At 54.2% G+C, this 57,377-nt stretch carries 54 protein-coding genes and 1 pseudogene (1 of these 55 running past the window's edge); 32 read left to right on the top strand and 23 right to left on the bottom strand.

Annotation, left to right across the window (positions count from 1 at the left end; genetic code table 11):
* The 4 genes from PEL01S_RS23250 to tgl all read left to right on the top strand — a co-directional run.
* Positions 1-1,028: the 3' portion of an ArnT family glycosyltransferase gene (locus PEL01S_RS23250; protein WP_127462000.1), read on the top strand. Its footprint begins 559 nt before the window's first position; only the last 1,028 of its 1,587 coding nucleotides appear in the window; its start codon lies beyond the left edge, outside the window; it ends in the stop codon at positions 1,026-1,028.
* A 226-nt stretch (positions 1,029-1,254) separates the two neighbouring features.
* Positions 1,255-3,207, top strand: a complete 1,953-nt coding sequence (locus PEL01S_RS23245) for an LTA synthase family protein (protein WP_127461999.1) — start codon at positions 1,255-1,257, stop codon at positions 3,205-3,207.
* Between the two features lie 240 nt (positions 3,208-3,447).
* A complete protein-coding gene (locus tag PEL01S_RS23240; protein ID WP_127461998.1) occupies positions 3,448-4,764 on the top strand; it encodes a deoxyguanosinetriphosphate triphosphohydrolase family protein in 1,317 nt (438 codons plus the stop codon).
* Positions 4,765-4,853: 89 nt separating this feature from the next.
* On the top strand, positions 4,854-5,687 hold the full coding sequence (gene tgl, locus PEL01S_RS23235) for a spore coat transglutaminase TGL (protein WP_127461997.1): 834 nt from the start codon (positions 4,854-4,856) through the stop codon (positions 5,685-5,687).
* A gap of 122 nt (positions 5,688-5,809) precedes the next feature.
* On the opposite strand, the gene PEL01S_RS23230 is transcribed toward tgl, so the two are convergent.
* The 4 genes from PEL01S_RS23230 to PEL01S_RS23215 form a co-directional block, all read right to left on the bottom strand.
* A complete protein-coding gene (locus PEL01S_RS23230; protein WP_063178749.1) occupies positions 5,810-6,793 on the bottom strand; it encodes a DUF4367 domain-containing protein in 984 nt (327 codons plus the stop codon).
* Complete coding sequence (locus PEL01S_RS23225) at positions 6,772-7,365, bottom strand: sigma-70 family RNA polymerase sigma factor (RefSeq protein ID WP_063178751.1); 594 nt, start codon at positions 7,363-7,365, stop codon at positions 6,772-6,774. The genes PEL01S_RS23230 and PEL01S_RS23225 overlap by 22 nt, the downstream gene beginning before the upstream one ends.
* Before the next feature lie 176 nt (positions 7,366-7,541).
* Positions 7,542-8,492: a helix-turn-helix transcriptional regulator gene (locus PEL01S_RS23220; RefSeq protein WP_108530304.1), complete on the bottom strand. Its 951-nt coding sequence runs from the start codon at positions 8,490-8,492 to the stop codon at positions 7,542-7,544.
* Between the two features lie 95 nt (positions 8,493-8,587).
* Positions 8,588-9,493, bottom strand: a complete 906-nt coding sequence (locus tag PEL01S_RS23215) for an SDR family oxidoreductase (RefSeq protein WP_127461996.1) — start codon at positions 9,491-9,493, stop codon at positions 8,588-8,590.
* Positions 9,494-9,695: 202 nt separating this feature from the next.
* Here PEL01S_RS23215 and PEL01S_RS23210 point away from each other — a divergent pair, with 202 nt between their 5' ends.
* On the top strand, positions 9,696-10,904 hold the full coding sequence (locus PEL01S_RS23210) for an MGDG synthase family glycosyltransferase (RefSeq protein WP_127461995.1): 1,209 nt from the start codon (positions 9,696-9,698) through the stop codon (positions 10,902-10,904).
* Between the two features lie 111 nt (positions 10,905-11,015).
* On the opposite strand, the gene yhfH is transcribed toward PEL01S_RS23210, so the two are convergent.
* Both yhfH and PEL01S_RS23200 read right to left on the bottom strand, forming a co-directional pair.
* On the bottom strand, positions 11,016-11,192 hold the full coding sequence (gene yhfH / locus PEL01S_RS23205) for a protein YhfH (protein WP_081481548.1): 177 nt from the start codon (positions 11,190-11,192) through the stop codon (positions 11,016-11,018).
* Positions 11,193-11,310: 118 nt separating this feature from the next.
* A complete protein-coding gene (locus PEL01S_RS23200) occupies positions 11,311-12,318 on the bottom strand; it encodes a GGDEF domain-containing protein (RefSeq protein ID WP_127461994.1) in 1,008 nt (335 codons plus the stop codon).
* Positions 12,319-12,373: 55 nt separating this feature from the next.
* Here PEL01S_RS23200 and PEL01S_RS23195 point away from each other — a divergent pair.
* Both PEL01S_RS23195 and PEL01S_RS23190 read left to right on the top strand, forming a co-directional pair.
* Positions 12,374-12,526, top strand: a pseudogene (locus PEL01S_RS23195) (ATP-binding protein); the annotation flags it as partial.
* A gap of 144 nt (positions 12,527-12,670) precedes the next feature.
* Positions 12,671-13,288, top strand: coding sequence for a nitroreductase family protein (locus tag PEL01S_RS23190; RefSeq protein ID WP_063178758.1), 618 nt, complete (start codon positions 12,671-12,673; stop codon positions 13,286-13,288).
* A 102-nt stretch (positions 13,289-13,390) separates the two neighbouring features.
* On the opposite strand, the gene PEL01S_RS23185 is transcribed toward PEL01S_RS23190, so the two are convergent.
* A complete protein-coding gene (locus tag PEL01S_RS23185; protein WP_108530309.1) occupies positions 13,391-13,882 on the bottom strand; it encodes a DnaJ family domain-containing protein in 492 nt (163 codons plus the stop codon).
* Positions 13,883-14,065: 183 nt separating this feature from the next.
* On the opposite strand from PEL01S_RS23185, the gene PEL01S_RS23180 reads away from it, so the two are divergent.
* Positions 14,066-14,272 carry a hypothetical protein gene (locus PEL01S_RS23180; RefSeq protein WP_204343722.1) on the top strand — a complete coding sequence of 69 codons (207 nt, stop codon included), beginning with the start codon at positions 14,066-14,068 and terminating at the stop codon, positions 14,270-14,272.
* 182 nt (positions 14,273-14,454) lie between these two features.
* Here the strand turns inward: PEL01S_RS23180 and PEL01S_RS23175 are convergent, their stop codons facing one another.
* A complete protein-coding gene (locus PEL01S_RS23175; RefSeq protein WP_127461992.1) occupies positions 14,455-14,793 on the bottom strand; it encodes a hypothetical protein in 339 nt (112 codons plus the stop codon).
* A 180-nt stretch (positions 14,794-14,973) separates the two neighbouring features.
* Between PEL01S_RS23175 and PEL01S_RS23170 the strand changes: the two genes are divergently transcribed.
* The 8 genes from PEL01S_RS23170 to PEL01S_RS23135 all read left to right on the top strand — a co-directional run bounded on the left by PEL01S_RS23170 (position 14,974) and on the right by PEL01S_RS23135 (position 21,979).
* A complete protein-coding gene (locus PEL01S_RS23170) occupies positions 14,974-15,714 on the top strand; it encodes a YheC/YheD family protein (protein WP_063178763.1) in 741 nt (246 codons plus the stop codon).
* A gap of 143 nt (positions 15,715-15,857) precedes the next feature.
* Entirely contained in the window at positions 15,858-16,340 is a 483-nt protein-coding gene (locus PEL01S_RS23165) for a cytochrome c biogenesis protein CcdC (protein ID WP_108530312.1), read from the top strand.
* A 66-nt stretch (positions 16,341-16,406) separates the two neighbouring features.
* A complete protein-coding gene (locus PEL01S_RS23160; protein ID WP_127461991.1) occupies positions 16,407-16,670 on the top strand; it encodes a hypothetical protein in 264 nt (87 codons plus the stop codon).
* A gap of 114 nt (positions 16,671-16,784) precedes the next feature.
* Positions 16,785-17,465: a YidC/Oxa1 family membrane protein insertase gene (locus PEL01S_RS23155; RefSeq protein ID WP_127461990.1), complete on the top strand. Its 681-nt coding sequence runs from the start codon at positions 16,785-16,787 to the stop codon at positions 17,463-17,465.
* Positions 17,466-17,628: 163 nt separating this feature from the next.
* A complete protein-coding gene (locus PEL01S_RS23150; RefSeq protein WP_127461989.1) occupies positions 17,629-18,129 on the top strand; it encodes a hypothetical protein in 501 nt (166 codons plus the stop codon).
* Between the two features lie 92 nt (positions 18,130-18,221).
* Positions 18,222-18,896, top strand: a complete 675-nt coding sequence (locus PEL01S_RS23145; RefSeq protein WP_108530315.1) for a GNAT family acetyltransferase — start codon at positions 18,222-18,224, stop codon at positions 18,894-18,896.
* Between the two features lie 228 nt (positions 18,897-19,124).
* Entirely contained in the window at positions 19,125-21,272 is a 2,148-nt protein-coding gene (locus PEL01S_RS23140) for a sensor histidine kinase (RefSeq protein WP_164824313.1), read from the top strand.
* The gene (locus PEL01S_RS23135; protein ID WP_127461987.1) at positions 21,269-21,979 is read left to right on the top strand and encodes a response regulator transcription factor; all 711 of its coding nucleotides are present in this window, start codon (positions 21,269-21,271) and stop codon (positions 21,977-21,979) included. The genes PEL01S_RS23140 and PEL01S_RS23135 overlap by 4 nt, the downstream gene beginning before the upstream one ends.
* Positions 21,980-22,096: 117 nt before the next feature.
* On the opposite strand, the gene PEL01S_RS35365 is transcribed toward PEL01S_RS23135, so the two are convergent.
* Positions 22,097-22,783 carry a hypothetical protein gene (locus tag PEL01S_RS35365; RefSeq protein WP_239551498.1) on the bottom strand — a complete coding sequence of 229 codons (687 nt, stop codon included), beginning with the start codon at positions 22,781-22,783 and terminating at the stop codon, positions 22,097-22,099.
* A gap of 298 nt (positions 22,784-23,081) precedes the next feature.
* On the opposite strand from PEL01S_RS35365, the gene PEL01S_RS23125 reads away from it, so the two are divergent.
* The 3 genes from PEL01S_RS23125 to rnhA all read left to right on the top strand — a co-directional run bounded on the left by PEL01S_RS23125 (position 23,082) and on the right by rnhA (position 26,713).
* Positions 23,082-23,921, top strand: coding sequence for a glycosyltransferase family 2 protein (locus PEL01S_RS23125; RefSeq protein WP_127461986.1), 840 nt, complete (start codon positions 23,082-23,084; stop codon positions 23,919-23,921).
* Positions 23,922-24,202: 281 nt separating this feature from the next.
* Positions 24,203-25,978 carry a DNA helicase RecQ gene (gene recQ, locus PEL01S_RS23120; RefSeq protein WP_127462006.1) on the top strand — a complete coding sequence of 592 codons (1,776 nt, stop codon included), beginning with the start codon at positions 24,203-24,205 and terminating at the stop codon, positions 25,976-25,978.
* A gap of 66 nt (positions 25,979-26,044) precedes the next feature.
* The gene (rnhA, locus tag PEL01S_RS23115; protein WP_127461985.1) at positions 26,045-26,713 is read left to right on the top strand and encodes a ribonuclease H; all 669 of its coding nucleotides are present in this window, start codon (positions 26,045-26,047) and stop codon (positions 26,711-26,713) included.
* A 76-nt stretch (positions 26,714-26,789) separates the two neighbouring features.
* On the opposite strand, the gene PEL01S_RS23110 is transcribed toward rnhA, so the two are convergent.
* A complete protein-coding gene (locus PEL01S_RS23110) occupies positions 26,790-27,035 on the bottom strand; it encodes a hypothetical protein (RefSeq protein ID WP_010492983.1) in 246 nt (81 codons plus the stop codon).
* A gap of 1,193 nt (positions 27,036-28,228) precedes the next feature.
* Between PEL01S_RS23110 and PEL01S_RS23105 the strand changes: the two genes are divergently transcribed.
* The 3 genes from PEL01S_RS23105 to PEL01S_RS23095 all read left to right on the top strand — a co-directional run bounded on the left by PEL01S_RS23105 (position 28,229) and on the right by PEL01S_RS23095 (position 32,510).
* Positions 28,229-29,980, top strand: a complete 1,752-nt coding sequence (locus PEL01S_RS23105; protein ID WP_127461984.1) for an ABC transporter ATP-binding protein — start codon at positions 28,229-28,231, stop codon at positions 29,978-29,980.
* Between the two features lie 30 nt (positions 29,981-30,010).
* Positions 30,011-32,137 carry an ABC transporter ATP-binding protein gene (locus PEL01S_RS23100; RefSeq protein ID WP_371860724.1) on the top strand — a complete coding sequence of 709 codons (2,127 nt, stop codon included), beginning with the start codon at positions 30,011-30,013 and terminating at the stop codon, positions 32,135-32,137.
* Positions 32,138-32,288: 151 nt separating this feature from the next.
* Entirely contained in the window at positions 32,289-32,510 is a 222-nt protein-coding gene (locus PEL01S_RS23095; RefSeq protein ID WP_127461983.1) for a hypothetical protein, read from the top strand.
* 34 nt (positions 32,511-32,544) lie between these two features.
* Here PEL01S_RS23095 and PEL01S_RS23090 read toward each other — a convergent pair whose 3' ends face one another.
* A complete protein-coding gene (locus tag PEL01S_RS23090; RefSeq protein WP_127461982.1) occupies positions 32,545-32,973 on the bottom strand; it encodes a hypothetical protein in 429 nt (142 codons plus the stop codon).
* A gap of 357 nt (positions 32,974-33,330) precedes the next feature.
* Here PEL01S_RS23090 and PEL01S_RS23085 point away from each other — a divergent pair, with 357 nt between their 5' ends.
* Complete coding sequence (locus PEL01S_RS23085; RefSeq protein ID WP_127461981.1) at positions 33,331-33,927, top strand: stalk domain-containing protein; 597 nt, start codon at positions 33,331-33,333, stop codon at positions 33,925-33,927.
* Positions 33,928-34,063: 136 nt separating this feature from the next.
* Here the strand turns inward: PEL01S_RS23085 and PEL01S_RS23080 are convergent, their stop codons facing one another.
* The 8 genes from PEL01S_RS23080 to PEL01S_RS23045 all read right to left on the bottom strand — a co-directional run bounded on the left by PEL01S_RS23080 (position 34,064) and on the right by PEL01S_RS23045 (position 40,560).
* On the bottom strand, positions 34,064-35,149 hold the full coding sequence (locus PEL01S_RS23080; RefSeq protein ID WP_127461980.1) for a DUF1648 domain-containing protein: 1,086 nt from the start codon (positions 35,147-35,149) through the stop codon (positions 34,064-34,066).
* Positions 35,149-35,544 carry a GntR family transcriptional regulator gene (locus PEL01S_RS23075; RefSeq protein ID WP_127461979.1) on the bottom strand — a complete coding sequence of 132 codons (396 nt, stop codon included), beginning with the start codon at positions 35,542-35,544 and terminating at the stop codon, positions 35,149-35,151. The genes PEL01S_RS23080 and PEL01S_RS23075 overlap by 1 nt, the downstream gene beginning before the upstream one ends.
* A gap of 225 nt (positions 35,545-35,769) precedes the next feature.
* Positions 35,770-36,192: a thiol-disulfide oxidoreductase DCC family protein gene (locus tag PEL01S_RS23070; protein ID WP_163768410.1), complete on the bottom strand. Its 423-nt coding sequence runs from the start codon at positions 36,190-36,192 to the stop codon at positions 35,770-35,772.
* Positions 36,193-36,310: 118 nt separating this feature from the next.
* Positions 36,311-36,928 (bottom strand): sporulation delaying protein family toxin, encoded by a 618-nt coding sequence (locus PEL01S_RS23065; RefSeq protein ID WP_127461977.1) that lies wholly within the window; start codon positions 36,926-36,928, stop codon positions 36,311-36,313.
* 120 nt (positions 36,929-37,048) lie between these two features.
* Positions 37,049-38,023 (bottom strand): sporulation-delaying protein SdpB family protein, encoded by a 975-nt coding sequence (locus PEL01S_RS23060; RefSeq protein WP_127461976.1) that lies wholly within the window; start codon positions 38,021-38,023, stop codon positions 37,049-37,051.
* Positions 38,008-38,568 (bottom strand): SdpA family antimicrobial peptide system protein, encoded by a 561-nt coding sequence (locus PEL01S_RS23055; protein WP_223275464.1) that lies wholly within the window; start codon positions 38,566-38,568, stop codon positions 38,008-38,010. Before PEL01S_RS23055 ends, PEL01S_RS23060 begins: the two co-directional genes overlap by 16 nt.
* A gap of 568 nt (positions 38,569-39,136) precedes the next feature.
* On the bottom strand, positions 39,137-39,595 hold the full coding sequence (locus PEL01S_RS23050; RefSeq protein ID WP_255320153.1) for an NUDIX hydrolase: 459 nt from the start codon (positions 39,593-39,595) through the stop codon (positions 39,137-39,139).
* Positions 39,596-39,606: 11 nt separating this feature from the next.
* Entirely contained in the window at positions 39,607-40,560 is a 954-nt protein-coding gene (locus tag PEL01S_RS23045; protein ID WP_127461974.1) for a nucleoside hydrolase, read from the bottom strand.
* Positions 40,561-40,656: 96 nt separating this feature from the next.
* Here PEL01S_RS23045 and PEL01S_RS23040 point away from each other — a divergent pair, with 96 nt between their 5' ends.
* A complete protein-coding gene (locus tag PEL01S_RS23040; protein WP_239551499.1) occupies positions 40,657-41,295 on the top strand; it encodes a Crp/Fnr family transcriptional regulator in 639 nt (212 codons plus the stop codon).
* Between the two features lie 23 nt (positions 41,296-41,318).
* On the opposite strand, the gene PEL01S_RS23035 is transcribed toward PEL01S_RS23040, so the two are convergent.
* Positions 41,319-41,987: a thiamine diphosphokinase gene (locus tag PEL01S_RS23035; RefSeq protein ID WP_127461972.1), complete on the bottom strand. Its 669-nt coding sequence runs from the start codon at positions 41,985-41,987 to the stop codon at positions 41,319-41,321.
* Positions 41,988-42,139: 152 nt separating this feature from the next.
* Here PEL01S_RS23035 and PEL01S_RS23030 point away from each other — a divergent pair, with 152 nt between their 5' ends.
* From PEL01S_RS23030 to PEL01S_RS22995, 8 genes are all read left to right on the top strand, one after another.
* Positions 42,140-43,084, top strand: a complete 945-nt coding sequence (locus PEL01S_RS23030; RefSeq protein WP_127461971.1) for an MBL fold metallo-hydrolase — start codon at positions 42,140-42,142, stop codon at positions 43,082-43,084.
* Positions 43,085-43,275: 191 nt separating this feature from the next.
* Positions 43,276-45,600, top strand: a complete 2,325-nt coding sequence (locus PEL01S_RS23025) for a helix-turn-helix domain-containing protein (RefSeq protein ID WP_127461970.1) — start codon at positions 43,276-43,278, stop codon at positions 45,598-45,600.
* Between the two features lie 173 nt (positions 45,601-45,773).
* Entirely contained in the window at positions 45,774-46,721 is a 948-nt protein-coding gene (locus tag PEL01S_RS23020; RefSeq protein WP_108530348.1) for an ABC transporter permease, read from the top strand.
* Positions 46,722-46,731: 10 nt separating this feature from the next.
* Positions 46,732-47,610 (top strand): carbohydrate ABC transporter permease, encoded by an 879-nt coding sequence (locus PEL01S_RS23015; protein WP_036683427.1) that lies wholly within the window; start codon positions 46,732-46,734, stop codon positions 47,608-47,610.
* Positions 47,611-47,642: 32 nt separating this feature from the next.
* Positions 47,643-49,181 carry an extracellular solute-binding protein gene (locus PEL01S_RS23010; protein WP_063178805.1) on the top strand — a complete coding sequence of 513 codons (1,539 nt, stop codon included), beginning with the start codon at positions 47,643-47,645 and terminating at the stop codon, positions 49,179-49,181.
* A gap of 94 nt (positions 49,182-49,275) precedes the next feature.
* The gene (locus PEL01S_RS23005; RefSeq protein WP_127461969.1) at positions 49,276-51,309 is read left to right on the top strand and encodes a heparinase II/III domain-containing protein; all 2,034 of its coding nucleotides are present in this window, start codon (positions 49,276-49,278) and stop codon (positions 51,307-51,309) included.
* A 49-nt stretch (positions 51,310-51,358) separates the two neighbouring features.
* Positions 51,359-52,546: a glycoside hydrolase family 88 protein gene (locus PEL01S_RS23000; RefSeq protein WP_127461968.1), complete on the top strand. Its 1,188-nt coding sequence runs from the start codon at positions 51,359-51,361 to the stop codon at positions 52,544-52,546.
* A gap of 20 nt (positions 52,547-52,566) precedes the next feature.
* Positions 52,567-54,246, top strand: coding sequence for an alpha-L-fucosidase (locus PEL01S_RS22995; RefSeq protein ID WP_127461967.1), 1,680 nt, complete (start codon positions 52,567-52,569; stop codon positions 54,244-54,246).
* 486 nt (positions 54,247-54,732) lie between these two features.
* Here PEL01S_RS22995 and PEL01S_RS22990 read toward each other — a convergent pair whose 3' ends face one another.
* The 3 genes from PEL01S_RS22990 to PEL01S_RS22980 form a co-directional block, all read right to left on the bottom strand.
* Positions 54,733-55,929, bottom strand: a complete 1,197-nt coding sequence (locus PEL01S_RS22990; protein WP_127461966.1) for a virulence factor — start codon at positions 55,927-55,929, stop codon at positions 54,733-54,735.
* 62 nt (positions 55,930-55,991) lie between these two features.
* Positions 55,992-56,513 carry a DinB family protein gene (locus PEL01S_RS22985; protein WP_127461965.1) on the bottom strand — a complete coding sequence of 174 codons (522 nt, stop codon included), beginning with the start codon at positions 56,511-56,513 and terminating at the stop codon, positions 55,992-55,994.
* Positions 56,514-56,606: 93 nt separating this feature from the next.
* Positions 56,607-57,197 carry a guanylate kinase gene (locus PEL01S_RS22980; protein WP_127461964.1) on the bottom strand — a complete coding sequence of 197 codons (591 nt, stop codon included), beginning with the start codon at positions 57,195-57,197 and terminating at the stop codon, positions 56,607-56,609.
* Between the last annotated feature and the right edge of the window lie 180 nt (positions 57,198-57,377).

Genomic DNA, 57,377 nt, shown 5'->3' with positions numbered 1-57,377 from the left:
CCTTCGGCGTATCCTTGGGCGCAGCGCTGCTGATCGTTCTGCTGCTGATGCCGCCGGGCGAAGGGGAAAAGCCGCTGCCATGGGCGGAACGGGCCCGCAAGGTGGAGGCCACCTCGTTTATTTTGCTGCTGCCCGCCGTGTTCTCGGGGCTGCTCTGGATTTTTTTCAACTATATTATTATGGGCGACGCGCTTTACTTCCTGCACTCCGAATATTCCAATCAGGCCCAGTCCGACGCGCTGAAGGGCGACGAGAACTTCAACCGGATCTTTAACAGTCCGCTACTGGCCCTTGTCTTCGTGGCTAAAAAGACCGCCTGGTTTTCCGTGCCGCTGGCGGCCATACTGCTGATTCGTACGTTTGCGGGACGGCTGCTGCGCTGGGAGACTTTGGTGCTGGTATGCCTGTTCCTGTCCATTCCGGGACTGCAATTTGCGCTGCTGATGAAAGAGTCGTCTTTCGGCTGGTTCCGCTATTTTATGTACGTGTACCCGATCACGGTAGCCTGGATTCCTTATGAACTCGGCTTGCTCCGGAAGCGACGGGCCGCCTTCACGGTTGTGGCTGCCGGACTGCTGACGACTTCCGCGCTGCTGTCGTATGCGGTGACCAATCCGCAAATTGCGCCCGACGAGAACACGTTTCTGACGATCAAGAGCGGGAACAAGTATTACCAGAGCCAGATTTTGGACCGATCCGTGGCAAAATGGCTGGACGAGAATATGGGGGATGCGACCATCCTGACCGACTCGGCCTCGGCGTTTACAATTCTGGTAAACAGCCGCAATACGAAGAAATTTCTGATTACGAGCGATTATGACTTCAAGAAGGCCAAGAACGATCCGCCCGGCAACGGTGTCGATTATATTTTGATCCCACGGCCGCTGCCGAACGCCGATAAAAGCGCCATTAATACGAAATACAAGGATTTGTACGAAAAAGGCAACGAATGGGCCGAGCTGTATCATGATTTTGACAACGAGTGGCGGCTGTACAAAATAAAAAAATGGCAGCCCCCCGCCTCATAAAGTGTTAACCTTTTGTAAATCTGGGTAATAAGAAAGAGCAGGTAAAGCTCTCCGGAGCGAGCCCTGCTCTTTTTTGCCGATAACGGGGATAAAGTCCTATGCCGCAAGGGCCAATTTCTCCCTTTCATCTTAAATTCATTTTTCTTTAATGTTTAGCTTTTACAATAAGTTAAAAATTGATTCCGCAATAAGAACGATATGCGGGCTGATAGGAGTGTGAGAAGCGATGCGTCCCTTGGATGTCCAAGGACAGCCGAAGTCATCACGGTCAAAGCTTGCCCGCATGGGTTGGAACAGCTTAATCGTTGCCGCAATGATTGTCATTCCCCTGCTTCTGGTATTTGGCATGGAACTGATAGGACGGGGAAATGTGCATGAGACCTGGACTTGGCTAACCGCCGATTGGAAGCTGTTCGGATTGAATGCTTTGATTGTGTTTCTGGTGTTTTCGTTAATTTACTGTATTATCGGGTCGCTGGTGCTGTCCGCCGGCATTAGCGCCCTGCTGCTTTCGATTGTATCGCTGATCAGTTATTTTAAGGTAAAGCTGATCGGCGAGCCCTTCTTTCCATGGGATATTTTCCTGAACAAGGAGAGCATGAACATCCTGCCGCTGGTTACGTCGCGTACCGCCCTCGTGCGGATCGGGCTGGTCTTCGCCATCGTGGCCGTGATTTTCCTGTTCCGCTTGTGGATACCGCGGCTGTCGCTGCGCCCGGTAACCCGGATCGTCCTCGGCGCGCTGTGCGTCTTCGCTTTGTACAGCTTCGGCGTACGGGCGCCGTGGACCGGAACGCTGCTGGACCGGGCGGGAGTGAGCGAGATCGTCTGGAACCAGCAGGAAAACTACGGTACGAACGGGCTGTCCTTGGCGTTCACCATGAACGTAAAAAATACGATCGTACCGAAGCCGCCCGGCTACAGCGAGCCTTCGATGGCAAGTCTTGCCGAGAGCCTCAACGAAATGGTCGGCACGTCGACGGCCAATGCGGCAAGCGCAGCAAGCGCGGTGAAGCCGAACGTCATTTTTGTGATGAACGAAGCGTTCTGGGACCCGACCTTGCTGCCGAACGTCACCTTCAGCGAAGATCCGGTGCCTACGATTCACAGACTTGAGCAGGAAAGCACGTCGGGCTATCTTCTATCGCCGCAGTTCGGCGGCGGCACAAGCAATGTCGAGTTCGAGGTGCTGACCGGACAGTCGATGAGTTTTCTGCCGGCCGGGTCGGTGCCGTATCAGCAGTACATCAGCAAGCCGATCCCGAGCTTGGCCAGCTATTTCAAGGGCCTCGGCTACAAGAGCGCTGCGATCCATTCGTACGAAGGCTGGTTCTGGAACCGCGAGAACGTCTACAAGCATATGGGCTTTGACAGCTTCCTGAGCAAGGACGGCTTCGAGAACCCTGAGTACCGCGGCGATTTCATCGCGGATGACGAGGTGTCGAAGCACATTATCAAGGAAGTGGAGTCCAACGCCAACCCAACGTTCATCTATGCGGTCACGATGCAGAATCACGGCCCTTATGACGACCACCGTTATGGCAACGACAATCCCGTTAAAGTTCAAGGCAGTCTTGACGACACAGCCCGCGATACGCTAGAAACATACGTACACGGCGCCCGCGATGCGGACCGCAGCCTGCAGTTGTTGATCGATCATTTCCAAAACTCCAGCGAACCGACGATTGTCGTGTTCTATGGCGATCATCTGCCGATGCTTGGGTACGATTACGACGTATATGTGCAGTCCGGGTTCATTCATACGGCCAAATCGGATCAATGGTCGCTGGAGGAGCTGAAAAAGATGCATAGCGTGCCATTTGTCATGTGGTCCAACTTCGACATGCCGAAGGAGCAGGTGCCAGTGCTGAGCAACTCGTTCCTGAGCGCCTATGTGCTGGACCGGCTGCAGATGGAGAAGCCGGCCGCGTTGGCGTACAATGCCGAGCTGTCCAAGAAGATTCCGGGCCTGCTGCGCAATCTCGTCATCGATTCGGACGGACAGATGAATGCGTCGGTTCCGGCTTCGGCCGCTGCCGATGTGGAGAAGTACCGGGAGCTTCAATATGATGAACTGTTCGGAAAGCAGTATCTCGCCAAATATACCGGAGGTCCTTCTGCCGCCGGGGCGACAGATCCGGGAGGCGGGGGAGCCGTACCGAATGCCGCCGGGCATTAGCATCGCGCGACGCTGAATAACGGATGGTTCACAGCAACGAACTGACGGTTGGACCTTGGTCCAGCCGTCTTTTTGCGCTTTTTTTGCTATAGAGGCCCCCGCATCCGCTTCGACAGCAGGACGTGGGACAAGCCCATGAGGCGCCCCTTTTCCTTTGCAAAAGGAATATGCTACAATTTGCTCAACAACCTATGATGTTATTTTTCATGACATAGGAAGCAGAGTAACGGGGGGATTATGATGGACTTGCGTAAACTGCGTTTGGACGAACCGGTGGCCGGGACGTTCAGCGAGGAACGGGACGAATACGAGCGGGATTATGCCCGGCTCATCCAATCCCCGGCTTTTCGGCGGCTGCAGGGCAAATCGCAGGTGTTCGGCGCCGGGACTGGCGACTACTATCGGACAAGACTGACGCATTCGATCGAGGTGTCGCAAATTGCCCGCGAGACGGCGCGGCGGCTTGGCGAGCATTACGAGTTTTTGCGGCGGAAGGAGCATCCCGGCTTGATGATGGACCCGGCGGTTGTGGAATGCGCTGCGCTGGCGCATGATCTCGGGCATCCGCCGTTCGGGCACAAAGGGGAAGAAGTGCTGAACCGGCTGCTTGCCGAAGAGCACGGTCTGGCCTATGAAGGCAATGCGCAAAATTTCCGGCTGCTGATGTTTCTGGAGAAGCGCGCAGGCAGCGGCAGCGGCCTCGATTTGACGGCAGCGGTGCAGCTTGGGATTAATAAATACCCGTATAACCTGGACACGCCCGGACGGATTAAAGGTGTGTATCCGATGGAATGGGAAGGCATCAGCTACCTTCGCGACAAATGGAACATGCCGGCCGGCTGTTCGACGCTGGAGGCGCAGCTCATGGATTTGAGCGATGACATCGCTTATTCGACGCACGATATCGAGGACGGCATCCGCGCCGGCAAAATTCAGATGAACCGGACCTTTTTCGAGGACGATCGGCTCGCTATGCATCTGGTGGAAGAGATCGAGGGCGACCATGGGAACCTGGAGGTCGGCTGGGACCAGGTCGATATCAAGGCGATGGTCAAGCGTGTGCTGGCTTCGTATCTGGAGCAGTGGGAGGAAATCTACGCCGAGTGCGATAACGAGGCTTCACGGACCCGCAGGGAGATGAAAGCCCGCTGGGTGAGCGCTTTTGCCGGGCGGGTCGGCATTATCGACGATCCGAAGAAAGGCTGGAAGCGGGTCACGTTCGTTCGCGACGGTCAGCAGGATTTGGAGCTGCTGCGGACGATGGAAATTTTGAAAAAGCTGGCTTGGGTGACTTTGATCAAAGACTTCCGCGTGCAGCGGCTCCAGAAGCGCAGCGAAATTATGATCCGGCGGCTGTGGGACAGCTTCAAGGTGCCTGAGGAAGGGCGTCTGATCATTCCGCCCGATTGGATCGAAAATTACGAGCGGCATAAAAACCGCTGGACGTGGCCGCGCTTCGTGGCCGACTATCTCTCGGGCATGACGGACGCCTACGCGGAGAAGGTATACGCTGAGCTGTTCGCAAGCAAATCCGGTTCGATCTATGAGATGGATTAAGGCTTTTGGGGTCTGATCCTGGCCCTCCCGGGCATATACTGGGAGCGAGCGCTAGTATCGCATCTCTGACGAGGAGGTGACCGGTCCCCATGATCGTTATTGCGGACGGCCAAACGTCGGTCGATATATCCGGCTGGGAACCGCCCGAGAGGGACATCTACGAGGAGAAACACAGGGACCCCACAACGTACCAATATGACTCGGAAGGGGCGCTGCGTTTCGAGCTCAGGCTGCGGACGGCGATTGTCCAAGCGGCCAAAGATATGCAGCACAGCGCGGCGTCGTTCGCTTCCTTCAAGAAATCGCGCTGCAACGCAGCCTATTGGATCCGTACGGATTCCGGCGGATTCCAAATGCGGCAGGACGTCCGGTCCGCCGCGGCCATCCGTGATATTTTCTCGAACGGCCGGGCTTATGCGTTCGAATGCGCTACCGCGATCATCATCGTGTTGTACAAAGCGGTGCTTGAGACGATCGGAGATCAAAAGTTCAACCGGCTGTTCGCCAACCTGTATTTGTATTCTTGGGAGGTAGACAGCGACCTGCGGCTGATCACGATTGCCGAGAAGATGCCGACGTATTCGGGCGACATCCTGTATTTCAAAAATCCCGACGTCGATCCGGAATGGATGGAGTGGCAGGGAGAGAACGTGGTGAAGCTCGGAAGCGACAGCTATTTCGGCCACGGGATTGGCATCACGAATGCCGCAGGCATCATTGCCAAGCTGAATAAGCACCGCAAGCCGGGAAGCACCGAGTCCGCTTATTTGATCGATCAGGTAACGTACCCGAATTACGTTTATTTGTACGAGGCGGCGTCTTCCCGGGTTCCGGTTTCCCAGACGGCGCTTGCTTGGCTGCCGCCGGAAGCCCGCGGCCGGATTGTCGTTCGAATCGGCGGGAGAACCGCTATCTACGCTTGAGGCACGGCTTTGAGGGATCTTTCGACACGCGAAATCGCGCACGGAGATCCCTTTTTGCTGTATGGGAAAGGCGGCGCCCGGCCCTGCTGTCTCGCAAGACAGCACTGACCGGACGCGGGAGATTACTGTAAGCTATTCGCGATGCGAAGTAGATCGTCTTGAGATACTTTCAGCGAAGGAGTCGTCACTTGGTACAGGATCGTGCTGCCGTCCTGCGACTCCAGCCAAGCCAAGCTCTGCATCGCGCCCGTTTCGCTGAGCATATGGTTGCGGTTCAATGTATAGTAGCCGTCCTTGCCCGAAACGGAGACCTTATCCGCGGTCGTCGATTCGCCGGTTAGGGTGTGGACGTCGGTCGCCGCATCGTCTCCGGAGAACACTTGGTAACGCACCTCGATTTGTTCCCCGTCACCGTTAGCATAGACCAGCCCCGGCATATCCATCGGAGAGACGGCTTTACCTGCCGAAGGCGCCTTTTGCCAGACGATGGCTTGGTTTGCTGCCCCGGCTTTTTTCCGAAGCAGGCTATGGAACTGCTCATAGGTCGCAGCGTCGATCCCGCTTACAGGAGCTTCCAGCTCCGCCCGGACGAACGCGAATCCGGCCGGCAGCGCCGTCGGCGTCTTGAACGGGACAAAGTGCTTCTTCGTCTCCGTTTTCCATGCGTCGAGGTTCGTATAGGCTGCGGGGGCGGTAATTTTCAGCAGCGCCGGCAGTTTCCGCTTCTCAAGCTCCGCGCTGTATACGTAAGCGGACTCGCCCGAAGCGAGCTGGCCGCGGATGTCGCGCACCGATTGCGTCAGCTCGGCGGACAAGTTTGCGGGCAAGGTGGCCGCGGCTTGCTGGGTCAGCTCTACGCGCACCTTATCCGACTGCATCGTATAGAGCAGGCTGGAAGCATAGGCGATGCCGGAAAACAGAAAGATGCACGCGGCAATAAGAGCCGCCCGGGTCGCGTATTTGCGCTTGCCGGGTCTGAGGGACGGAGCCGTCACACGGGTCTGCTTCCGAATTAGCGCTGCGATTCGCTCGTCGAGCTGCGATGGGGCGTGAAGGGCTCCGGCATATTGCTGAAGCTCGGTTTTCAATTGATTTTCGATGGACATGGGGCAAGTCCTCCTTCGTTCGTTTCGATTAAATGGGCTGCTTGCTTGCGCAGCTTGGCCATTGCGGCGTGGTGCCTCGATTTGACCGTACCGGACGGAATGTCCAGCAGTTCCGCAATTTCGTCAAAGGTATGCTCCTGATAATAGCGCAGCACGACAACGCTCCGGAGCTTGTAAGGCAGCTTGTAAACAAGAGCGATCAGTTCGTGCTGATGCTCATGCTGGAGGAACAGCTCCTCCGTATCCGGGGTCCGCTCTTCCGTTTCCAGCAGTTTACTGCGCTCGTGCAGCCTGAATTTCCGCCACAGCTTTCGGTTCCAGTTGCGGGTTTGGCGGATCACGAGGCCGGTAAGCCAGGAGCGGAACGGCTTGCACCCGTCGTATTTCGCGAGCGATTTGAATAATTCGGCATACACCTCGCTGACCACGTCGCACGCGTCTTGTTTGTTGTCGATGAGAAGCGTGACCGTGCGGTATACATGGTCCTTACTTTGCTCGTAAATCGTTTGAAACGCTTTTTCATCTCCGTAGTTTGCTTGCTTGATCCAATACTGCCATTCGGAGTCTGTCATAGGCGGCCGGCCCCCCTATCGTTGTTTTTTCACTCTATATTGGTCCCGAGCTTCGGATTCGTTCGTTTTTTTGTTCAAAAAATGTCATCGCCGCACGAAAAATAACTCCGGCAGGCGGCGCCGGAGTCGGAGTACGGTACTGCTGCGGCTTCAGGTGCGCAGGACGGACCGTATCGTCAATGACCATACATTTGACGGATCGCCTCCGCCAGCCGGAGGAGGCTTGCGCGAAGCTCTTCCGGCTCCAGCACCCGCAGTCCGCCGCCGTATCCCGGAATGATTCGCAGCGCATACTCCGCGGTTTGGAAATCGGCGGTAAGCTCGGTTAGGCCGTCGGCAGCCGGACGGGTTTCGCGGATTTTGACGAAGTGCTCCTCCCGCAGGAGAGCAAGCGTGGAAGCATCCGCTTGCAGCGTTACGAGATAGCTGGGCAGCCGGGACTTGAAGTCGGCCGTCGATTGCTCCCAGTAACGGGCCAGATCGAAATCCGCCGGCCGCTCGAAGCTCTCCGGCCGGATGACAGCGCTGCGTATCCGGGAAACCCGGTATGTGCGGATCTGGCCGTCCACGAGCCCGATCAAGTACCACGTGTTTCCTTTGGCGACCAGCCCGAGCGGGCCGATCTCGCGCTCGACGACCTCGTCGCCCCGCCCGTAGCGAACGGCAAGCCGCCGTTCTTCCCATACCGCCTCCTGCACGACGGGCAGGCACGATACCTCCTCTGCGGGTCCATACCACCCGGCTCCGTCCACGTGGATACGTTGGCGGACCGCCTCGGCATCCCGCCGCAGGGAAGGAGGCAGAGCGGCAAGCAGCTTCAACAAGGCCGCGTCAAAAGCTTCGCGCCAGCCCAAGTCGCGCATCATCCCGGAACCGTGGGCGAGCAGGAGGGAGCGGATTTCATCAATTTTGAGTCCTGTGAGCTGGGAGCGGTAGCCTTCCGGCAGCACCCAGCCTCCGCCCCAGCCCCGTTCGGCATAGAGCGGAATGCCGGAAGCGCTAAGGGCCTCCATATCGCGGAAGATGGTCCGCTCCGATACTTCCAGCTGCTCGGCCAGCTCCCGCGAGGTCATTCGGCCGCGGTTCTGAAGCAGCAATAAAATCGATAACAGTCGGTCCGCACGCATGATAGTCGCTCCTTATACGTCAACAGATATTTCTATTTTATCACAGCAATATGACAAGGGTTGACATATTAGGGTCGAAAGGATGAAAGCGTAAGTCAGGAGGTGATGAACTGGCCTCCGTTCACATGCAGCGTCTCGCCGGTGACGAATCTGGAATCGTCGCTTGCGAGGTATACGTAGGCCGGCGCCAGCTCAAACGGCTGGGCCGCCCGGCCCATTGGCGTATCCGTGCCGAACGTCTTCACCTGCTCAGCGGGGAAGCTGGAGACCGTCAGCGGGGTCCAGACGGGACCGGGGGCTACGCTGTTCACTCGGATGCCTTGCTCGACCAGCGAGAGAGCCAGCGAGCGGGTAAAAGCGACAATCGCCCCTTTGGTGGACGAATAGTCGATCAATTGCCGATTGCCGCGATAGGCGGTGATCGAAGCCGTATTAATGATGGAGTCGCCCGCCTTCATATGAGGCAAAGCAGCCTGAGTCACGAAAAAGAACGAGAATATATTCGTTCGGAACGTCTGGATCAATTGCTCCTCCGAAATGTCCAAGATGCTCCACTGCGGGTACTGTACGCCCAGATTGTTGACCAGTACGTCCAGCTTGCCGAACGTGGCAACAGTTTGGGCGACGACGCCCGTGCACGAAGCTTTGTCCCGCAGGTCTGCCGGGATCGTCAGACAGCGGCGGCCAATCTGCTCGATATGCTGCTTCGTTTCGGCCGCGTCCGGATGCTCGTACAAGTAGGCGATGGCTACGTCGGCTCCTTCTTTGGCAAAGGCGACGGCCGTCGCGCGTCCGATCCCGCTGTCGCCGCCCGTAATCAGGGCGACCTTGCCATGGAGCTTGCCGCTGCCGACATAGGCGGGATTGTCGAAGATCGGCCGCGGGCTCATCAAATATTCGAGTCCGGGCTGCCGCTCTTGATGCTGGGGCGGGAAGGCAATCGGCTTTTCGCGGCATTCCGTTTCCATCGCATAATAAGGGTATTCAGGGTAAGGCTTCATAAAGATCCTCCGTTCACACGTAAAAATGGGCTTTTGCCGATAGTGTATTCTCGTTGGGCGCTAGGGGTGCCCTCCGGAGTTACGTCCGGATCATTCGCGTACTTAAGAAAGTTTTAAGCTCTGAGGATGGGATTTCTTCAGATTTTTCGTTTAATATATAGAGTAGAAGGGCAAACAAAGAATAGTTCATGGGGGGCTACTTATGTTGACGAACGGCGAGATCCCCGCGGCTGCGCGCGTTTTGGTGCTCTCCGGCGACTTGGGTGACGGTCACCGGCAGGCGGCGCGGGCGCTGGCGGAAACATGCGGAGAAGGCTTGGCGGACCGCGTCCAGGCCGAGGTGATCGATTTTATGCAGGAAGTATATCCGTATCTTCATCCGATGGTGAAGTACTGCTTTATGAAGGGCGTCGAGAAAGTGCCGTCGGTCTACGGCTATTTATATCGCAAAACAAGACGGAGAGAGGCGATGCCGATTCCGTTCAAAACGTTTTTGAGCTTGGGGCTGTCCCGGTTCCTGACGCTCCTGGAGGAGAAAAGGCCGGATATCATCGTGTGTACGTTCCCGCTGGCTGCGGCGGCCGTCTCGCTGCTTAAAGAAAAGGGTGCGGTTTCTACGCCGCTCGTTACGGTCATTACGGACCACACCGACCACAGCCTGTGGCTGCAGCCGCATACGGATTTGTATCTGGTCGGGTCCGAGCAGGTAGCGGCGGCGCTGCGTCTGCACGGCGTGCCGTCCTCCCGCGTCCGGGTGACCGGCATTCCGGTGCGCCGGCGCTTCTCCGAATCGTTCGACCGGGTTCGGCTGTGCCAGTCGTTCGGTCTCGATCCGCAGCGTCCGGTCGTCCTCGTGATGGGCGGCGGCAGCGGCATGCTGGACGAAAGCGTCCGCTCGCTGATTCGTTCGACGTCTCTGCAGGAGAGGCTGCAGTTGGTCGTCATCTGCGGGAGCAACGCGGCCATGCGCGAAGAGCTGAAAGCGGAGCTGCGGGAGCATCCGACGAACCGCGTCATCGTCAAAGGATTCGTGGAGGAAATTCACGAATGGATGGCGGTCGCCGACCTGCTGGTGACCAAGCCGGGCGGGCTGACGACGGCGGAGGCGGTCGCCGTGGGCCTGCCGATGCTGCTGTACAAGCCGATTCCCGGCCAGGAGGAAGACAACGCCGCGGTGCTGGAGAATGCCGGTGTCGCTGTCCGGGCAACGGCCGCCCGGGCGCTTCAGGATCAGCTGCTGGAGCTTGCGGACAACCGGCTTGCGCTGGCCGCGATGAAGGGAAGGGCGCGGCAGTTCCGCCGCCAGCGTCCGACGGAGCAGGCTTGGGATGCGATTATGCATCTTCAGCAGACGGCGTCTTCCGTGCGGGCAGCGTGGCAGACGACGACTACGATTCGCGAGGCGTGGTAATTCAGCGAGGCCGGATCGGCAGCGCTCGGTGGAAAGCCGTTCATTCCGGAATGGGATGAACGGCTTTTTTTCATGCAAACAAAAAAACGCCCCCTCGGCAGGGGCGTCAGACTATTCCGGATGAGCTGTCGGCCCGGGGATAATCGGGCTGAGCGGGTAGAACGTATGACCTTTGCACTTCGTACAGGTGGACGTGTAACAATCGGCCATTTCCTCCAGCGGTTCGCCGCACGTATCGCAGCATTTGGAGGGCAGGGTCTCATAAAACTCGGTCGTTCGCGTCAACAATGAGCATCACTCCCTGTCTTCATGATACTCTCACTATACAGGAAACGAGCGGAAAATGTAAACGCTTCTTAAGGGGGGGGACTCCCCTTTTTTTCGCCCTTGCAATAAGCTGCGGAGCTCAGGCTCCTCTGCCTTTAGCGATGCTCTTGGGCAAGCCTTTGCCCGTACCGCGCAGCGGGCTAAAAAAAAATGTGCTGATTCCATCGCGATACGTGAAGAACCGGTTTCTTCCCGACAATTTGGCGCGGTACATGGCGGCATCCGCATTTTTTAGCATAGTGGTACAGCTGGACCCGGGAACGGAGCCGAGGCAGATGCCGATGCTGCCGGAGACATGTACCCCCTTTCCTGCCAAGTGGTAAGGAGCCTTGATCGTTTCGAGAATGTCGGAAGCCGTTTTTTGGGCGGACGCCTCGCTGCACTGGAGCGCGACCAGCAGAAATTCGTCCCCGCCGAGCCGGTAGATTTGCCGATGCTTGTTCTGGAACGCTTTTAACCGCTGCCCCACTTCCAAGATCAACAAATCGCCGATGTCGTGTCCGAGCGTATCATTGACGGATTTAAATTCGTCCAAATCCAGAAACAAGAACGCCGCATTCCGGTTTACGGTATTTTTCTCGGCATAGCGGTCCCAAGCGTTCCGGTTGAGCAAACCAGTCAAAGGATCGGTATACGCCAGCTTCTCGAGCGCTAGCCGCTGGAGGCGCATGGCCCGCCAAGCGACGATAAACACAAGACACATCGCGGCCAGAACGCCGAACAGCAAAAATAAATCTACCGGGCGCAGGACGGAGTGGACGAAATAAGCTCTATTGTCATCCGGAGCGATGGCGGCTTCGCTGCCTGTTATATACATCGTTGCCATCCCGATCATCGTGAGCAAGCCGCCGCCCGCCAGTCGAAGGCGGCTTTTGTTTCCGAACAGAGCCAGATGAAAGATAAGGAACGTCGTCATGATGCCAGCAAGTAAAGAAATGAGGGTTAAAGTCGTATCATAGCGCACGTTGTCGTCCCAGTGGAATACCAATACGGCCAAATGCGCGGACCACACGCTCCCCGTGACGAATGAAGCCGCCGCGAACCAACGGTTTCTGATTCGTCCAAGGACGTGCGACAGATGGAACACGCTGCAACAACTCCTTTCTTTGAATGGTTTATCCGTCCTATTCTAACAAACAAATCTGAACAAAATCTATACAACGCTCTCCACCAGCAGATACGGAGGGACGGGCCATGGGCTATCCATTTCGCGGGAGCTGGCGAAGCTGCTGGACGGCCGCTTGATGCTGCGAAGCGAGGAAGGAAGAGGAAGCACCTTCACGCTGTATTTACCGCATTCAAGGTAAAAACTATATGTGCTCCCCTATGGATCAAGGTTCAAAAATTAGGTCTCGTAATTTTTCGTACGGTACTTTACAAAAGTAAGTTAATTGCGTTATTATACTAAATAGAGTTATACAACTAAAGGAGTGGAAATTATGAGCCAAATCGAACAACAACAAACCGCAGAGCAAGTTATTCTGTCCCGTCATTCCGTCCGTCAATATCAACGGGACGTCGTGATCCCGGATGCCGAGCTGAATGAAATTCTGGAGCTGGCCGCAAGCGCGCCGTCGTCCTGGAACTTGCAGCATTGGCGTTTTCTGGTCATTCGCGAGCAGGCGAACAAAGACCGTCTTCTGCCGATCGCGTTCGGCCAACAGCAAGTATCCGACGCATCCGCAGTTGTCGTCGTGCTCGGCGACCTGCAAGCGAACTTGACCGCCCCGATCGTCTTTGAAAAGGCGACGCCGGAAGTCCGCGACACGATGCTCGGCCAAATTAACGGCGCCTATGCGAACAATCCGACGGTAGGCCGCGACGAAGCGATCCGCAATGCCTCGCTGGCCGCTATGCAGCTTATGCTGGCTGCACGTGCGAAAGGCTACGATACCGTTCCGATGGGCGGCTACAATCCGGCTGCTTTGATCCAAGAGTTCAACATTCCGGAACGCTATGTCCCGGTTATGCTTCTCCCGATCGGCAAAGCGGCTAGCCCGGCACGCGCGACCGAACGTTTGCCGCTCAGCGACGTGGTTATTAACGAATCGTTCTAATTCGGAAAAGCCGATATCGACAAAAATACCCCCGGCAGCACTTCCTTAACAGGGAATAAAGGCTCCGGGGGTTTTTCATGTTATGGTTATGCATCGGCGAAGTCACTTATCCGCATACCAGCGGTCATACTGTTCGTGCAGGTTGTCGCGGGATATGCGGCTGCGGTGCAGGGACAGGCTAGGGGCTTGGCGGTTCAGCTCCGCGATCTGCTTGTTCGCATCCTCGATCAGCGCGTCAATTTCCGGATCGAAGGAGCTTTTGGCCATCCGATTGATCGCTTTCTCCATCAGCGAGCCGATTTCCTTCCGCAGCATGACCCACGGATGCTCGACCTTGGCTTGCTTGAGCAAGGACGACCATGCGTCTCCGGTCGGCACCGTCAGCGGCTTACCGAAGCCGGGCAGATGCTCCAGACCGCCGTTTTTGACAAAATCCTCGTAAGCCTCGTCAATCCAGCTCTGTCGTTCTTTTTGCGCTGCGAGCATGGCATCCTGGTCTTCAAGCGTTTCTTTCGGCAAAGGAATGATAGGGCGGTCTGTCGGTTCTTTTCCGACACCGTACGTTTGATCCCGCTTGGGCGGCCGTTCGGACATGGTCATTCTCCTCCCGCATATCACTTTCTTTTAGAGTATCGGAAGCGCGGGCCGGGGTCAAGAAAGGCGTTTATCCAAGCTTGTCTTAACCAAAAAAGACTTGAAGTTTCTGGGAATTTATAGTATTTTTGGTGTGGAGTAAAATTAGTAGATTTCATAGAGGAGGTGAACCAAGTGGAAAAAATGTGCATGAACATGATGATGACGATGTGTATGGATGAAATGATGTGCAAAATGAACTCCATGAAATCCATGATGAACATGATGATGGAAATGAAGATGATGGATGCCATGGATATGGACATGATGATGTCCAAAATGCAAGAATGCGACGAAACGATGACGATGATGATGACCATGATGCGCGAGATGAAACAAGCATCCATGTAATGACGCGCGTTTTCCGGCCTGATCCATTCGCTCAAAATGGATTCAGCCTTCAGCAGAGCAGTCTGCTGCATGCATCAAGAGACCTCCGGCTAAGCAGTCGTCTGCAAGCCGTGTTCACACCAAGCCACTGGCAGAACGGTCCTCCGTATGCCACATTTACACTCCCGCGCATGAAACACCTTCTATGATTGTTCCGCCTTGATTTTTCTGGAGACCGTAAGGCGTTCCGTTTTCAATTCCCTCACTTGCTCTCTGAGCCGTTCCGTAACCCACGAATCGTTCGTTTCCCGCAGCTCCCGGTAAAGCTCCAGCATTTTGCGGTTGATCGAATCGAAGGTCGTCCACAGCTCATCAAGCTTTCTTGTACGTACAGCCTCCGATACATACGCGTCTTTTTGCTTCAGGATGTCCACAATCTCTTGCTGCCAGGCCGTATCTCCGATCCGTCCGGCGTAATTGTACAAGTCCAGGTAGTCGTCGACCCAGAGAGCGGCTGCTGCTTGCATGGCAGAAGAAATCATGTTTGTCATCCCCTAGCACGGTAAAATCAATTTATTTACCTAGTATTATACTCGGAATTATAAGGAATGCAATGTTTTTTTGAAAATATTCCCTCTCGATCCGTTGACGTGTTGCATATGCCTGTTTCCAAAACTGCGAAGCATACATACAATACCATGGCTTAGACGGGAGGTGATCGATTGGTTTATGCCAACACGAAGTGGGGGAAATACTGTTATTTGAAGACCGGCGCACGTTGGAAGCCGTACCTTCCGCAGACGCAAAGGGTGAGCCGGGCTGCGGTCAGCTCCATGCTGAGGCGCTGGGGGGCGGTTTATCTGAAGCCGAACAACGGCACGGGCGGCTACGGAATCATGAAGGTAATCCGCACGGGCAATGGGCACTACACGCTCAGGAGCGGCTATGCTACCCGGACGTTTCGTTCGTTCGACAGCCTGTACTCCGCGGTTTCCAGACATACGGCCCGGCGAAACTATCTCGTGCAAAAAGCAATCCCGCTGCTGCACTACAAGAAACGCCCGTTCGATCTGCGCATCATGGTTCAACGCAACCGGCAGCGGGGCTGGGACGTGACGGGGATGGTCGGCCGGCTGGCCAGACCGAGAAAAATCGTCACGAACTATCACAACGGAGGAACCCCGATGCCCGTAGACAAGCTGATTTCCCCTCATATTCAAGGGAAACGCCGCGCCGGATTCATTCAAGAGTTGAAAACTTTGGGCCGGGGCGTCAGCGAGTATATGAGTGCGAAGTATCCGCATTTCCCCGCTCTCGGCGTCGATGTCGCTATCGATACCAAGCTGAAGCCCTGGATTCTCGAAATCAACACGAGGCCGGACAAATCGATTTTTAACGCCCTTAAGAACAAAACGATGTACAGACGCATTTTGTCCTACGCCCGGATGCAGAAGAAACCTTAGCTGATTCAGCCCCTGCCGCTTGCCAGGCAAGGGTTTTTTATTGTTTCCTTAATTTTGTTTGGAGGGACAAGCCTTATTTGTTTGATTGACTATATAATTTATGTGTAAAATAGTTTATATCAAAACTATAAGGATGGTATCGCATGCAATCCATTTCTCCCGTGATTTTTATGGTTGTCATCATCGCGCTCGTTCTCTGGCGGAGAATGCGCGCGGCAGCCAAGCCGGTGAAAGGCAACGGATACCGGATGCTGCTGCCGCTGCTTTTTTTGGGCTTCGGCATACTCGGTCTGCTCAACCCGCAGCTTCATTTGACTGTGAAAGAGGTAACGCTGTCCCTGCTGTTCGGTCTTATTTTATCCGTTCCGATGATTATGACGACGAATTATGAGTTTCGCGAAGACGGGCAGATTTATCCGAAAAAGAGCAAAGCGTTTATTTTTGCCTTGGTAGGACTCATCGTCATCCGGCTGGCGCTGCGCAGCTACTTGTCCGGGCTTGATCCGGCCGAGCTGGGAATGCTGTTTTACTTGATCGCAGTCGCCTATGTCGTGCCTTGGCGTGTCGTCAGCTTCGTGAAATACCGCAAGCTCTTGGCGCAGCGGGGAAGTGCCTTATCGCAATGAAACGAATTGCGGTCAATCCCGTAAAACGTTAAGTAAGCGAATTCGCGTTAAAGGAGGTGAACGGATATGGAGTGGTCTTTGGATCTGGCGCTGCTGCTGGCGCTCGGGCTGGCTTCGCTGTTCGTCGTGCCATGGTTCGGATGGTCGGGGAAGCAGTTGACCTTCGCCTTCGAGCCGGCCGTCGAGCTTGCCAAGCTCCCGCTCAAACGTCATGACCGGGCCAGAAAAAGTCCGCGTACCGTCTTCGTTCGCCGAAAATGCCCGCCGCGGTCCTCGGCGTTATCCGAAGAAGCAAGCGCTCCTTTCCGTTGGAATGGGATGGTCGGTTGACCGAAAAATTTCACGGTTGACGATTGAGAGACGATCGAGCTCGACTCAATCGCAAGAAGGGTTGACAATCGAGCCTTGATGACTCGGCTCAATCGCAACGGAAGGAGCGCTCACATGTATACATGGTTTCAACCTATGATTGATCTGTTGGCTTATGTGCTGTCCTGGACGTTCGACTGGACCCGCGACTGGGGGGCAGCGGTCATCGTGCTCACGCTGCTGGTGAAGGGCGCGCTATACCGCTTCAATCTGCTGGCCGCCCGGCAGCAGGTCCGTTCCGCCGCTGCTTCCCCCGAGCTTAGCAAGCTGCGGGAAACGTGCGGGAACGACCCGGCCAAGCTGGTTCAAGAAACGACCAAAGTTTACGGAAAGTACGGGATTAATCCTTTAAGCTCGGCGCTGTCGGCGATTATTCAAATGCCGGTGCTTATGGCGATGTATGGCCTGTTCTTTACGCACGGTAGTACAATGACGTCGATTTTGATCCCTTGGGTCGCGCACTTGGCCGAGGCCGATCCGTTCCATTTGATCCCGATCGCCACGGGGCTGCTGTCGTTCGCGGTAAGCATGATCCCGCTGGCCGACGTAGCCGACTCTATGAGCGGAAGCAAGCGGCTGCTGTTCGGGATGATCCTCCTGCTGATCCCGCTCGTCATTACGTGGCGGGCGCCGGTGGCGCTGGGGCTGTACTGGCTGGCGGGCAGCGTCTTCAGCCTGCTGGAGCGGCTGTTTTACCGGACGAGCACCGGCAAACGGCTGCTGCGACGAGGATTGCCGGAAGCTGCCGCAACCTGATATGTACTATAGAAACGGAGTGCCCTCGCGGCCTCCGTTTTTTTAATTTGATTTTAATAAACGGTTTAGAGGTCGTTTAGAGCCGGGGACTATACTGTAAACGACAACTTGAGGGGCTTCGTTACAGAAAATCAAAGCATTCGTTTCAGGAAGGAGGATCAAAATGAAATTAACGGTTAGGCAAAGAAAATGGCTGCTGTCAGCGCACATCCTATTTTCGGCCATCTGGCTCGGCAATTCGGTCGTATTCGTGGTTCTGGGCATCGTATCCGCAACCACCGGCGATCCGGGAGTGCTGAGCGCCTGCTATACCGTGATGCATCTGCTGTCGACATCGTCACTGCGGGCTTCGACGATCGGAACGGTCGTGACCGGCGTACTGCTTTCCGTGCTCACGTCTTGGGGACTGTTCCGCTACTATTGGATTATCGCCAAAGAAGGGCTAACGCTGCTGTGCATCCTGCTCAGCGCAGTCGGGATGTACTTCTGGACGCTGCGGGGAGTAACGCTGATTCCGGCAAGCGGCATGGACGTCTGGCAGCAGCCGGACTTCGTCGTCAATAACGGGCAGCTGTGGATCGGCATCGTGCTGCAAGCTCTGTCTCTTGCCGCGATGATTGTTCTGTCGGTTTGGAAGCCGTGGGGGCGACGCAAACAAAAGTGACGCTGTGTTGTAGAACCTTCCGTCTCCCTATATAATGAAAGCTTAGACGCTTGTTTCAAGCAGCAGCATGCTATCAGGGGAGGATGAAGCCTGTGCAATACCATCGAATAACCGATATCGGCGACCCGTATTTTCGCCAAATGCACGAGCTGATGCAGCGCGTGTTTCCGCCGGAGGAAGTATTGGAGTACGAACTGTGGGCGGAGCCGCTTCAAGATCCGGGCATCCGGGTGTTCGTCGCTGTTCTGGACGGCGAAGTCGTCGGCGCGACGGAATACCGTTATTACGAAGATTTGCAGGTCGCGATGACCGATTTTACAATTATCGGACGGGACGGCCTTGGCATCGGACCGTTTCTGGCGCGTCGCCGGATGGCCGATCTGCGTTCGGTCGTAGCGGCATGCGGAGGGACATTCCTTGGCATGTTCGCCGAAATCTACAACCCGCAATTGGTGGGCAAGCTGGAGTTCGGAGGCGTGAATGCGATGAATTCGTTCGTCCGCCGCGAGGTGTTGGCGCACCTCGGCTACCGGAAGCTGGATACCGGCTATGTGCACCCGTCCTGGCATAATGACGGCGAAGCGGTACACGGGCTCGATCTTTGCTTCATGCCGATTGCGGACGAGGAGCAAGCCGCGGTTCCGGCCTCGTTGGTCTGGAGCTTTCTGGAGCGCTATTATGCGGTACTCCCGCAAAAACCGGACGCATGGTACCGGATGGTCGAGAATCTCAAGCAGCGCGACAACGTCGCTTTGCTGCCCATCTGAGCCAAGTCCAAAACACGGCCTGTATGAAAAAGTGGAAATCCGCTTTTTCGCGCAGGTCATTTTTTCATGTTAAACCCATTTTTAAACCGGTTTTAAGTTTGGTCTGTTAGCATGAAATAACGGGGAAAAGCATACTTGTAACGGCGCCGATTTCTATTGACTCCGGATAGCGATTTGCTTATGGTAAGCTTATATCGATTGGATTTGGAAGCTCCGAGGAGCCTGCGAATGAGAAAAATAACGGTCTGGCTTTGCTTGTTTATCGTCGCGCTATCCCTGTGTGCCGCACCTTCCGCCCGGGCCGAGACTTCTGCCCCAGCTGCGGTCCGGGGCGTTCTTGATTTATCGGGCTGGCATTGGGAGCAGGACGGGCTTGTTTCGTTGAACGGGGAGTGGGAACGGTATTGGAGCCGCTTGCTGACACCGGCTGAGCTGGCTGCCGGCGCAGGGAGCGACGTTCTGTCTTATACGAAGGTACCGCAGGTATGGCAGGGCCAAACCTACCAAGGGAGCAAGTTATCCGGGGACGGCTACGCGACGTATCGGCTCGTCATCCGAACGGCGGATGCCGACACCGGCAAAGATGTCGCGCTCTATATGCCTAGCGTAGCTACCGCGTACAAGCTGTGGATCGACGGGAAAGAGGCGGCTGCGAGCGGAACGGTGGGGACAAGCCGGGAGACGATGACGCCGGCGAACGTCCCGAAGCCCGTATTTTTTCACCTGAGCGGCGACAGAACCGAGATCGTCATTCAGCTGTCGAACTTCGTGCAGCGAAAAGGCGGGCTCTGGGAGCCGATCCGGATGGGCAGCGCCGATGCTGTGACGTTCCGCCGGGAGCTGTCTAACGCTCTTGAACTGTTGATCGTCGGCAGCTTGTTCACGATGGGGTTATACCATCTTGGCCTGTTTATGGCCCGCCGCAAAGACCGGGCATCGCTTTATTTCGGATGCTTGTGTCTGGCGATCGGGCTTCGGACGGCCGTGACCGGGCAAACGCTCGCCGCCCGTTTCGCTCCGGGACTTCCGTGGGAGTGGCAGACGCATCTCGAATATTTGTCCGTCAGTCTGGGCGTGCTCATGTTCGTTCTGTACGTCGCCGCGCGTTATCCCGTGGAAATGCGTCCGGGCTTGCGCCGCCCGATTATCGCCGTTCTTCTCATGTACAGTTGTTTCATCGCCATCGCCCCTGCCTGGATTTACACGCATTCGATGCTTGCTTTCCAGCTTGCCATACTGGCGATTTTCGCTTATATCGGCTGCGTGTTTGTGCTGGCGTTCTTGCGGAAACGGGAGGGCGCTTTTCTCAACCTGCTGGCGATGAGCGTCTTTTTCGTTACGGCGCTCAATGATACGCTGTTCTACAACCAGGTGCTGAGCACCGGCGATTCCGTACAGTTCGGCATGATGTTCTACGTCTTGATGCAGGCGGTGGACCTGTCGCACCGATTCTCCAAGTCGTTCGCGCACGTGGAGAAGCTATCCTCCGAGCTGCAGCGCTGGAACGAATCGCTCGAAGGAAAAGTGCGCGAGCGGACCGAGGCTCTGGAGATGACAAATGCGAGTCTCCACGAGGCGAATCGGGAGCTGGTCAAGATGGAGCAGTCCAGGCGGCATCTGCTCTCTAATATTTCCCATGAGCTGGGGACGCCTTTGACTTTGATTCAAGGCTATATCAAAGCCGTGCTGGACCAGGTGGACGAGCCGAACCGCGACCGCTACTTGCAGCTCAGCTACGATAAGACGCTCATTTTAAACCGCATCATCGGTGATTTGTTCGAGCTGTCCAAGTTCGAAGCGGGCAAAATCCGCTTTGACTGCCAGTTCGTGCATCCGGTGCCTTTTATCCGCGCACTGTACGAAAAATACGAATGGACCGTGAAGCAGGACGGCTATTCGTTCGAGTTCATCGACTTGACGTCCGGACTTCCGGACGGTCAGGACGAAGAGGCCGTGGCCTGGATCGACGTGGTGCGGATCGAACAGGTGTTTGTCAACCTGTTGTTTAACGCCCGCAAATTTACGCCGACGGACGGAACGATTCAAATCTCGGTCGACCGGGTCGAGCATTCGGATCACGGGCAATCCGCCATCCGGGTGAGCGTGCAGGACACGGGCTTCGGCATTGATGAGGAAGATTTACCTTTCGTATTCGACCGGTTTTACCGGGGGAAAAATTCGCGTAAAAACCGCTCCGCGGGAACCGGACTAGGGCTTGCCATCTGCAAGGAGATTATGGAGCATCATGGGGGGACGATTGGCGTGAATAGCCGGGGGGGTAGCGGCAGTACCTTTTTCTTTACGCTTCCGTTATCGAACGATCCTTTAAACCCATTTGTGGAGGGGGCTTTTCGGGAGGAGGGGCCGAAGGAATGACGGACGAAGCGAAAATTTTAATCGTGGACGATGACGAGGAAATCCGCGGCTTGATCGCACTCTATTTGCAAAATCATGGCTTTCAGGTGCTCATGGCGGAGGAAGGCGGCCAGATCGTGGAACTGCTGCTCCGCGAGAAGCCCGATCTGATCATTCTGGACATCGTGCTGCCGGATACGGACGGCGTGCAGTTGTGCCGGCGCATTCGTGAGCATTCGGATATTCCGATCCTGTTCCTGAGCTGCAAACGGGAAGCGGACGATATCATTGCGGGCCTGGATACCGGTGGCGACGATTATATGACCAAGCCGTTCGATCCGCTCGTGCTGGTCGCCCGGGTCAAGGCCAATCTCAGGCGCCGGACGGCATCGCCGCAGCAGATTAAGGAAAAAGCCGCGCTGCTCCGATTCGGCGAGGTGGAGGCCAATCTGCATAATTATGAGGTGCGGGTTGGGGGAGAGCCGGTCGATTTGTTTGCCAAGGAGCGGCAGCTGTTGTTTTTTTTGCTGAAGCATCCGAATCAGGTGTTCAGTGCGGCGCAGCTTCACGATCAGGTCTGGGGCTGGGACAGCTTCAGCGACGAGCGGACGGTGATGGTGCATATCAGCAATTTGCGCCGCAAGCTCGAACGCGATCCTTCCGCACCCCGGCATATCCGCACGGTTCGGGGATTCGGCTATCAGTTTTTTTGGGAAGGCAAGTTGTAAAAGGGAGCTTGGGAGAAAAAGTGGCGATTGGCGTTCAGCGAGGCGGGGACGGTTAACAAAACGAAGCGAAGCGAGTTCATTCCGGGATCGGGGTGAACTCGCTTCGTCTAAGAGCGATCAATCTTCCTGCCGTGCCGCTTCCGCTTGCTCCAACTCGTCCAGCGCCTTCTCCAAGCCGTAGTTCAGCAGCAGCGTTTTGAAGCCTTTGCCGCGGTTTTCGGCGAGAGCATCCAGACGCAGCTTCAAATCTTTGCGGATGAACACCCGGTCCTTGTCGTGCGTCTCGCTGCGCTCCTTCTTCTTGAGGCGGGTTTCCAGCAGCTGCAGCACCGGAGCCGCATCCTCTGCCGTATCGGTCGCGGCTGATTTGACCTCGGCGGCAGCGACTGGCAAGGCCGGCTCTGCTGGCGCGGCAACCGTTAGCGTCGTCTCCTCTGCCAGAGGGGCCGCTTCAGGAGCTTCTTGAGGCTGCGGCTCTGCCGGTTGAATGCTCGCATTGCCCTTGCGTTTAGAATCGCTCGGCTTCGCTGCCGCGTCGCCGTCTGCGCCGCTGGCCTCAGCTTGCGCGCCTGCATCGCTCTTGCGCTTGGAAGCACGCGGCTTTGCTGCCGCGCTGCTCGTCTCCGTCGGCTGCGCTTCCGTCGTTGTCATGGCTCCCCGCTTCCTCCGGGTACCCGACTGCTGCCGTTCAGCTGTGACGGTCTCAGCGGAGGCTGCTTCGGCCCCCTTCAACAGCTTTCCGTCCATGTCGGTCTTCTCCGCTGCGTCCGAAAGGACGGGCGGCTCTTGTTTTCTTGGCGGCATGGCAGAATCCCCCTTCGTTCAGTCCGTCTTAGCCGTCTCGTCGAAGCGATTTTCTACCGATCTTTTCCATGGCTTTCTTCCATTGTACCATAGGGCAGCAGGCGGAAAAATATTTTTCATGTTTTCTCGTGAGGGCTCGTTTCTTTCATGCTCTCCAATCTTCTGCAACCAATCGCAATCGCGCTAGAAGCGCCTTGACTCTTTTTGGCAGCATGGGGATCTCCTTTCGGCTAGTTTCCCTTTCGCCGATTTTTCGGTATAGTGTTCAGTAGAAGAAACGAGAGCGAGGGGAAGGGGAATGAATCGGCAGCCGTTGGTATCCGTCATTATTCCAACCTATAATCGGCTGGATGTTTTGGCCGAGCTGATCGAATCGTTGTGGCGGCAGACGTACCGCCACTTGCAGATTATTGTGGTCAACGATAACGGGGAACCGGTCGACGAGCTTAAGGAGCTGTATCCGGAGCTGGATCTGACCGTGGTCGATATGGAAATCAATCTCAAGCACGTGCATGCGCGCAACCGCGGACTGGAGCTGGTTCGAGGCGATTATATCATGTTGTGCGACGACGACGATTTGCTGCTGCCGTCCCATGTGGAGCGGATGCTGCGCGAAATTGAAGACAGCGATCTGGTGTATTCGGATGTGGAAATTTTCGATTATACTGTGGATAAAGGGGTGCGCAGGGCGACGAAACGATTTGTATTCGCCTACGAGCACGACTTTGCGGCGATGCGGAGATTCTCGACGTTCTTCTCATCGGGCTGCCTGTACCGTCCGGAGCTTCATGAGCGGCTCGGTCCGTTCGATACAGAGATGTATCATTACTGGGATTGGGATTTTTATTTGCGGGCGGCGGAGCAGTTCCGGGTCAAACGAGTATCGGCGGCGAGTGCGCTTTATGCGTTTGCGGACAGCGGGAACAATATGTCCGGCAATTTGGAGGACATGCGGCCATACCTGGACAAGCTGTCGGCGAAGCATGGGCTTGGGGAGCTGCCGACCAAAAACTTTTTCCTCCTGCTCGAGGAGCCGGAGGTCAAAGCGCGCCGTGCGGAGACGGAGCTGCTCTGGAATGGGGAGCCGATCATATCGCGGCGGGCGAAACAAGCGGGAGGAGTAAGTAAGGAAGCATGAAACGACAAGATGATTGGTACGATCCGACGGACCCTGGACCTGCAGACCCGGGGCCGTCGGCTGACGATAGCTGGTACGAGCCACCTGGCGATTTCGATTACCAGGACCCGCGGGAGGCGGGCTGGGGTGCCGGGGGAAATGACCGCCAAGCCGGAAGCGGAAGAGCGGCGGCAGGAAACATGGAATTCCGCAACCGGCGGCCAGTCCAAACGGACTTGTTCGAAGCACCGGTCCGAAGGGCGCAGGCGGTGAAGCGCCAGCCGGAGCAACCGATCGGAACGATGGCGGAAGCGCAGGAGCTGCTGCGTAAATATTACGGATACCCGGATTTTCGCGAAGGGCAGAAGCGGGTGATCGAAAGCCTGCTGAGCGGACGAGATACGCTTGGCATTATGCCGACAGGCGGGGGTAAATCGATCTGCTATCAGGTTCCGGCGCTGATCATGAACGGAACGACGATCGTTGTTTCGCCGCTGATTTCGCTGATGAAGGACCAGGTCGATGGGCTCGACAGCATCGGCGTGCCTGCGGCCTATATCAACAGCTCTTTGTCGTATGCGCAGGTGGAGATGCGTATCCGCAAAGCCGAGCGCGGCGAGTACAAGCTGCTCTATGTCGCGCCGGAACGGCTCGAATCGGAGCGCTTTCTGAACCTGCTCGCCGGGCTCGTCGTGCCGATGGTGGCCGTGGACGAGGCGCACTGTGTGTCCCAGTGGGGACACGACTTCCGCCCGAGCTACATGCGGATTAATGAGCTGGTCTCGCATCTGCCGGACCGGCCGCTGCTGGCCGCTTTTACGGCGACGGCGACAGATCAGGTGCGCGAGGATATCGTGAAGCACTTGAAGCTGAGCGAGCCGCAGGTGTTCGTGACCGGCTTTGCGCGGGAGAACCTCTCGTTTTCGGTCATCAAGGGTGAAAACAAGCGCGACGTGCTGATGGGATACATCCGCGAGCATGCCGGGGAAGCGGGCATCGTCTACGCGGCGACGCGCAAGGAAGTCGACCAGCTGTGCGAATATTTGCTGCGCCAAGGCGTGGCCGCGGGCAAATACCATGCCGGTCTGACGGATAAGGAACGTGCAGACGCGCAGGAGCGGTTCCTATACGACGAGGTGCGCGTTATGGTGGCGAGCAATGCGTTCGGGATGGGCATCGACAAATCGAACGTGCGATACGTCGTCCATTTTAATATGCCGAAAAATATGGAAGCCTATTACCAGGAAGCCGGACGGGCGGGCCGTGACGGCGAGCCGAGCGATTGCATGCTGTTGTTCAGCCCGCAGGACATTCATATCCAGAAGTTTTTGATCGAGCAGTCCGTCTCGGACCCCGAGAGGCAGGCGCAGGAGTACCGGCGGCTGCAGCAGATGGCCGACTACTGCCACACCCCGCAATGCTTGCAGCGGTACATCGTCCGCTACTTCGGCGGGGACGCGGAAGAAGACTGCGGACAGTGCAGCAACTGCGTCAGCCCGGATATGGAGCTGACGGATATTACGCTCGAAGCGCAGCAGATTTTCTCCTGCGTCAAGCGGATGCGGGAGCGGTTCGGCATGACGTTGGTCGCCTCGGTGCTCAAGGGCTCGCGCAACAAGAAGGTGCTGGATTTCGGCTTCGACAGCCTCAGCACCTACGGGTTGATGCGGACCCGAACGGAAAAAGACATCGTCGACCTGATCCAGCTCCTTGTCGCCGAAGGTTATTTGCAGCTCACGGAAGGCAAATACCCGGTGCTCCGGCTGTCGTCGAAGGCGTCCGATGTGCTCAGCGGCAAGGAACGGGTCGTACAGCGCATCCGGTTGAAGCCGTCCGCGCCGGTCGTCCAGGACGTCGAAGCGGAGCTGTTCGACGAGCTGCGGAAGCTGCGTACGGAGATTGCGAAGCGGGAAGGCATTCCGCCGTATATCGTATTCCCGGACAGCACGCTGCGCGAGATGTGCGGTGTGCAGCCGACGAACCCGGCAGCCATGCTCAAGATCAAGGGCGTCGGGGAAGCAAAATTTTTCAAGTACGGGGCGTATTTTATCGAGTTTTTCAAGCAGCGTCAGGGGTAGCGGCCATTTCGGACGGTGCGGCGGTACTGTCATCGAGGACGCCGCGCTGAACCAAGGAGGAACACTGTGGCAAAATCGAAGTATTATGTCGTATGGGAAGGGCGTCAGCCCGGTATCTATAAAACGTGGGCCGAATGCCAAGCCCAGACGAACGGATTCCCGCAGGCCAAGTTTAAGGCATACGAGAGCGAGGCGGAAGCTAAAGCGATGCTCGCTGCCGGCTGGAAGAAGGCGTTCGGAGCCGCGGCGCGCGCGGGAGCCGGAACAAGCAGTACGGGCAAGAGCGGCGGACGGACCTCCAAGGCCGGAGGCGCGGAGGCCGCGGGGGAGTACGAGCCCGAGAGCTTGTCCGTCGATGTAGGGTGTAGCGGCAATCCCGGCATCGTCGAGTACAAAGGCGTGTACACGCGCACCGGCGAAATCGTGTTTCAGCAGAAACCGATTTCCAAAGGCACGAACAACATGGGCGAATTTCTCGCGATTGTCCATGGGCTCGCTTATTTGAAGCGAAAGGGTAGCGACATGACGATCTACAGCGATTCGGTGACGGCAATCAGTTGGGTGCGCAATAAAACGGTCGCTTCCACCTTGGTGCGGGACGTATCGACCCAAGAGATCTGGGAGCTTGTGGACCGCGCGGAAGCTTGGCTGCGCAGCAACACCTATAAGAACAAAATCATCAAGTGGAATACGAAAGCATGGGGCGAGATCAAGGCGGATTACGGCCGGAAATAATGCTCCAAATCCACACCAAAAAGCGCTTCTCCACGACAGGGGAAGCGCTCTTCTTTTCACACGGGTAACGCTCGGCTCATTTATCGCCCCGGTCGATATGCAGCCGCGGTTTCGTGTTATTTTTTGTGTCCTTATACATCTCTTCCTCTTGGCTTTCGAGCGGAAGGCTGACAAGCTCCCACTCGGTCTGTCCCATCGCCTCGTCGTACGGAAATTCGTCGCCACGCTTGAGCGTTTCCTCCCGGCCCCATTCGTTTGAATAAATGCCGTCCGTTTCAACTTCTTCGCCGGATACCGGAGGCATGCTTTTGTCGTTAGCCATTCTTGCCATAACCCTCCTTAAACGTCGCTTCGCCCGTTAGTATGCCCGGATGGCCTGGAAGTATGACGCACGAAAATAGGGACCCTGCTTATCCGTGATAACCAGAATCCCTATGTTGGTATAGGTTGCTTATTCAATTTTCGAAAAACACACTCCAATCAAGCGGTCGTTAGGGTACGCGAACGAGTAACAGGTCTTATCGGATTCCCGCATGCCCTCGGTATAGCCTTCATTCGGTGCGCGTACAGTACGGATTTCAGGTAAGCGCGGCGGGGCATGCTTCGCTTCCTTACTTCAATGGACTATCCCCTTTCCCTAGTTTATTTTTATATCAATTCCAATCCGGCACTACCAAACTTTTTAAACCAAATCCGGATTGAAAGATATAAACGATACAAACTTCGGTGTGAATCAGGGCAATATCCGTAGGCTTAAATCAGGTGAATCATTTATCTTGCTTACTGTTAGGATAGCCTATTATTAAATTATTGTAAATATTCAGAATAATTAGTTATTTGCAAATAATCCTAATATTTCTCGCGAATTCGTCATTTTTCTTCTTTATTCTTAGAATTTCTACTAGGGGCCATGCTGGATTGCTATTGAACTTCCTCGCTTTGCAATAAAAATGATCGTAATTTGATTCCATCTTGGACACCCTTCATATAAAGCCAATCCTTCTGAATGGAAAGGAGCTGGGTGTTTAGGTCAATAAGCGAAAGAACGGAACTGTTTGTCCCTGATAAAGTTAAGAGATCCTTCTCTAAGTTACGCAGTTGCTCTTTCAATACGGTGATCTCATTGATTTTTTCCGATTGCGCGGATAACTCATCGAATCGTATGAGTAGGGCCTCTCTTATTCAATTAAGTATAGATAACTGGATTCTTATTAAACATCTGTTAATAGATATTATCTTTCTGATAATTAATAGTTATAAGTATTATTTCTAGTAAAACATAGGCATACAGATTCGCGATTTGCGTAAAGAAAGAGGATTGTCCCAAGAATCGTTCGTTTGACTTTTCCTACAAAGTTTGTGGAAAGAAAATTCGTTTCATAAAAAAATTTCCGGTGGCAAGACGCCCATAATATGGTATGGTATTAGAGTGAAAAGCGAATGTATGTTTCCTATACAAAGAAGTCGGATGCTCCCGGCGATTTCAATTTTGGAGAGAGAAAGAGGTGGATTCCTTTGTCGTTTGTCGGGCGTCTTGCCTGGTTTTTTCGCGACCGCTGGGGGCGGTATGCGTTGGCTATCGTGCTGATGGCTGCGGTCAGCGTGCTGAATATTTTGCCGCCGCAGATGATCGGAAGCGTCATTGACCACATTCGCACCGGTTCTCTGACCGCCGAAGGGCTGCGGCAGAGCGTACTGCTGCTCATCGGCTTGGCCGTTGTGCTGTATATCATGATCTACGTATGGATTACGACGCTGTTCGGCAATTCGCTGCAGCTCGAAAAGCTGCTGCGCAGCCGGTTAACCGCTCATTTGACCCGAATGTCACCGTCGTTTTTCCAGCGCAACAGCACCGGGGAACTGATGGCTCTAGCCACCAACGACGTGCCCGCCATCGGACAGACGGCCGGTTACGGCGTCATGACGCTTGTGAATACGATTGTCGGCACGACGGTCGTGCTCGTGACGATGATTTCATTCATCAGTTGGAAGCTGATGCTGGCGGCGCTGCTGCCGCTGCCGCTGCTCACGGTTCTGATCAGCGTCCTTGGAAAGCATACGCGAAAGCGGTTCATTGCCGCGCAGACGGCGTTCGGACGGATGAACGATCAAGCGCTGGAGTCAATTTCCGGCATGCGCGTGATCCGCTCGTATGTGCAGGAGGAGCACGACCTCGACGCATTTGACCGGATCACCTGCGACGTGATGGATAAGAACATTCGCGTGGCCGCCATCAATGCTTTGTTCCATCCCGCCATCTCGCTGATCGTCGGCTTGAGCTACGTCATCGGCATCGGGTACGGGGCGTATCTGGTGTTCCACAACGACATTACGCTCGGGCAGCTCGTATCGTTTAACATTTACCTCGGCATGCTGATCTGGCCGATGATCGCTTTTGGTGAGTTCATCAACGTGCTGCAGCGCGGGACGGCTTCCGTCGACCGCTTGACGCGCAGCTTCGAGCAGCAGCCCGACGTGCAAAATCCTGCTCATCCGGTAGAGGTCAGCCGTCCGGAATCGATCGAGCTGAGGAACCTTACGTTCCGCTATCCGGGAGCGGCCCAGGACAGTTTAACCGGTGTTTCCTTGCGGCTGAAGCGCGGGCAGACGCTCGGCATCGTAGGACGGACCGGCAGCGGCAAAAGCACCCTGCTGAAGCAACTGCTGCGCTTCTACCCGGCCCCGGCCGGCAGTGTACGTCTCTCGGATGTGCCGATCGAGGAGCTGGCGATCGAGCACGTGCGCGGCTGGATCGGCTACGTATCGCAGGAGCACCTGCTGCTGTCCAAGTCCGTGCGCGACAACATTGCGCTGGGGCATCCGGACGCTTCGCCGGAGGAAATCGGCCGGGCCATTGAGATGGCTTCCTTTACACAGGATGTGGAGCAACTGCCCGAAGGGCTGCAAACGATCGTAGGCGAGAACGGCGTCATGCTGTCCGGCGGGCAAAAGCAGCGGGTAAGCATTGCGCGCGCTTTGTTGACCGACCCGGAAATTCTCATTCTCGACGACTCGCTGTCCGCCGTTGACGCCCGCACCGAAAGTGCCATCCTCGGGCACATCCGTGCGGAACGCGCCGGGAAGACGACGCTGATCGCCACGCACCGGCTGTCCGCCGTCATGCATGCCGATTGGATCGTCGTGTTGGAGGACGGACGCATCGCTGAGGAAGGCACGCACGAGCAACTGCTGCAGCGCGGCGGCTGGTACAAGGAGCAGTTCGAGCGTCAGCAGCTTGAAGCAAGCTTGCTGGACGCTTCATCATAGGGCCGCGATTCCAGGCCAATCGGGAAGGACGTGAGTCATATCGTCATAGAAACGAACGAATCGTCGGGCAAACCCATTATGCGCAGGCTGCTCGGTTACGCGCTTCTTTTTAAATACCGTATCGCGGTAGCACTTCTGGTGCTGTGCTGTGCAGTCAGCGCGGAGCTGGCCGGACCGTTTATCGCCAAAACGATCATCGACCGCCACATCGGCGCCATCGGGCTGCCATGGGTTGAAATCGCCTCCGGCCTCCATCTGCCCAAGGGTGAGGTTAAGCAGGTGCAATTGGACGGGAAATTCTACATTCGTCAGGATTGGATGGAGGAGGCGGAACGCCGCAGCGTCGTCTTTAACCGGTCCATGATGAAAGACGCGCGGATTTTGCAGCTAGAGGGCGGCTTGTACCTGGTGCGCCAGCCGGCTTCGCTGGAAGGCCAATGGTCGCTCGTCGGCCCGGCAAAGGACGGGGAATCATCGACCGAGGTGAAGCGCACGGTGCCCGGAGGCGGTAACGAGGTGTACCCGGCGCACAAGCTGTCTGCGTCAGAGACGGCACAGTTTTACCAGCATGACGTCGGTCCGGTCGCTCGCTGGCTGGGGCTGTTCGTCGGTCTGCTTGCGCTTGGCAGCATTCTGCATTACGTGCAGGGCTTGACGCTCCAGACGACGGCGCTGCGCATCATCCAGCGGATGCGGATGGATCTGATGCGCCACATTCAGCGGATGCCGATCCGCTATTTCGATAATACGCCGATCGGGCAGGTCGTATCGCGGATTGCCAACGATACGGAAGCGATTCGCGATCTGTTCATGAGCTTTATGGCGACGTTTGTGGTGAGCACGATCAATATCGCAGGCATCTACATCGCCTTATTTTTGCTTGATGTCAAGCTGGCGCTTGTCTCGTTGCTGCTCCTTCCGTTGTTTGCCGTTGTCATGTTCGTTCATTTGAAATTTTCACAAAAGTACGTCGCCATCATGCGGGCCCGGTTGAGCGATATGAATGCGATGATCAGCGAATCGATTGCGGTCATGCCGATCCTGCAAGCGTTCCGGCAGGAGAAGAACCGCCTGCGGGAGTTCGATGCGCTCAACGAGGACCGTTACCGGAACCATATCAAGCAGAACCGCGTATTTTCGCTGTCCTCGCGCAATTTCACGGGACTCGTCGGGGCCTTTTTTACCGCCGGCGCCATCTGGTATTTCGGCGGGCAATCGCTCCAGACTTCGATCTCGTTCGGCGTGTTCTACGCGTTTATCGATTATACGGGGCGGCTTTTCCAGCCGATCATCGGCATTTTCGACCAAATGCTGAATGCGCAGCGGGCTGTCGTGTCAGCGGAAAAAGTGTTTTACCTGCTCGACATCGAAGGCACCGAAGTAGCTTCGTCGGACCAAGTACCGCGGCCGGAAGGCCATGTCGTCTTCGACAACGTTACCTTCGCTTACAAAACCGGTGAGCCCGTGCTTCGCGGCATTTCGTTCGAGGCGCGAAAAGGCGAGACCATAGCGCTTGTCGGGCATACCGGCTCGGGCAAAAGCTCGATCATGAACCTGCTGCTCGGCTTCTACGAGCCGACGGAAGGGGAAATCCGCGTCGACGGAACGGAAATCCGTACGCTTTCGAAGCAGGCGTTGCGCAAGCATATGGGCATCGTACTGCAGGACCCGTTCTTGTTCGCAGGCGACATCAAGTTCAACGTGAGCCTGTACAACGAACGGATCGGGCCGGAGCAGGTTCGCCAGGCGCTCAAAGATGTCGGCGCAGCCTCCTTCGTCGAACAACTGCCCGGCGGCGTAGACGAGCCGGTGGTTGAGCGGGGCAGCACGTTGTCCGCCGGACAGCGGCAGCTCATCTCCTTCGCGCGGGCGCTCGCCTTCGACCCGGCCATCCTCATTCTCGATGAGGCGACGGCTAGCATCGACAGCGAGACGGAGGGACTCATTCAGGAGGCGCTGCGGATCGTCAGCGAAGGCCGGACGACGTTCGTGATCGCCCACCGTCTTTCCACGATCCGTGAAGCCGATCAAATTCTCGTGCTCCATCGCGGCGAAATCGTCGAGCGGGGCAATCACGAGCAGTTGATGCGGCTGCAAGGGCGGTATTACCGCATGTACCAGCTCCAATCCGGCAGTGCGGCTCAGACGACGGCTTGATGAGCAAAAGCAAAAAGGGGATTCGGCGGCGCTGCTTGAGCGCTGCGAATCCCCTTGATTTTTTCGGATATGTATTTAAAATTATAGTCGTAAATCGCCGAAAATATGGTAAAATAGTCCTGATTTCATTTCGAAATGAAGGAGGACACCCATGAAAAAACTGATCCTGCTCATGATGAGCGCCGTGCTCGCACTCAGTTTCGCCGGTCCTGCTTCCGCAGCAACAAAAGTAAAAAGCTACACCAAGAAAAACGGCACTCACGTCCAATCCCATAATCGAACGAACAAAGACAAGAGCTTCAAGAACAATTGGAGTACCAAAGGCAACACCAACCCTTACACCGGAAAAAAAGGTACGAAGACACATAAGTAATAATCATGCCCCCTCTCTCTGAAGGGGGTTATTTCTATTGTTTATTCAGCAGCATAAGAATGTTGTCTATAGTTTCGCGATTGTTGGGCTCTGCCGATAATTGCTGAAAACCTTGTATTAGTCTTTCTTTATCGGCCAAATTTTTTTGACTAGCATAGAGATTCCTAAATTGATTAATAAGCTCTGACGTTGTGCCAGTTATATTGCCGGTCTCATGATTATAGGATGAATATTTGGATAATGCGTTTGCTTTGGAGGCATGTTCGATTGCGGTTAAATAACCGGTATAATTTCCATCGGTTACAGAATTGAGAGCTCCGGAAATTCTTCCTATAGATGCTTTAAAATCTAGATCAATTTTTTGCTGCTTATTATTCCAATTCATTTGATACTTAAACAAGTAAACATTTAATGCTAACGAGGCTATTAAACAAACGCCCAAGATGAGTTTTGACATTTTCATTACTTATCACGCCCCTTAAGTTGACGATGAAATCTAGTATCTAGTCTGCTGACATTATAATACAACCTAAGGTTACCCATACTAGGATAGAAAAAAGTATCGACACAACCACCCTCCGCCTTACTTTTCCCTCGATAAAACACCCGATAAACAAATACATAGTGTTTCTCCATGTAAAGTGAACCCATAGAGAGGTGCGATCTTCTAATAGCTTAAATTAAGCGGAGTAGGACATATGAAAGAGGAATTATACTTTGCTTCGCAGCAACGGATGATTATACAGATTTTGAAGGAAGCAACTTTGTTGCGCCAGTAACGTCAAACAAATGATACCAATATTATGGAGGTTGATACAAAATGAGGAAGTATGTCATCGGGTTTGTTTTTGGTACGTTTGTTTCTATGTCAACGATGGTTTATGCATCGGATGCCATTCAAGCGTTCTTATTTCCAGTGAAGATCAGCTTCAATGAGAAGAGAATGGACATGAGTGAATATAAGGTATTAAATTACGAAAACCATGCCTATGTCCCTATTCGATTCATTGCCGAAAATATAGGGATATCAATAGATTATAACGCGAACCTCAATGAAATTGCCTTAAAAGATGCCCCGGCTGTTCCGATCCCCTTGTCCACCATATTAAAAAGTGATTTTAATAACATTACGAAAATTGAAGTGAAGTATGGAGATAGCGGAGAAGTAGTAAAAATCAACGATGCACAAACACTCAGTGATATTTCCAGCAAATTGAAAGAAATAAAACTCCGTAAAAAAAGCGACCAATCCCGTGGTTTTGGCTATTTATATTACCTTACGATCAGCGACGGGGACAACAAGTTAACATATACTAACACCCTATCATTAGATGATGTGAATTATGAATTAACCCCGTTAACAAATGAGCTGGACAAATACATATTAGCATTAAGATATAAGGACAAGGCGAAGTGATCGGCTTTTAAATACGCTATGGAAAAGTATATGAAAAAGAAATTCCCCTTTAAGGTTGACCATAATGATATCCGTGACACGGCCAGCTTAAAGGGGCCTAATTATAGGTATCGAAGGTGTGCGATATGTCGGTTTTTCAAAAAAAACTAAAAAGAACAATGGCTCCTGCAAAAACTAGGGGAGCTATTAAGAAAACCCAACCGGTCAGCCGGCCCAAATTGATCGTGATTCCGACACCGCCCCTTTTTTCCACGAACAAAGCTGGATCGTTGCGATTTACATAGAACAATCCCCATTTCCAGTACTCATCTGAACCAGCATCCGGAAACACGTTATGGGCATTGGCTTCAGCCATAAGGGTTCTGTTTTTTTTCAAAACGATCGGCAAACTAATCAAGGCGGCAAAAATCAGAAGTATGGCAGCTATTAATGTCCAGTTGGTCAGACTGGAATCAATAAGCCCGATAATCGAAAATTGAACAGAAGCAAACAACGCCAGTGAAATTAAGGTGATAAAATGAATGACAGCAGCTTGATAGCGTCTCGAACTTCGTCTTAAATTATTGGTCGATTCAGACTGCTCCGGGTGAACCTGCCGCTTGCTTCGAATGATGGCCTCTTGCACACCCGCCATAATTAACACCATAAAACATTGAATGAGATTGAGTGCAAAGATGATCCCGACCGATTTTTGCGCTATTCGATCCACTTGACCGGAAGCATCGTAATGAATAGGAATCTGGGCTGGGATGCGGTCATAGTTCCAGGCGACAAACACAATGTTAGCAGCAATAAGCCATAACGGAACAAGATTCCACATTCTCGAAATCGTTGACCAATTATGTTCTGAAGTGTCTACAGCGATGACAGATGATTTTTCCACCGCCCATTGTTTTTCCTTCTTCAAACGCTTTACCCCGCTGTATCCCTGTAGGTAAATCAGAATGTGAACTACAAAGTAAGCGGGTATAAAATAAACTATGGAAGCCAGCATACTTATGACTTCACGTTGCACGCAAAGTATGGATAGCCCCATAAATAGGATTGCTGCGACGACGGTTGCAACACAATAATTACGTCTGATGGTAAGCAATTTTTGATGCCTTATTTGCTCCTTGGGAATCAATATTCCGAAAAAAATACCTGGCTGAGACCAAAAAGGAACTAAGGCATTAATGATAATAATCGGAAACCAGATGAAAAACAAAATTACCAAGGGCATTACTCTCCACCTCCGGAATTGACAATATCGTAATACACTTCCAGAATTGTCGAATGAATTTGTTCCAACGAAATGTCACGGTAAATTGCACCCGTGAGGATTGGCCGAAGCGCTCCCTTTAAATAATCGATATACCTCTCTGTGTCCTCGTACTTGCGCGTTGCTTGGACGACGACGCCCTTCCGGCGGTGAATCTGAATAAATCCTCCTTGTTCAAGAATTTTATACGCTTTGTTTACCGTATGCATATGGATGCCAATGTCGCTTGCCAGTCTCCGTACAGATGGCAGGGGTTCTTCGGGGCGTAGGCGGCCATTCACGATACCTTCGATAATGTTGTTTACCAGTTGTGCATAGATGGGAACTTCTGAGTCCGCTTCAATTCGAATGATCATCCCTTTGCACCTCCGAAATGAATTTCCCTGGTCTCTTCATTATTGTTGTAACTGCTACGTCTGTTATATATAGTATATAGCAGTAATGGAAATGTGTGTCAATACAGTGTTAAATTTCATGGGCGTATTTTTTTGGCATGATGTTCTATTCCGGATTAAAACGATGCCAATATGTAGCTTGATGCCGAAAGCTTAAATATGTAGATCATAAAGGTTTACATCTCATTATTCGCAATCGACAAATCTCTCTCTAAATTCTTTACTTGGTAGTTCACATTCATTTCGTCGGCCGAAGTAGGCGTATCGTTTTTTGGCAAAAAGCTGGTAAGCCCGATCTCTGAAACTCGCAGGAATAATCTTAAAAAAGTAAACGTACTTGATCGGTCCGTCAAGCCTCTTAAGAATACGAAGGACTGCCGTAGATTCTGTATAGTATTTTCCTTCTTCAACAAGCACGATAGAATCGATGCGCTCCAAACGATGATTAAATTGAAGCAGAATCCTTTGGGCAACCGGAGACTGCAAAGAAGCAAATTTAAAAACACCCTGACGGTCTCTGCGATAAATAAATTTAACCCACCCATTGCAAAAATTACATTCTCCATCAAAGAATACGATTCCATGAGATTCTTTTGTTACGGTCTGCATATTTTGGCTCCTATGAATCTGACTTAAAAAGCAGCAAGGGTTAATAGGCGGGAGAACATTCAAAAATGGCACACACGTAGTTGCAGTGTGTGCCATTTTTTTAAACTAAATTTGCTATTTATCTTGCGAACGCTTTAACTACGTTGTTAACGATCATATCTTGTTTGAGGGATGCATCGTGCGGAGAAGCGGAGGACACCCAGAAGTATTTACCGGCAACGACAGCTAAATAAACAGTAAATCCGCCAGCCGCATTGACGAGGGCAACGTGGGTTACGGCAGCCCCGGTTGTAAACACAGCGCCCAAATAGACAAGCCATCCCCAAGCCGCAACCGCGCATGTTCCTGTTCCTCTTCCGATATTAGGGTTAACTTGAAGATTCTTTACGGTTTTTTCAACGAGTTCTCCGCCTGTGGCTAATGCATTTCTCACCTGAAGGTGGCTTCCGCTATAAGCTGCCTTTTCAAGCTGGTCAAAGTAAGTCGGATCCAACTGCTTGATCTGTTGCATAAGTTGTTCGGTTGCGGCAAAAGCTTGTTGATTGTTTAACTTCACCAGCATTTCTTCCGGCCAAATGGAAGGGAAAAGTCTGGCTACTTCCCCTTGCCCAAAGACCAAACCGCGGAAAATTTGCTCACCGCTATATTTTTGTTTTGGACTTGTACCTGCAGCGAAAACTGAAGAACTTGTCATGATCAAGATTACTACCATAAAAAGCGCTAACATTTTTTTCATTCCGTTACCATCTCCTCATCGAATTTTTTCCACCCATTACTATTACGATCAGACAACCCGTGATTCAGGCCCAACATACCCTTCTTTTGGAATTACCACAGGGAATGCGGTACCTATGAACTACTGCATAGTACTCACCCCTTTCCCGCTGCTTGCCAACTCTTGTTCTAAATCCGGTGTTTTTTTGAAAGAAAATCTGAAGGTTTTGAAGGGGCGTAGTTGGTATTCGAATGGTACTAAATATAAAATTAATGCGGCGCTCATAATAATCGAAAAACTAATAAGGCCAAGCATGATAGCAATGAGCTCATGCAACAAGAGAGCTGCCGTCAAATAAAATTTCCAATGTTTTTTTGGGGAAAATAATGCACCGAATAAAAAAGATTGAAGAATGAGTGTCCCCCAGGTTGGAATAACGACGGCAGGCGAAGTAAGAACAGGATCGACTAGTCTTAAGAAAAAAGGAGGGAGTCCCAACATCGGATCTGTCAAATAATAATACACTGCGGTACCATCCAACCATGTCGGTTCAAAAAGCTTGGCAATGGTAGAGTGAAAGTATAGGATGGCAACTTGAAATCTGATTGCATGAAACGTAACAATCGCTATTAACCGTTTTGTTATCCGGGCATCAGATAGCGTGTCTACCGGTTTATTTTTTTGCCAGTGCCATTTTCGAGGGTCTGTTAAGGTAATTGGGAGCAATAAGAAGGTCAGGACGGTAGTCACTTGTTCCCCGCCATCCAAAGTAAGTGCGGAGACATTAAAACTGTACGCGATCCAGAAATGCAGAATGCCCGTGATTCTCGGACGCCAACCTGAAGCAATAACAAGCAATCCGATTACACATAGCCATCTTATAAGATTTAAGTAGGTAAAATCGTTCGGAACCGTACAAAATAAACTTAGCGTACCTTCACAGTTGGGATAAGTTAAAGAGCCTGAATAAGGGCGAAAAAAGACCCGAGCATCATTAATAGAAAGAGTTAACGCCGATGCTAATGCGAGCAACGTTCTCGCCAAACCATATACATTTGTCCAAGGATCGGTATTCCGGGCTAATCTATGTGCGTATGCGCCTAATTTACTGAGCATGCAACTCTCACCCTAACTACAGTTGATGGCATTTCTATGTTTTCCTCTCCGCTGCTCCAGGCCCAAGGAATCGGCTCCTGAAACACAAATCCAAGCTCTCCGCAAATCGTTGGATTTGGAGTTGGATTGTTCAAAGTTAGCGTCTTATCCGCTTTTTTGAGACATGAGTAAGGACTTTCTTCACATTTTTCTTTGGAAGTCTCGGGAATCATAGAGACAAGCAGCCCCGCCTCAATACCCTGACTTCTTCCAAACCTCTTGATTCCGAACAAATTTGCGGGCATATTATTAGGCCACGCAGGTAATAACGAACCATCAGAATAATCAAGGACACGAAATTGTGGCTCTCGTGGATTTTTGCTAAAAAAACCCCAGCCTTGTGGAAACCATAGAGCGATTCCCAAAGTCTTACCAGTCGGTAAAGTAATGGGATTTGTTGGCATAACGGCATGAATGGCAGCGAAAAAAATATATGCCCAAAACCCGGCAATAACCAAAAACAACACACCCCACTTCACGCTTTTATCCGGTGTTGTAGTATTCAATTCGCCAAACCTCCTATGTAATTGAACAAAGATACGATGATTTCTGAAGCACAAGAAACAAAGACGTGTGATAGATGAAAGTATGAAGCCAATTAATTAGTAGGACGGAACAATGAGATGAGGGAAAACCATAAGGTGTACCTATGGGTTTTTACTTAGAAGAAAATCTGGAGGGGGATCCTGAAGAATGTTGAAAGTCAGACTTCAAAAATGTAATATTGAGCATACAAGTCACTTTCATGCGATGATAAATCGATGAGCAGTTGTTTAAAATCCTCTGAGTTTTCTTACTTCGAAAGGAATTAACCTTTGTTTCAACCTCCTTTTTTAACTTATCTTTTCTATAAATTCCATTTTTAAATGATAATGACCATAATATACCATATAAATGAAATATTTGTTAATAAGAAAAACTATCTATTTTTTCGGAAAAACATCTGAAACTATTTATGTTTAATTTCATAATAATTCAGCAAAAAAGCCCTATATTTTGTAGAAATTTATCGAATATATTTGCGGAAAAAGACTTACCCCGCAACTTAAAGTTAACGGGGAGAAGCGTGAGTGTTCACATGTTACGAAACACCTCGTATTTCCATAGATCTCCGTCATACTCCGCTCCCGTGTAAAAGAGAGCATATTCCACAGGAACATTCGTCGCAAGCACATCATCCAGGATCGTCCGGATGCTGCTCACGACTTCCGGCGACTCCATGATCCATTCCTTGCTTTTCCAAGCCAATGTCCCTTCCGCGCATTCCGTCAAATCCCCTGTAAATTGATCGGCCACAAAAATGTACATGCCGCCCGCCTGATTCCAGGTGGCAACCCCTTTGAACTGAACAGACTGGAGGTCCAGTCCGGTTTCTTCCTTCACTTCGCGAATGACGGCCTCCCGGGGCGTTTCATCCGGCATCAACTTGCCACCCACACAATTCCACATATGTTTAAAGGGAGGTTTGTTCCTTCGAAGCATCAGAAATTGTTGATCTTGAGTAATAAAACAATGCACATAGTTGATCTTCATCATATCTTCTGTTACCTTACGAGCAAGCTGATTAATTTCTCTTTGAATAAACGATTGTTAATCGTTTTGCACACTTTGGCATTCGGGGTATGGCCTGCAAAGCCGTCAGAAATGGCCAGCTTGCTGCCGTCATTGAGGATCACCTGACCATAAGCGGCTTCCTCCATCGTACAGACGTAGCAGTAACACCATTTGTCTTCAAGGACGATTTCATTCCAGAGTACAACACCCATAGCCACGGCATCGGGCAGGTCAACAATCGGTTCATTGCATCTTTGGATGTTATATTCCAGCAAGGAACGGTTGCATTTCACGGAAAATACGGCTTCCGGCTTACCGCTTGCCAGCAATATATCCATATCGTCGCGAGTCAAAGCAGCCTCTCCTAAACAGACATCAAATCCAATAATGGTCATAGGGATACCCGAGCTGAGCATAATACGATAAGCTTCCGCATCGACATACACATTAAACTCGGCAACCGGTGTCGTATTTCCGGGGCCAAAGCCGGAAGTGCCCATCGTGTAAATATGCTTTACCTTTTTCATTGTTTCGGGCGCTTTTAATATTGCAAGGGCAATATTGGTCACGGGACCGATGGTGATAATTTCGATTTCGCCGGGGTTCTTTTCGACAATGTCTAGAATCGCATCCACGGCATGCTTGCTCTCCGGCAAAAGCGTAGGATGAATCAGATCGCAATCTCCCATCCCATCCTCGCCATGCACATTGACGGCGGTAACCAGATCGCGCATGAGCGGCTTGGCCGCTCCGACATAAAGAGGCGGCTTCTGCCCGTTCGCCACTTCGATGGTCATCAGCGCATTTTTGGTAGCCAATTCAAGCGGGACATTGCCGCATACGGTCGTGATCGCTTCGACCTTAACATCGGCTGATTTTAATGCCATAATGATGGCTACAGCATCGTCACTGCCGGTATCCGTATCAATAATTAATTTTCTCATAACTAAGACCTCCTGTTTTCGGTGTGGCCTTATTATATAAATCCAACGAGCATGAAAATAGGTCAAATGACCAAAAGGCAAAAGAAGGTGGAGCCCATGGATTTCAAGGAGATTGTCAATGCCGCGCCGGAGCAGCTCAGAAAGGAATTTAGGTATAGAACGCATAAAAAAGGCAGCCTTATCCTTCGGCCGCATGAGGAAAATCATTATCTATATATTTTAACCGCGGGTCAAGCGGAAGTATACAGACAGAGTTATGCGGGAGCGATGCTTTCCGTCTATATTTACGATGCGTATAGCTGCTTCGGGGAGATCGAGATTTTTAACGACCAAATCAAAACGCTCGGCGTGATTGCCAAACAACACTGCGAAACGATAGCTCTCCACAAAACCAAGGTGTACGAATGGATGAAGCTCGATTTTGATTTTAATTTATATCTCGTGAAGCAGCTGGCCTCCAAATTAATGCTGAGTACGGATACCGCGGCGAGGCTATCGCTGCTGACTTTGAAAGACCGGATTTTATTTAGTGTGCTAAATCATTATAAAATTGGCGATTTGGACTGCCTCACCAAGCAAATGCTGTCCAGCGAGGTCTGCGCGCCCATTCGAAGCTTAAATCGTTCCATCGCTCAGTGCATCCATGAGGGGTTGATCCATTATAAACATAAAAAATTTTCCATAGCTTCAATAGAAAAGGTTGAAAAGTACCTGGAGGACTTTACGCTAACATAAAGCGAGAATTCTAGTCCACATGCTTACTCCGGCTCCGCCTCTTCTTCATCCCGGCTCTGTATCACGAGCAGCAAGCCGTCCCGGATGCGGATGTGTCCGGCTTCGCCAAGCAGCACGTTGCTGATGCCGAGCGATTGTCCGATCGTCAGTGTCGCTTCAGTAAGCGGGTACTGGAACCCTTCGAGCGTAATTCCCGCGACCTCGATGCTCAGCGGGAGCAGCGATACATGGGTGAACCGGCTCCGGTTGACTGCTAGCGGCGCGCTGCCGTCCATCAGCATCAGCTCGTTGCAGGCGTCGGCAATGCGGCAGCGGATGCCAGCGGCCAAAGCCTTGCGTAGCAGATGGACGTTCGCGAGCGAATGGTCCCATCGCGTGCCAAGCACGCCCAGCAGCACGATTTCCTCGGCGTTTTGTTCGAGCGCCCAAGTGAAGGCCATCTCCGTGTCGGTCAAGTCTTTCCACACCGGATCGCAGGCGACGAACTCGCGGCTGGCCCGGCGTATCTCTTCAAGCTCCACCGAATCGACGGAGTCGAAATCCCCGAGCGCCATATCCGGCCGGTATCCGTGCCGTACCAGAAAGAGCGCCCCGCGGTCCGCCCCGACCAGCACATCGCCTGTGCGGATTTCCCGCAAAGCCCAGCCCCCTAGCCGCCCCCCTGAGAAAATAAGCACCCGTTTCCGTTCCATCTGTCCGCTGCCTCCTACCAAACTTAATGGAATCCATTATACCATGATCAAGATCAAGAGAATACGCGAGTGCAATTGAGATGAAGGGGGCGAGTAAGGTATAGTTTTGATAAAAGAACAGCTAAGGCTGGAGAAAAGGGAGAGGACGGCACTTGATCACTCGTCGGCGGTACGAAAATTTGGACGGCAGCCAAAACCGCAAAAAGCTGGCCCACCTGCGCCAATGGCGCAAAGAGCGCAAAGCGAAAATCAAAGACTTGTCCTACCGTGTGCCGCAGGCCGAACAGCGGCAGTTAGATTACTTGCGCAGCAACCGGACGCAGACGACCGCGACTTGGATCGGGCACTCGACGTTTTTGCTGCAAATGGGGGGCAAAAACCTCATCACCGACCCGGTATGGGCTGAGCGGATGGGGCTGGAGAAGCGCCTTGCGCCGCCAGGCTTGCGGCTGGAGGAGCTGCCGCCGATCGATGCGGTGCTGCTGTCGCACAGTCATTACGACCATATGCACCTGCCGACACTGCGGCAGCTCGCCCGGGTCAACGCCGGGATGCAGCTGTTTGTCCCGGCCGGGCTGGGAGCCAAGCTGCGCTCCTGCGGGTTCGCGCACGTGACTGAAGCCAACTGGTGGGAGGAATTCCAGCTCGGTTCGCTGGAGCTGCATTTTGTTCCGGCGCAGCATTGGACGCGCCGCACACTGTTCGATATGAACACGTCGCATTGGGGCGGCTGGGTCGTTCGGCCGACGAACCAAGGCGGGGAGCGGGACGCGATTTATTTTGCCGGGGACAGCGGCTATTTCCCGGGCTTCAAGCTGATCGGGGACCGCTTCCCGATCAAGTGGGCGTTGATGCCGATCGGCGCCTACGAGCCGGAATGGTTTATGTCCCAGCAGCATGTGAGCCCCGAACAGGCGGTTCAGGCATTTCTCGACTGCGGGGCCGAGCTGTTCGTGCCGATGCATTACGGCGCGTTCCGCCTCGCGGACGATACGCCGCGCGAGGCGCTCGACCGGCTGCTCGCGGAATGGACGCGGCGGCAGCTGGAGCCGGGGCGGCTGCGGGTGCTGTATCACGGGGAGACGCTGCGGCAATAGCCGGGCAGGGGGTGGAGAAGCCTTGCAGCCCCGGGGAGAGCCCACGCGCTCAGCGCGCGGGTCGTCGCCGAGGAAAGGGAAGTCGCCCAGCCGCCGCCCGCTCCGCGTCAACATCGAAATGAAAACGCATTCTTGACTTCAAGAGGCGTTGCCCGTTATGTTGAAGGTAGAAACGCGACCGAGGTGCCGCCATGCTCAACTATTTTATGAACCCGAAAAACGCCTTTTACCGCAAAAGCCTCGTTTTCGTCCTGTTAGTCGCCAGTGTGCCGACCGCGCTTCTGGCGTTTCTCACCTATTACGTCGGTGTCCGGCAAATCGAGCAGGAAGTGAACCGGACGCATGAGGTCCGGTTGGAGCAAACGGTGCTCCGGATGAACGACCAATTGAGCCAGCTCGAAAAGATGGTGACGATGTGGAAGTACAACCCGATGCTGCAGCCTCCGCTCGGCGATATGACGCTCGAATCGTTCCAGCAGGAAATTGTGTTCACGCAGAAGCTGGCTCGGACGCTGCTCGTCATGAGCAACTCCAGCCCCCTAATTCGCGAAGTGCGTCTGTTCCTGCCCGACTCGTCCTTGTACGTCTCGGCGCTGAATAGTAAAGTGGCGATACCGATCGACAATCCCGAAGAAAATGAATTTTTCCGTTCGTTATTTCTGAAAGAAATGGAGCAGTACTGGACCTTCTCCCAAGGGTCGCTGGCGCTTGTGCAGACGATTCCGGACCGTTCTCCCTTCGGGTATCTGCTCGTCCAGTTCAATGCGGCCGAGATGAACCGGCTGCTGCAAATGGACGGGGAGCTGCAGGGAGCGGCTTTTCTGCTGAAGTCGAACGGGGATTGGCTCGATGCGAACGTAACCAAGGAACCGGACAAGCACCGGTTCGAGTATTTTCTCCGCGACGAAGTGGCGAAAGAATCGGCTCAGGCGAAGTCGGGCTCGTTTTTCCGGGAGTGGAGAGGGGAGAGGTATGCCGTTTCGTTCGGTACGCTGGAGAAGCACGGCTGGCAGTACGTCTCCGCCACTCCGGTTTCCAAGCTGACGCAGCCGGTCGTCAACACCTCCCGGGCGCTCCTGGCGATGGGAGGGCTCGGGATCGCCGTCGCGGCCTTGATGTCGTGGATCGCTTCGCGAAGACTGGTCCGGCCCATCGCCCGGGTGGTGCAGCTGTTCCGCTCAGACAAGCACGGCTTGGGCGACTTGAAGGGGCAGGACGAGTTGGAGCTCATCGAACGGCAGTGGCTTCACTTGAACAGTCAGAGCAAGCAGCTGCACGAACGGGTTGAGCAGCATCTGCTTACGCTCAGGGAATTGTTCTTGTTCCAGCTCATGAACGACCACTTGTCCCATCTGAACGAGGAGGAGCTGCGGCACCGGATGGAGCAATACGGGTGGGAGCTTGGCGGTAAGACGTTCGTGCTCATGAATGTCCGGCTGCTCGGCTTCTCCAAATTGCAGGGTCGGTTCGGCGAAGGCGACGAGCAGCTCGTGACGTTTGCCGCGGCCAACGTGATCGGGGAACTGGCGGAGAAGCGGTTCGAGCAGTTCGGTGTCGTGAACGAGCAGGAGCTGTCCGTCAGCCTGCTGCTGCTCGTGCCGAAGGATGAGGACATGGGCGGCATGCGGAAGCAGCTGCATGCGTTCAGCGAGGAGCTGATTCACTCGCTTCATGCCATTTTGCATATGAATCTGTTGATCGGCTTAGCGAAGGAAACGGAGCTGCTGTCCGAGCTGCCGCGGGTATACGAACAGGTCATCCGCTCGTTCGGCTACCGGAATTTGAACGAAATGAATCAGATTCTGGACCTGGAAAGCTTGGTGGTCCATGACGCCCCGATTCTGTACCCCTTTTCCGCGGAGAAAGAGATGATCCGCCATATGCGTTCCGGCGACCGGGAAGCGGTGACGGGCGCGTTGGAGACGTTTATGAAGGAGCTGACAGAGCACGGTCAGACCGAGATGCAGGTCCGGCAGGGCATGAACCAGCTGCTCGGCACGCTGCTGCATCATATGCTGCTGTCGGGGCTTAGCCCACAGCTCCTCTATCCGAATGTCGACTTGTATGAGCAATTGAACCGTCTGCGCGAGCCCGATGAGATGGCCTCCTGGTTTCATGCGAAGCTAAGCGCGTACATGGGCGCGTTGTCGAACACGCTGAACGATACGCAGGACCGACTCATGCAGGAAACGGTCGAGAAAGTGAAGCAGTCGCTGACGGAGGAATATGCGCTTGATATTTCGCTGGAGACGTATTGCGACCGGTACGGCATCAGCTTGTCCAAGCTCAGCGCCGGGTTCAAGGAGACGACCGGCGTCAATTTCATCGACTATTTGACTAAGCTGCGTCTGGATAAGTCCAAGGAGCTGCTGCTTTATTCGAACGAAAAAGTGAATGACATCGCCTATCAAGTCGGCTACCAGCCATCGTATTACTACCGCGTGTTCAAAAAGCACGAAGGAGTGACGCCGACCCGGTACCGCGAAATGTTCCGGAGCGATACCCGCGAAGCTTAACCGCTTTGCGGGTTTTTTGCGCTGATCTGGCGGGATGTGCACTATTTTGCGGCCGACTGCACTTTTTTTACGGACGAAAAAGTCCACCTGCCGTAAAAGTTTACTGTTGCAACGGCTTTCACAGAGCAGATATAGTCGAGCTACAACATCAGACAAGCGAAGGAGGTTCGGACATGGAGCACGCGGTGCCGGATAAGCGGCTGTCCGTCAGGAAAGCGACTTTATTCAAAAAGCAGGCGTTTCGAAAGCACCTCTGGTTTTATATGCTGGCGGCCCCGGGCATTGCGTACTTTATCCTTTTTCATTATGTGCCGATGTGGGGCGTGCTGCTGGCGTTTCAGGATTACAGCCCGTACAAGGGCGTGCTGGGCAGCGAGTGGGTAGGGTTCGAGCACTTCCGGCAATTTTTCTCGGAGCCGACGTTCTTTCAATTATTAACAAACACGCTGCTGCTTAGCTTCTACAACCTGATTTTTTTCTTCCCCTTTACGATCGTATTATCTCTGCTGCTCAACGAGGTCCGGTTCAGCTTGTACAAACGGCTCGTGCAGACGGTCGTCTATCTTCCGCACTTCGTATCCTGGGTCATCATCGTCGGCATTACGTTCATCTTTTTCGGGCCGTCCGGGGTGATCAACCACTATTTGGGGCAATGGGTTAATCAGAACGTTCCGTTCTTGATGAGCAGTGAATGGTTCCGTCCCTTAATCGTCATGCAGCAGATATGGAAGGATGCCGGGTGGGGCACGATCATTTTTATGGCAGCGCTTGCAGGGATTAACCCCGAGCAGTACGAAGCGGCGACGGTCGACGGCGCGAACCGCTGGCACCGGATCTGGCATATTACGCTTCCGGGCATTCGAAGCACGATCATCGTGCTGCTGATTCTGCGGCTCGGCTCGATCCTGGACTCGAACTTCATGCAGGTGTTCCTGATGTGGAACAATTTCAACGACGACGTATCGAACGTATTCGATCTGTATGTGTACAAAGTGGGGCTGCAGCGGTTCGAGTTCAGCTTCAGCATCGCCGTCGGCTTGTTCAATTCGGTCGTCGGACTCATTCTGATGCTGACGGCGAACTTCGTATCCAAGCTGTTTAAAGAAGAAGGCCTATTCTAGGAGGGGAACCATGGGACTGAGGCTGCGGCGCATTTCCGTCTTTGATGCCGTCAATATGTTGTTGCTGCTTGTGCTGTGCTTGGCTGTCGTGATCCCGTTCTGGTACATGCTGACCGTCTCGCTCAGTCCGGTCAGCGAATCGCTTGGCGGCCGGTTTTACTTAATCCCGGAGCAGCTGAATTTCGAAGCGTACCGGTACTTGTTCTCGACCGACCGTTTCGTACGGAGCATCGGGAATACGGTCTACATTACGGTGGTCGGGACCGCCGTTAACCTGCTGGTGTCGATTACGCTGGCCTACGCGCTTTCCAAAAAAACGCTGCCCGGCCGCAAGCTCATGCTGCTGATGATGCTCTTTACGATGGTGTTCAGCGGCGGGCTTATTCCGAAATATTTGCTGATCAAGTCGATTGGGCTGCTGGACAGCTATTGGGCCCTGATTTTACCGGGCGCGACGAATGCTTTTACCGTGCTGGTCATGAAGACGTTTTTTCAAAGCTTGCCGGAAAGCCTGGACGAAGCCGCCCGCATTGACGGGGCAGGGGAACCGCGCATTTTGCTCTCCGTGGTCATCCCGCTTTCGATGCCGATCATCGCTACGTTTTCGCTGTTCTTTATGGTCGGGCATTGGAACGAGTTTTTCGGGGCGATCATTTATTTGAGCGATAATGCCAAATGGCCGATTCAAGTGCTGCTGCGCCTGATGGTCATCGCCGGTGAAGCCAACATTGCTTCCGAGAACAATCTGGATTTCGAGCTGGCCAGCAAGGTCGGCGACAATGTGAAGATGGCGGCCATTATCGTAGCGATGATTCCGATCGTCGTCGTCTATCCTTTCCTGCAGAAGCATTTTGCCAAAGGAGCCATGCTCGGCTCGATTAAAGAGTAACGATTCCAAGTCGATGAGAGGGGTTTTCTAAGATGAAAACGAAACAATGGCTCGCAGGGACATGCGTCACCATTCTGGCTCTGGGCAGCGTCGTCGGCTGTGCTTCCGGGAGCGGAACGAAAGAAGCGGGCAAACCCGCAGCGGGTTCGAACGAACCGACGACGATCAAGGCGCTCGCCGTACTGTCCGCCGGGGAGCCGCCCGTGCTTGAGAACAGCCAGGCGCTCAAGGAGATCGAAAAGAAAGCCAACGTCAAGCTGAATCTCGAATTCGTGCCGGGCGACGTATATCCGGACAAAGTGAACATTGCCATCGCCTCGGGAAGTCAGTACGACCTCATTTTGCTGACGGATGGTAAGGACGAGAAGTACACGAAGCTCGTCAAGCAGGGAGCGTTCCACAACTTGACGGCGCTGGTGAAGGACATGCCGAATCTGCAAAAGATTCCTCAATACACCTGGGACAACACGACGGTGAAAAATGAGATTTTCGGCATTCCGAGACCGCGCAGCACGCACGGCGGGGGCAATGCGAACTTCTTCCTCCGCAAGGATTGGCTGGACAAGTACAATTTGCCCGTGCCCAAAACGGTAGACGAGCTGACCAACGTGCTCAAGGTATTCAAAGAGAAAGACCCGGCCGGGGGCGGCAAGACGGTCCCGATGATCGCAGGTCCGTTCACGACGCCGTGGTTCGGATCGGTTAACCCGGTCGCTTTTGCCTTCGGACTTCCGTACTCGTACAAAATCGAAGGCGACAAGCCGGTGGCTTATTTCCAAACGCCGGAATATAAGGCTTATCTCGATTGGCTTCGCATGGCGTATACCTCCGGGTTGATCGATAAGGATGCCCCAGTGCTGAAGACCGGGCAGGTCAAGGACAAGTTCAAATCCGGCGTCGCCGGGGCGATGGTCGACAACGTCAGTATGATGAACGAGAACAATCTGGCCGTGATGCGAAAGACCGATCCGAAAGCGGAGCTGGTCGGAGTGCCTTATCTGGAGGGACCGGGCGGCAAAAAGGGCGTGCAGATGATCGAAGGCTATTACGGCATCTGGGTCGTTCCGACGAGCGTGGCGAAGGATAAAGTGAAGAAAATCGTCGAGTTCCTCAATTGGACCGCTTCCGATGAAGGAACGGAGCTGGCGAAGGCGGGCATACCGGGCGTGCACTATACCAAGTACGACAAAGAGTCCGGCGCCGTGGAACGCAACGAGGAGCAGAAGAAGCTGTATGACAAAGAAAAACCGATGCTGCTTGTGCTGCAGAACGCTTACGACAAATACATTTACGCGGATTCCCAGGTTCCGGAGATCAAGAAGGCGCAAAAAGATGTCCTGGACGGCTTCGATCAGGTCGGCGTGCCGAACCCGTTCATCGCCTTCGTGTCCGAAACGGCCAGCAAAAATCCGGATCATCAGAAAAAGCTGTCGGCCGCCGCGGTCAACTATGTGATGGGCACCGGCAATTGGGAAGCTGTGCAGGCGGAAATCGAGGCTTGGAGCAAAGGCTCGGGCGCGCAGATCATGAAAGAGTATATGGACCAATACAACGAAAGCAAGAAGAAATAAACAAGCCCGCCGTCTGCTGTGGCATGGGTGTATGGCAAGCCGGGGACGGATGCTCTCCGACCTCCGGCTTGCTGTTTAGGGAGGAGGGAAAGCGATGGATGGAATTGGCACGCCGGCATGGACGCAGCGCCTTCGAGCCCGGATGCGGGCTTGCGATTGGGCGAAGCGGGGTGTGGAGCAGTGGAAGGCGCGATTAAGCGCTCAGGTGAGCTGGCCTCCGGACATTCCGCTGCTCGGCGGAGGCTGGAGTCACCGCTACATCTGCCCCGACGACGGCTCTGCACTTATGCGCGTGGACCGGCATCATCACAAGTGTCCGTGCTGCCTTCGTATCTGGAGCGGGTCCCCGTGGGATGAAGCAGCCGTGGCTGAGGAGCATAACCGCTTCGCGCAGGATGCCCGGCTGGCTGCTGTGGTGTACGCGGCGTCAGGCGAGGCTGTGTATGCGCAGTGGGCGAAAAGCGTGCTGCTGTTTTACGCCCGGCATTACGACCGCTTCCCGCTTCACGATATTTTCGGCAAGGTGGGCGGGGAGGCCGGCAAGTACGGGGCGAAAGTCCAAAACCAGACGCTGTCCGAAGCCAGTTGGATTTATCCGCTAGCCCAAACGTGCACGATCTTGCGCCATGCTTCAATGCTGAGCGCGGAGGAGTTGGATGAAATTGAGGAACATTTGTTCCGTCCGGTAATCCGGGTCATCGACCGGAATCCGCGGGACCGCTCCAACTGGCAGACGTACCACAATGCGGCGCTGGCGGCCATTGCCGAAGCGCTTGGCGACGCGGGTCTGCTGAAGCGAGCGCTGAATGACGCGGCGAATGGGTTCTATTTCCAGATGGAAAACGGCGTCGGCGAAGACGGATTCTGGTTCGAAGGCGCGTGGAGCTACCATTTCTACACACTTGAAGCGCAGGCGGTGATCGCTTGGGCCGCCATGGGGTTTGGCGAGAAGCTGTACGAGCATCCGAGACTGCGCTCGATGTTTGATATTCCGCTGAAGGCTTTGCTGCCGGATGGCACGTTTCCTGCCCTTCACGACTCCAAGGTCGTCGATATTCGTTCTTACGCGCATTTGTATGAATGGGCGTATGCGCTATACGGCATCGGAGAAGAGATTGTGCGGAACAGCGACCGCAGTTCCTTGTACGGCGTGTTGTTTGGAGCGCCATTGGAGACGTTGTCGGAGCCGAAGCAGCCGGGGAGAGGAAATGCCAGGGAATCCGGGACGGTGTGTGATGACGCCGGGATTACGGTATTGAGCAAGCCCGGGATGGTCAGTGTGACGTGCGGCACAGGTGATGAGGCACGGGCGCTTCTCGTCGATTACGGGGAGCATGGCGAGTGGCATGGACATTATGACAAGCTGAATCTGCTGTATTACGCCAGGGGCCGCAGTTGGCTGGCTGACGCAGGTATGGTTCCGTACGGACACGAGCTGCACAAGGCCTGGTACGTGCATACCGTGGCGCACAACACGGTGACGGTCAACGGCCGCTCCCAGCAGGAGGCCTGCGGCCGGCTGCACAAGGCGGTGAGCGAGGCCGGCATCATCCGGATCGAGGCCGAAGCGGAGGACGCTTACGAAGGCGTCCGGCTGGACCGGCGGCTGACGCTGGCAGGCGGGCTGCTGGTGGATGTATTTCGGGTAACTGCGGGCGAGCCTTCGACCGTGGACTGGGTGATGCATACGCAGGGGAATCTGGTCGAAGCGCCGCCCGTTCGGTACACTTCTGTTACGGCGGAGGCGCTGTCGGATACGGACGGCTACCCGCATTTGCGGCAGGTGAGGCGTCTGGAAGGACTGCCGGACGATTGGATGCTTGAATGGAGCTGGAACGGAGAAGGCGGGGAAGACGAGCGGCTGCAGGTTTACGGCTTGGCCGAGCCGCGAGGCGTCAGCATCTATTTGGCCGAATCGCCGTTCATGCCCCCTGTTCAAGTCCGCAGCGCCTGCATTCGCAGGGTGCTGTCGTGCACCCGCGCGGCGTTTGTTACCGTCTTCCGGGCTTGCCGGAAAGGCGATGCCCCGCTCTCGCTCCGACTAATCGGCGATCCGTCAGACAGTGAGGGTCTATTGCTCGAAGTGAGGGACGGAGAGCAGGGCGAGGCGATGCTGTGGACCGTATGAGCCCGTTTTAAGTTGGAAACGGAAACGCAAGAAGAATGAGGAGGCTGCCATGAAACAAGTCGTCGACGAAGGGCTGAAAGCCCGGCATCGCTACGCGGAACCGCCCGCAGCGCGGCGGGACGATTGGGAGCGTGCCGTACAATACGTGCTGGCGCAAATCGACCGCAATCTGGAGACGTTCGCGCTGCAATTTCCGTCGCCTGCAAGCGAGGGGAACGTGTACAAGCCGATCGGCAATACCGAGTGGACGTCCTCCTTTTGGACGGGAATGCTGTGGCTGGCCTACGAGATGACCGGTCACGATCGTTACCGCCGGGCAGCGGAAGCGCAGCTCGACAGTTACCGGGAACGGGTCGAGCGAAGAATCGCAACCGAGACGCACGACCTCGGCTTCTTGTACTCGCTGTCTTGCGTAGCGGCCTATAAATTGACCGGAAACGAACAGGCCAAGGAAACGGCGCTTCAAGCCGCCGATTTGCTGATCGGGCGTTATTTTGAGAAGGCGGGCATCATTCAGGCGTGGGGTAATTTAAACCAACCGAACCAGCGGGGGCGGATGATTATCGATTGTCTTATGAATTTGCCCTTGCTGTACTGGGCAACAGAGACGACGGGCAATCCGGAATACCGCCGGATCGCCATTAATCATGCCACACAAGCGGCGGCGCACATCATCCGCGAAGATGCTTCAAGCTATCATACATTCTACATGGACGTGGATACGGGACAGCCAAGATATGGAAAAACGTCGCAAGGCTTCTCCGACGATTCGTGCTGGTCGCGCGGGCAGGCGTGGGCCATTTACGGTTTTCCGCTCAGCTACAGCTATACGCGGGATGATTCGTATCTCGCTATCGCGCAAAAGACGGCCAACTTCTTTTTAAACCGGCTGCCCGACGATTCGGTGTGTTATTGGGATTTGATCTTTACGGACGGGCCGGAGGAGCGGGACAGCTCGGCAGCGGCCATCGCCGCTTGCGGCTTGCTCGAATTGGCCAAGCATCTGCCATTGTCTAATGAATACAAGCGGGCCTACGAGAATGCCGCTCTGGGGATGCTGGACTCGCTGGCGCGGCGGTATACGACGGCCGGGGTTCCGCATTCGAACGGCATCCTGCTTCATGCGGTCTACGGCAAACCTTTGGGCAACGGGATCGACGAATGCTGCATCTGGGGCGACTATTACTATTTCGAAGGGCTTGTTCGGGTGTTGAAAGACTGGAAACTATATTGGTAGAAGCGAGAGGTAGATGCGCGATGACGGTGACAAGCGGTGAGGACAAAATCAAATGGTGGAAGGACGCCAAATTCGGCATGTTTATCCACTGGGGCTTGTATGCGGCTTTGGGCCGGGGCGAGTGGGTCATGTACGAATTGAACATTCCGGTTCGCGATTACGAGCGGCTTGCGGAGACGTTCAATCCTGTTCGCTTCAATGCCAAGACATGGGTAGGGCTGGCCAAAGCGGCAGGCATGAAATATATCGTCATCACGGCGAAGCATCACGACGGGTTCGCCATGTTCCGTTCGCAGGCGGAGCCGTTCAACATTGCAGATGCTACGCCGTTCGGGCGCGATCCGATGCGGGAGCTGGCTGAGGAATGCCGCGAGCAGGGCATTGTGCTGTGCTTCTATTATTCCCACGTCATTGACTGGCATCATCCGCACGCCGTGCATAACAAATACAATAACGTGTGGGATTATGACACGGAATCGAAGCATTTTCCGACGTATTGGAACGGACTGGCCAAGCCTCAAATCCGGGAGCTGCTTACCCAATACGGACCTGTCGGTCTGCTCTGGTTCGATACGGCGGGCGGGCTGTCAAAAGAGGATAGCGAGGAGCTCGTGGAGCTTGTGCGAAGCCTCCAGCCAGACTGCCTGATCAACAGCCGGGTCAGTCATTACCCGGGCATGGGGGACTACCAGTCGAAGGGTGACAATGAAATTCCGATGTACGGCGAAGACTCCCGCGCATGGGAGACGCCGATGACATTGAACCAATCGTGGGGCTTCAGCACGAAGGATCAGGTCTGGAAACAGCCGGAAGCCATCATCCGAAAGTTGGTTCACATTGTGAGCAAGGGAGGCAATCTCTTGCTCAATGTCGGGCCGGACGCCGGAGGGCTTATCCCGGATTTGTCCGCCGAAAGGTTACGCGAGGTGGGGGCTTGGCTGAGCGTTCATGGGGAAGCGGTGTACGGCGCGGCGGCCAGTCCTTTTCCGTACGAAATGGAATGGGGCTCCGTTACCGTGAAGCCCGGCCGCGTCTATCTGCATCTGACAAGCGACGACTGGCAGAGCGAACTGTGCTTGTATGGGCTCAAAAACAAAGTCAACCAAGCTTATGTGCTAAGCGATCCAAGCCGAACGCCGCTTGAGACCGCACAAAGCTATGATGCCGAATTGGATCATCACACGCTGGCGATCAGATTGCCGGACAAGCCGGCCAATGATTGCATGACGGTCATCGCCGTAGACATCGAAGGAGAGCTTTCCGTCGATACGCGTGTAAGCCAGCAGCCGTCCGGCCATGTGAAGCTGGAATGGGCCAACGGCCGCATTGATGCGGATGCGAAAACGGTAGAGTGGAGCTTTCAAATCGTCGCCCCAGGCACCTTTGATCTTGAGCTTGTCTGTTTTCAGAAGGAAGGCGCTTCATGGGACGAAGCGTTTCGGGAAGGTGTCGAAGCGGCCTCAGGGAACCAGCGGATCACGGCGCAGCCGAAGCCGGATCAGGTAATCAAAAATTCCACAGCCTGCCAACACCCGTACAGCGAAGTCCATTCGCATCTCGGAACGATCGTCTTCGACCGGCCGGGCACGTGCACGCTTTCGCTTCGCTCTGCGCTGATCCGTCCCAAATCCGGATTCACGGAAATATGGCAGGCCGATCCGGTGAAGCTGCGGGCTGTGAAGCTGGTCAAACGGCAATAGCTTGCTGTCATGAAAAAAGTGTTTTATTGAAGGCATGCCATTGGAGACTTATATATGAAACCGCATACTGCGGTATTGATCGGTTCAACAAGCCTTGCGTGCGCGTAAGCTTGTACGGCTCGCTTATGCACTTTCATACCGCTCAGTCCCGAAGGGGCGATCGATTATTTCATTGACGGCCATCCGAAAGTGCCGACTTGTCCTTACTTGGCGCTGAGATTTTATTTGGGTGCAGGAAAAAGCTGGGTCAGGAAATTTATGGAGGAGCTGACGCGGGAAAAAATTGTGCGCGGGCTGAAGGAAACGACTACGGCTGATGTGTAAACAAATTCGGGTTGGAGCCATCGCATTGCATTTGCGGAAGAGGAATCAAAGTTCCGTCAAGGCAGATCGATTGAGCCTGACGCCTATTACAAGCGAGTAAGTTTGATTCGATGGCAAAAGGCCAAGCCTCCGGTGGTTATCCGTTGGCTTGGCCTTTGTCGTTCATACATTCTCATTGCGTCGGGCCATCTGCTGCCATACCGATCCGACAGCCGCTTGGCCGCCCTCGATGCGTTCCAGCGCCATGCGCACCTGCATCCGCACTTCAAACTCCGGGTCGTCCTGAGCCGCTCGCAGAGCTTGTATCGCTCCTTCGTCGCCCACTTCATAGAGGAAGCGGGCTGCCCGCCAGCGCACCAGCTTATTGGAATCCTGCAAAGCTCCGATCATCGCATCCTGTGCTGCAGGGTCCCCGATATCCGACAGCGTATCCCCTGCGGTCCGGCGGACGGATGAGGAAGAGTCGCGTAAAGCACGGTACAGGTAGGGAAGCACATGCGGTTCTTTCAAATCTCCCAAATAGACGGTAGCCAAGCGCCGGACCGTCGAACGTTCGTCCTCCAGACCTTTGAGCAGCAGCGGCAGCGTTTCGTCGGAGGGCTTGATCTGCTCCAGCGCCGCATATCGCTGCTTCCAATCGGGGTCTTGGAGCTTTCGCTCGGTTTCTTCATAGCTCAATGTCGTACGGCCGGAAGCCGCCAGCTCCTTCACGTCGCCTTGAGCCGGACCCTGCTCGGCTTGGGCAATCAGTCGCTCAAGCTGTTCGTCACTGTAGGCGGCGTCCAGCTCCTGAACGACTTCGTCCAAGACATCCTGAAGCTCGCCGTAGCGCGTATCCCAATCGTCCAAGGAACGCTCTTTGATCAGGTTCGGCGCGGCTGCCGCACCGCGGATGGCGGCGTCGCTGAACCGTTGAGGCAGGGCGGCCCGCCGTTCTTCCGCACCATTCGTTACCCGGACCTGCAGCGGGATGCCGCGAAAATGCTGCAAAAGCACTTTGACTTCGCCGAATGTCGCATCGGTTGTTTCCGCCGGGCTGTCCGGGGAAGCGGGTTTTTGTGCAGCGGCATCCGTCTGGTTTTGTGCTGCGCTGGACGAAGTGACGCCCAGGATGTCCCGGACTTCAGCGAGAATGTGCTGCCAGTCGCCCTTGGCTGTCCGGTCCAAGGCGATAAAATCCGCTGCGCGGTACAAGCTTTTGACGCCATCAATGGCAAGCAGTTGTCGAAGCTGAGGATCTGCCAGTTGGCCGGCTTGCTCACGGTTGAACGTTTCGCGAACGTCTTTGGGCAAGGAAGTATCCAAATTGATTTTCATGGTATTCGGGCTGGGCGTCGGTTCGATCGAGAGAATAGGCATGGTCATAGCCTCCTGTCTGCCTGGTTGTTGGGATTTTTGATGCTTTCCGTGCAGGTCGGAAATTATGACTGCGCCGCGAGGTACCGTTCTTGGATGACTCGAACGTGGTGAAGCTCGTGTCCCGCGATAATGTAGGCCAGGGCCCGCACGGATGTATTACAGCCTGCCGCCGTTCCTTGACGCAGCCAGGCTTCCGGACGCAAGCCCGCAAGTAGGGTCGACGTCGCCTGCCGGACTGCCGTGAATTCTTCCAACAGAGGAGTAAGCGGCAGGTCGTCGAATTTTGCGCCGGAAACGTAGAGATGCTCGTCCATAGATGGGAACGGGGTCTGATCGCCACGCGCAATGCACAGCAAGCGGTAGCTTAAGACTCGCTCGGTATCTATGACATGTCCGAGCACTTCTTTCAGACTCCATTTGCCTTCGGCATAACGAAAGAGGGCTTGTTCCTCGGTCAGCGAGTGGAGCAGCTCGATTGATGCTTTCAGTTGGGCACGGAGCAGTTCCTGAATATCCCCATCGGGAACCTGCGCAATATACTCCTGATAGTGCGCTCCATATTCTGTCGTTTCGGGTCTGTTCATTCGTTCGGGTTCTCTCCTCCGGTTGAATAAAAAGGACCGACGCTCTCGAAAGAGCAGGCCGGTCTCTTGTCTGAATTAGCTTGGTTGTTACTCTTAATCCAGGTCAAGCAAATTGCGGTGCAGGTAGTTGCCGTCCAACGCTTTGGTCAGATCAAAGACGGTGTGTGCCAGATCCAAATTTTCGAACGTGTGCTCACAGGAGTCTTTATACGCCATTTCTTCCTCGTAATGGGACATATAGCGGTCGATCAGCTCGGGGGAATCCCCGCGCTCCTTCTCGCGGCGCTTGACCGTATCCCGATCGGCGTAAATGAAGATTCGCACGACTCGATCGCCATACAGGGACTTCAGGGTTTCCGCGCCTTGACGGTTCAAGATCAAGTAGACGGCCCCGTGCTTTTGGACCATGTCGGCTACGTCGGATTCTTTGACCCCGTACCGGTTCCCGTCCAGTTCGATCACTTCGATGAACTCCCGGTTTGTTTCGGCTTCCTCAAATTGCTTCCGAGCGACGAAATGGTAATCTTGCCCGTCGACCTCCGAAGAGCGGGGAGGGCGGGTCGTGTACGAAATTACCTGTTTGATGCCGAGTGTGCTACCGGACATCTGAGCGACGGTTCGACGACCGGCCCCATTCGGACCCGTGAATACAAAAATGAGTTCCTTGTCTTTCAGTTCGTACATAGAAACCCTCCTTCATTTGGGAAGTGCAGTTCCTTGCCGAGTGCTATCCTTTATTTTACATGGTTTCTCAGACGAGGTAAAGATGCTCTTGAAAGCGTTTCAGCGCTTCCGCTGCCTGCCGGCTCCGCCGCCGCGCCGCCCGCGCGCCGCTCCCGCATCTGCGCCGCTACGCTGGCCGCG

This window comes from Paenibacillus elgii NBRC 100335, assembly GCF_004000865.1.
Taxonomy (GTDB): Bacteria; Bacillota; Bacilli; order Paenibacillales; family NBRC-103111; genus Paenibacillus_G; species Paenibacillus_G elgii.
This window is presented reverse-complemented; position numbering and strand designations above follow the sequence as displayed.

Bases quoted from the DNA above. Each gene is read 5' to 3' on its own strand.
- PEL01S_RS23245 (WP_127461999.1), top strand. From the start codon at position 1,255: ATGCGTCCCTTGGATGTCCAAGGACAGCCGAAGTCATCACGGTCAAAG.
- PEL01S_RS23240 (WP_127461998.1), top strand. From the start codon at position 3,448: ATGGACTTGCGTAAACTGCGTTTGGACGAACCGGTGGCCGGGACGTTC.
- tgl (WP_127461997.1), top strand. From the start codon at position 4,854: ATGATCGTTATTGCGGACGGCCAAACGTCGGTCGATATATCCGGCTGG.
- PEL01S_RS23230 (WP_063178749.1), bottom strand. From the start codon at position 6,793: ATGTCCATCGAAAATCAATTGAAAACCGAGCTTCAGCAATATGCCGGA.
- PEL01S_RS23225 (WP_063178751.1), bottom strand. From the start codon at position 7,365: ATGACAGACTCCGAATGGCAGTATTGGATCAAGCAAGCAAACTACGGA.
- PEL01S_RS23220 (WP_108530304.1), bottom strand. From the start codon at position 8,492: ATGCGTGCGGACCGACTGTTATCGATTTTATTGCTGCTTCAGAACCGC.
- PEL01S_RS23215 (WP_127461996.1), bottom strand. From the start codon at position 9,493: ATGAAGCCTTACCCTGAATACCCTTATTATGCGATGGAAACGGAATGC.
- PEL01S_RS23210 (WP_127461995.1), top strand. From the start codon at position 9,696: ATGTTGACGAACGGCGAGATCCCCGCGGCTGCGCGCGTTTTGGTGCTC.
- PEL01S_RS23190 (WP_063178758.1), top strand. From the start codon at position 12,671: ATGAGCCAAATCGAACAACAACAAACCGCAGAGCAAGTTATTCTGTCC.
- PEL01S_RS23185 (WP_108530309.1), bottom strand. From the start codon at position 13,882: ATGTCCGAACGGCCGCCCAAGCGGGATCAAACGTACGGTGTCGGAAAA.
- PEL01S_RS23180 (WP_204343722.1), top strand. From the start codon at position 14,066: ATGTGCATGAACATGATGATGACGATGTGTATGGATGAAATGATGTGC.
- PEL01S_RS23175 (WP_127461992.1), bottom strand. From the start codon at position 14,793: ATGATTTCTTCTGCCATGCAAGCAGCAGCCGCTCTCTGGGTCGACGAC.
- PEL01S_RS23165 (WP_108530312.1), top strand. From the start codon at position 15,858: ATGCAATCCATTTCTCCCGTGATTTTTATGGTTGTCATCATCGCGCTC.
- PEL01S_RS23160 (WP_127461991.1), top strand. From the start codon at position 16,407: ATGGAGTGGTCTTTGGATCTGGCGCTGCTGCTGGCGCTCGGGCTGGCT.
- PEL01S_RS23155 (WP_127461990.1), top strand. From the start codon at position 16,785: ATGTATACATGGTTTCAACCTATGATTGATCTGTTGGCTTATGTGCTG.
- PEL01S_RS23150 (WP_127461989.1), top strand. From the start codon at position 17,629: ATGAAATTAACGGTTAGGCAAAGAAAATGGCTGCTGTCAGCGCACATC.
- PEL01S_RS23140 (WP_164824313.1), top strand. From the start codon at position 19,125: ATGAGAAAAATAACGGTCTGGCTTTGCTTGTTTATCGTCGCGCTATCC.
- PEL01S_RS23135 (WP_127461987.1), top strand. From the start codon at position 21,269: ATGACGGACGAAGCGAAAATTTTAATCGTGGACGATGACGAGGAAATC.
- PEL01S_RS35365 (WP_239551498.1), bottom strand. From the start codon at position 22,783: ATGCCGCCAAGAAAACAAGAGCCGCCCGTCCTTTCGGACGCAGCGGAG.
- PEL01S_RS23125 (WP_127461986.1), top strand. From the start codon at position 23,082: ATGAATCGGCAGCCGTTGGTATCCGTCATTATTCCAACCTATAATCGG.
- recQ (WP_127462006.1), top strand. From the start codon at position 24,203: ATGGCGGAAGCGCAGGAGCTGCTGCGTAAATATTACGGATACCCGGAT.
- PEL01S_RS23110 (WP_010492983.1), bottom strand. From the start codon at position 27,035: ATGGCTAACGACAAAAGCATGCCTCCGGTATCCGGCGAAGAAGTTGAA.
- PEL01S_RS23095 (WP_127461983.1), top strand. From the start codon at position 32,289: ATGAAAAAACTGATCCTGCTCATGATGAGCGCCGTGCTCGCACTCAGT.
- PEL01S_RS23090 (WP_127461982.1), bottom strand. From the start codon at position 32,973: ATGAAAATGTCAAAACTCATCTTGGGCGTTTGTTTAATAGCCTCGTTA.
- PEL01S_RS23085 (WP_127461981.1), top strand. From the start codon at position 33,331: ATGAGGAAGTATGTCATCGGGTTTGTTTTTGGTACGTTTGTTTCTATG.
- PEL01S_RS23080 (WP_127461980.1), bottom strand. From the start codon at position 35,149: ATGCCCTTGGTAATTTTGTTTTTCATCTGGTTTCCGATTATTATCATT.
- PEL01S_RS23075 (WP_127461979.1), bottom strand. From the start codon at position 35,544: ATGATCATTCGAATTGAAGCGGACTCAGAAGTTCCCATCTATGCACAA.
- PEL01S_RS23070 (WP_163768410.1), bottom strand. From the start codon at position 36,192: ATGCAGACCGTAACAAAAGAATCTCATGGAATCGTATTCTTTGATGGA.
- PEL01S_RS23065 (WP_127461977.1), bottom strand. From the start codon at position 36,928: ATGAAAAAAATGTTAGCGCTTTTTATGGTAGTAATCTTGATCATGACA.
- PEL01S_RS23060 (WP_127461976.1), bottom strand. From the start codon at position 38,023: ATGCTCAGTAAATTAGGCGCATACGCACATAGATTAGCCCGGAATACC.
- PEL01S_RS23050 (WP_255320153.1), bottom strand. From the start codon at position 39,595: ATGAAGATCAACTATGTGCATTGTTTTATTACTCAAGATCAACAATTT.
- PEL01S_RS23045 (WP_127461974.1), bottom strand. From the start codon at position 40,560: ATGAGAAAATTAATTATTGATACGGATACCGGCAGTGACGATGCTGTA.
- PEL01S_RS23040 (WP_239551499.1), top strand. From the start codon at position 40,657: ATGGATTTCAAGGAGATTGTCAATGCCGCGCCGGAGCAGCTCAGAAAG.
- PEL01S_RS23035 (WP_127461972.1), bottom strand. From the start codon at position 41,987: ATGGAACGGAAACGGGTGCTTATTTTCTCAGGGGGGCGGCTAGGGGGC.
- PEL01S_RS23025 (WP_127461970.1), top strand. From the start codon at position 43,276: ATGCTCAACTATTTTATGAACCCGAAAAACGCCTTTTACCGCAAAAGC.
- PEL01S_RS23020 (WP_108530348.1), top strand. From the start codon at position 45,774: ATGGAGCACGCGGTGCCGGATAAGCGGCTGTCCGTCAGGAAAGCGACT.
- PEL01S_RS23015 (WP_036683427.1), top strand. From the start codon at position 46,732: ATGGGACTGAGGCTGCGGCGCATTTCCGTCTTTGATGCCGTCAATATG.
- PEL01S_RS23010 (WP_063178805.1), top strand. From the start codon at position 47,643: ATGAAAACGAAACAATGGCTCGCAGGGACATGCGTCACCATTCTGGCT.
- PEL01S_RS23005 (WP_127461969.1), top strand. From the start codon at position 49,276: ATGGATGGAATTGGCACGCCGGCATGGACGCAGCGCCTTCGAGCCCGG.
- PEL01S_RS23000 (WP_127461968.1), top strand. From the start codon at position 51,359: ATGAAACAAGTCGTCGACGAAGGGCTGAAAGCCCGGCATCGCTACGCG.
- PEL01S_RS22995 (WP_127461967.1), top strand. From the start codon at position 52,567: ATGACGGTGACAAGCGGTGAGGACAAAATCAAATGGTGGAAGGACGCC.
- PEL01S_RS22990 (WP_127461966.1), bottom strand. From the start codon at position 55,929: ATGCCTATTCTCTCGATCGAACCGACGCCCAGCCCGAATACCATGAAA.
- PEL01S_RS22985 (WP_127461965.1), bottom strand. From the start codon at position 56,513: ATGAACAGACCCGAAACGACAGAATATGGAGCGCACTATCAGGAGTAT.
- PEL01S_RS22980 (WP_127461964.1), bottom strand. From the start codon at position 57,197: ATGTACGAACTGAAAGACAAGGAACTCATTTTTGTATTCACGGGTCCG.